Source organism: Desulfovibrio sp. UIB00, from assembly GCF_022508225.1.
In the GTDB taxonomy this organism is placed as follows: Bacteria; Desulfobacterota; Desulfovibrionia; order Desulfovibrionales; family Desulfovibrionaceae; genus Desulfovibrio.
The window spans coordinates 1-54,437 of the sequence record NZ_JAETXJ010000013.1 but is presented as its reverse complement, the minus strand read 5'-3'; the positions used below and the strand labels follow the sequence as shown (position 1 = coordinate 54,437).

34 protein-coding genes and 2 pseudogenes are annotated in these 54,437 nt (G+C 55.1%); 27 read left to right on the top strand and 9 right to left on the bottom strand.

Going from position 1 to position 54,437, the window contains the following annotated elements; translation table 11 throughout:
* The 3 genes from JMF94_RS14560 to JMF94_RS14550 form a co-directional block, all read left to right on the top strand.
* On the top strand, positions 1-539 hold a 539-nt coding region (locus JMF94_RS14560), incomplete at its 5' end, for an integrase core domain-containing protein (protein ID WP_240825992.1).
* Positions 540-611: 72 nt separating this feature from the next.
* Positions 612-1,955 (top strand): MATE family efflux transporter, encoded by a 1,344-nt coding sequence (locus JMF94_RS14555; protein ID WP_240825990.1) that lies wholly within the window; start codon positions 612-614, stop codon positions 1,953-1,955.
* Between the two features lie 74 nt (positions 1,956-2,029).
* On the top strand, positions 2,030-2,548 hold the full coding sequence (locus JMF94_RS14550) for a metal-dependent transcriptional regulator (protein WP_192111539.1): 519 nt from the start codon (positions 2,030-2,032) through the stop codon (positions 2,546-2,548).
* A gap of 101 nt (positions 2,549-2,649) precedes the next feature.
* Here the strand turns inward: JMF94_RS14550 and JMF94_RS14545 are convergent, their stop codons facing one another.
* From JMF94_RS14545 to hutW, 8 genes are all read right to left on the bottom strand, one after another.
* On the bottom strand, positions 2,650-3,468 hold the full coding sequence (locus tag JMF94_RS14545) for a TonB family protein (RefSeq protein WP_240825988.1): 819 nt from the start codon (positions 3,466-3,468) through the stop codon (positions 2,650-2,652).
* A 73-nt stretch (positions 3,469-3,541) separates the two neighbouring features.
* Positions 3,542-4,051, bottom strand: coding sequence for a flavodoxin family protein (locus tag JMF94_RS14540; RefSeq protein ID WP_240825986.1), 510 nt, complete (start codon positions 4,049-4,051; stop codon positions 3,542-3,544).
* Positions 4,048-4,572 carry a heme utilization cystosolic carrier protein HutX gene (hutX, locus tag JMF94_RS14535; RefSeq protein ID WP_240825984.1) on the bottom strand — a complete coding sequence of 175 codons (525 nt, stop codon included), beginning with the start codon at positions 4,570-4,572 and terminating at the stop codon, positions 4,048-4,050. Before hutX ends, JMF94_RS14540 begins: the two co-directional genes overlap by 4 nt.
* Before the next feature lie 11 nt (positions 4,573-4,583).
* Positions 4,584-6,083 (bottom strand): ABC transporter ATP-binding protein, encoded by a 1,500-nt coding sequence (locus JMF94_RS14530; RefSeq protein WP_240825982.1) that lies wholly within the window; start codon positions 6,081-6,083, stop codon positions 4,584-4,586.
* Complete coding sequence (locus JMF94_RS14525; protein ID WP_240825980.1) at positions 6,083-6,862, bottom strand: energy-coupling factor transporter transmembrane protein EcfT; 780 nt, start codon at positions 6,860-6,862, stop codon at positions 6,083-6,085. The genes JMF94_RS14530 and JMF94_RS14525 overlap by 1 nt, the downstream gene beginning before the upstream one ends.
* Positions 6,840-7,385, bottom strand: a complete 546-nt coding sequence (locus tag JMF94_RS14520; protein ID WP_240825978.1) for an MptD family putative ECF transporter S component — start codon at positions 7,383-7,385, stop codon at positions 6,840-6,842. Before JMF94_RS14520 ends, JMF94_RS14525 begins: the two co-directional genes overlap by 23 nt.
* A 76-nt stretch (positions 7,386-7,461) precedes the next feature.
* Positions 7,462-9,570 carry a TonB-dependent receptor gene (locus JMF94_RS14515; RefSeq protein WP_240825976.1) on the bottom strand — a complete coding sequence of 703 codons (2,109 nt, stop codon included), beginning with the start codon at positions 9,568-9,570 and terminating at the stop codon, positions 7,462-7,464.
* Positions 9,554-10,972 carry a heme anaerobic degradation radical SAM methyltransferase ChuW/HutW gene (gene hutW / locus JMF94_RS14510; protein ID WP_240825974.1) on the bottom strand — a complete coding sequence of 473 codons (1,419 nt, stop codon included), beginning with the start codon at positions 10,970-10,972 and terminating at the stop codon, positions 9,554-9,556. The genes JMF94_RS14515 and hutW overlap by 17 nt, the downstream gene beginning before the upstream one ends.
* 295 nt (positions 10,973-11,267) lie before the next feature.
* On the opposite strand from hutW, the gene aspA reads away from it, so the two are divergent.
* From aspA to JMF94_RS14400, 22 genes and pseudogenes are all read left to right on the top strand, one after another.
* Positions 11,268-12,671: an aspartate ammonia-lyase gene (gene aspA / locus JMF94_RS14505; protein WP_240825972.1), complete on the top strand. Its 1,404-nt coding sequence runs from the start codon at positions 11,268-11,270 to the stop codon at positions 12,669-12,671.
* Between the two features lie 885 nt (positions 12,672-13,556).
* The gene (locus tag JMF94_RS14500) at positions 13,557-14,267 is read left to right on the top strand and encodes an energy transducer TonB (RefSeq protein WP_240825970.1); all 711 of its coding nucleotides are present in this window, start codon (positions 13,557-13,559) and stop codon (positions 14,265-14,267) included.
* Positions 14,268-14,277: 10 nt separating this feature from the next.
* Complete coding sequence (locus tag JMF94_RS15110; protein WP_276612946.1) at positions 14,278-14,958, top strand: MotA/TolQ/ExbB proton channel family protein; 681 nt, start codon at positions 14,278-14,280, stop codon at positions 14,956-14,958.
* A gap of 20 nt (positions 14,959-14,978) precedes the next feature.
* Positions 14,979-15,413, top strand: a complete 435-nt coding sequence (locus tag JMF94_RS14490) for a biopolymer transporter ExbD (protein ID WP_240825969.1) — start codon at positions 14,979-14,981, stop codon at positions 15,411-15,413.
* Positions 15,414-15,657: 244 nt separating this feature from the next.
* Positions 15,658-17,760 (top strand): TonB-dependent receptor, encoded by a 2,103-nt coding sequence (locus JMF94_RS14485; protein WP_240825968.1) that lies wholly within the window; start codon positions 15,658-15,660, stop codon positions 17,758-17,760.
* A gap of 81 nt (positions 17,761-17,841) precedes the next feature.
* The gene (locus tag JMF94_RS14480; protein ID WP_240825967.1) at positions 17,842-18,795 is read left to right on the top strand and encodes an HlyD family secretion protein; all 954 of its coding nucleotides are present in this window, start codon (positions 17,842-17,844) and stop codon (positions 18,793-18,795) included.
* Positions 18,792-19,742: an ABC transporter ATP-binding protein gene (locus tag JMF94_RS14475; protein ID WP_240825966.1), complete on the top strand. Its 951-nt coding sequence runs from the start codon at positions 18,792-18,794 to the stop codon at positions 19,740-19,742. The genes JMF94_RS14480 and JMF94_RS14475 overlap by 4 nt, the downstream gene beginning before the upstream one ends.
* Before the next feature lie 29 nt (positions 19,743-19,771).
* Positions 19,772-20,878, top strand: coding sequence for an ABC transporter permease (locus tag JMF94_RS14470; RefSeq protein WP_240825965.1), 1,107 nt, complete (start codon positions 19,772-19,774; stop codon positions 20,876-20,878).
* Between the two features lie 88 nt (positions 20,879-20,966).
* Positions 20,967-22,211, top strand: coding sequence for an MFS transporter (locus JMF94_RS14465; protein ID WP_240825964.1), 1,245 nt, complete (start codon positions 20,967-20,969; stop codon positions 22,209-22,211).
* A 105-nt stretch (positions 22,212-22,316) separates the two neighbouring features.
* Positions 22,317-23,984, top strand: a complete 1,668-nt coding sequence (locus JMF94_RS14460; RefSeq protein ID WP_240825963.1) for an AMP-binding protein — start codon at positions 22,317-22,319, stop codon at positions 23,982-23,984.
* Positions 23,974-27,525, top strand: a complete 3,552-nt coding sequence (locus JMF94_RS14455) for an amino acid adenylation domain-containing protein (RefSeq protein ID WP_240825962.1) — start codon at positions 23,974-23,976, stop codon at positions 27,523-27,525. Before JMF94_RS14460 ends, JMF94_RS14455 begins: the two co-directional genes overlap by 11 nt.
* 1 nt (position 27,526) lies before the next feature.
* Positions 27,527-31,918, top strand: coding sequence for a type I polyketide synthase (locus JMF94_RS14450; RefSeq protein WP_240825961.1), 4,392 nt, complete (start codon positions 27,527-27,529; stop codon positions 31,916-31,918).
* Positions 31,915-35,256: an amino acid adenylation domain-containing protein gene (locus tag JMF94_RS14445; RefSeq protein WP_240825960.1), complete on the top strand. Its 3,342-nt coding sequence runs from the start codon at positions 31,915-31,917 to the stop codon at positions 35,254-35,256. Before JMF94_RS14450 ends, JMF94_RS14445 begins: the two co-directional genes overlap by 4 nt.
* 95 nt (positions 35,257-35,351) lie before the next feature.
* The gene (locus JMF94_RS14440) at positions 35,352-44,057 is read left to right on the top strand and encodes a non-ribosomal peptide synthetase (RefSeq protein ID WP_240825957.1); all 8,706 of its coding nucleotides are present in this window, start codon (positions 35,352-35,354) and stop codon (positions 44,055-44,057) included.
* A complete protein-coding gene (locus tag JMF94_RS14435; RefSeq protein WP_240825955.1) occupies positions 44,050-44,811 on the top strand; it encodes an alpha/beta fold hydrolase in 762 nt (253 codons plus the stop codon). Before JMF94_RS14440 ends, JMF94_RS14435 begins: the two co-directional genes overlap by 8 nt.
* Positions 44,808-46,133, top strand: a complete 1,326-nt coding sequence (gene ccrA, locus JMF94_RS14430) for a crotonyl-CoA carboxylase/reductase (protein WP_240825953.1) — start codon at positions 44,808-44,810, stop codon at positions 46,131-46,133. The genes JMF94_RS14435 and ccrA overlap by 4 nt, the downstream gene beginning before the upstream one ends.
* Positions 46,130-47,926: an ABC transporter ATP-binding protein gene (locus JMF94_RS14425; RefSeq protein ID WP_240825951.1), complete on the top strand. Its 1,797-nt coding sequence runs from the start codon at positions 46,130-46,132 to the stop codon at positions 47,924-47,926. The genes ccrA and JMF94_RS14425 overlap by 4 nt, the downstream gene beginning before the upstream one ends.
* A complete protein-coding gene (locus JMF94_RS14420; RefSeq protein WP_240825950.1) occupies positions 47,923-49,638 on the top strand; it encodes an ABC transporter ATP-binding protein in 1,716 nt (571 codons plus the stop codon). The genes JMF94_RS14425 and JMF94_RS14420 overlap by 4 nt, the downstream gene beginning before the upstream one ends.
* Positions 49,639-49,750: 112 nt before the next feature.
* The gene (locus JMF94_RS14415; RefSeq protein ID WP_240825949.1) at positions 49,751-50,491 is read left to right on the top strand and encodes a class I SAM-dependent methyltransferase; all 741 of its coding nucleotides are present in this window, start codon (positions 49,751-49,753) and stop codon (positions 50,489-50,491) included.
* 327 nt (positions 50,492-50,818) lie between these two features.
* Complete coding sequence (locus JMF94_RS14410) at positions 50,819-51,136, top strand: isochorismate lyase (RefSeq protein WP_240825948.1); 318 nt, start codon at positions 50,819-50,821, stop codon at positions 51,134-51,136.
* Entirely contained in the window at positions 51,133-52,599 is a 1,467-nt protein-coding gene (locus JMF94_RS14405) for an isochorismate synthase (protein ID WP_240825947.1), read from the top strand. Before JMF94_RS14410 ends, JMF94_RS14405 begins: the two co-directional genes overlap by 4 nt.
* A gap of 171 nt (positions 52,600-52,770) precedes the next feature.
* Positions 52,771-53,041, top strand: a pseudogene (locus tag JMF94_RS14400) (IS1595 family transposase); the annotation flags it as partial.
* A gap of 29 nt (positions 53,042-53,070) precedes the next feature.
* Here the strand turns inward: JMF94_RS14400 and JMF94_RS14395 are convergent.
* The gene (locus JMF94_RS14395) at positions 53,071-53,661 is read right to left on the bottom strand and encodes a hypothetical protein (RefSeq protein ID WP_240825946.1); all 591 of its coding nucleotides are present in this window, start codon (positions 53,659-53,661) and stop codon (positions 53,071-53,073) included.
* Positions 53,662-53,812: 151 nt separating this feature from the next.
* Between JMF94_RS14395 and JMF94_RS14390 the strand changes: the two are divergent.
* Together JMF94_RS14390 and JMF94_RS14385 are read left to right on the top strand one after the other, a co-directional pair.
* Positions 53,813-54,105: pseudogene (locus tag JMF94_RS14390) on the top strand (transposase); the annotation flags it as partial.
* Positions 54,106-54,224: 119 nt separating this feature from the next.
* A partial coding sequence (locus JMF94_RS14385) for an IS3 family transposase (protein WP_240825945.1) occupies positions 54,225-54,437 on the top strand: 213 nt, incomplete at its 3' end.

Sequence of the window (54,437 nt, the reverse complement as noted above, 5' to 3'; positions counted from 1 at the left end):
GCCCTGCTGGCCCGGATGAGCAATGGGCGATGGATTTTGTGAGCGATTCCCTTATGGGTGAGCGGCGCATCCGGATTTTGACAATTGCCGATCTATGGGATCGTTCAAGCCCCGCGCTCGAAGTTGATATGTCATTGCCTGGAGTTCGAGTAGTGCGAATCCTTGAAAGACTACTCCCTCAAGGTCGGTTGCCGCAACGTATCAAGGTTGATAACGGGCCAGAATTTAGCGGTAAGGCCCTGGATACATGGGCTTTTGAGCACGGTGTGCAGATTGAATTCTCTCGTCCGGGGGAGCCCACAAATAATGGGCACATTGACAGCTTTAACGGAAAATTCCGGGATGAGTGTTTAAATCAGAACGTGTTTCTGTCCCTGCTCGATGCCCGCAGAACAATTGAAGCCTGGCGGCATGATTACAACCAGCGACGACCTCACAGTCCCTTGGGATGGCTGACACCGGAAGAATTTCGCGAAAAGAATATAACCTGTAACCCATTGGAAACCACCAACTTACAAGTGGTATACGCAGTGGGGTAAGGGTCAGCACACATTGATTAATCTTGCCTAACTTTATTTGACTTAAATAACTTTTTACGCCAATGTCGGGGCATGTCTCAATCAATGCCCGTCACAACGTGGGAAGTCCTGAAGCTCACTATTCCGCAGATGGGCCTCATGCTGTGCCATCTGGCGGTTTCCATGACCGACCTGTGGGTATGCGGTCAGATTGATGGTCGAATCCTCGCGGTGCTTGGCGGTATCTCTCAGGTTTTCGCCTTTCTCATGCTTGTCACATCCATGGTTGCCAGCGGATGCATGGCTACTGTCAGCCGCGCTGTGGGGGCTGGTCTGCTCTTACGGGCTCAGCGATATGCCGGGCTGGTTCTCTGCATATCGCTGCTTGCCGGAAGCTGCGTTGCTGCTCTGGCTCTTATGGTGCTGCGGCTCGTGCCTCTTCATGGTTTGTCTTCTCCGGAGCTTGCCCCTGCCGTCTCCCTGTTTGCCCAAGCCTATGCCCTGCAATTGCCCTTTTATTACAGCATGATAATTCTCAATTCCACATTTCGCGCGCACAAAATGGTATGGCTGCCCTTTGCCACTTTGTGTTTGGTAGCGCTGACCAATTATGTGGGCAGCGTGGGTTACGGGCTGGGCCGCTGGGGCCTGCCCCAGCTGGGCTATGCAGGGGTGGCGTGGTCAACCGTTGCCTCGTCTGTGCTGGGCTTTGTCTGCAATATCGCTCTGGCGGCGCGGCGGGGAATCATCAGCCGGTCATCCTTTGCAAGCTGGCGGTGGAACAGGGCCGCGCTGCCGAGGTTGTGGCGCATTGGCATTCCAGCCGCCTTGGGCAGTCTGGCAGGGCAGAGCGGCAGCATGGCCCTGCTGGCCTGTGTTGCAAACATGCCCGGCAATGCTGCGGAAACACTGGCGGGCATGACGCTCGGCATGCGTATTGTCAGTATGCTGTATTTTCCTGTGGCGGCGATGGGCATGACCCTGGCCATCATGACAGGGCATTTGCTGGGAGCACGGCGCAAGGCTGAATGCTACGGCATGGGCCTGCACTATGCCCGGCGGATGGCCCTGATCGCCATTGTGGCGGGAACGGCACTGTTTTTGAGCCGACACGCCGTCGCGCGCTGGTTCACCCATGATCAGGCAGCCGTATCTGTGGCAGGGATTTTCCTGCTGGTCGCCTGCGCAAAACTGCCGCTGGAAGTAGTGGGCATGCTGTTGCAGGCAGTGCTGGACGGCGCAGGGGCCACGCGACTTACCAGCCGCATTACAGCCCTGACCCGCTGGGGCATCTGCGTACCCCTAGCCTATGCCCTGACCTATCTGCAGCATCTGGGGGCCACGGGCATCTTTGTGTCCATGGCCTGCGCCGAGGCAACTGGAACCCTGTGCCTGTTGTACCTGTACAGGCAAAAAAAATGGCTTGGTAGCCTTTAATCTCTTTGATATACCCTACAAGTTAACAGCATTCAAAGAATGTTAGACAGAGGTATATCAAGGAGCCGCCCCCAATGCCCGAAGACGAAAAACAGCTTTCGCCAGCGCTGGAAAATTATCTCGCCATTATTTTCAGGCAGGAATTTGCCGCCGGAGCCTGTAGGCCCAGCGACATTGCCGATGCTGCCGGAGTTGCCCGCCCCTCTGTAACCAACGCTCTGCGCGAACTGGCAAAGCGCGGCTACGTGACCTACGCCCCATACAGCCTTGTAAATCTGACCGAAAAAGGGCTTCGTGCCGGGCAGGAACTGGCGCACCGCAACATGGTGTTGAAAGACTTTTTTCAGAATGTACTGCAACTCTCAGAAGACAGAGCCGCAAGTGTGGCCTGTGAGCTGGAACACGTCATTCCTGAGGATGTGATGCTGCGCTGGCGGCAGTTTGTGCTGTACATGCACCACACGCAGAGCGAGTGGGAGCATTGGCAGCAAAAAACTGAAGCCCTGCGCGAAGAGCACGCCACAAAGCAACATGCGGCAAGCCCCAAGGCTCCGCCAGCAATCGTGCATCGCAAAGAGTTTGTAAAAGACTGACCGGAGGGCCAACGAGGTGCGCCGGGCAGGCTTTTGCATGCGTCAACAGGGCGGATTTTTGCACCATCAGCGCATGCTGGGGCACTCTCGGTCAACCCGCTCTAATGGAGCGAGTATTCCACAGGTACCCGCACGCTAAAGCTGCTGCCGCGAACTCCGGTATCCAGACCTGCAAGCCTTGTACCCAACTGTTCCGTAGCCGAATCCAGCACACCGTGGCCGCTGCCCCTGTGCAGCGAGGAGCCAGTGACCTTGCCATCATTGCCCACCTGTACCAGCAGAATGGCTGTGCCCTCGGCTCCGGTGCGCCGTGCGTGCTTGGGGTAGTTTTTATATTGTTCTATGGCCCCCAGCAGTTTGTGCAGCACGCCTGGGCTGGCTGCGCCGCCTGATTCCGCGCCGTTTTTTCCATGCCCCGCAGCTCCCTTGCCGTCTGCAAGGCCCCTGGCCTGCGCCTCAGCCCCAGTGCCGGAGGGAGCCTCTGCGGCAGTTTGCTGCGGCGTCTGCACGGCAGCGGCGGTTTTCACAGGTTTGACAGATTCGGCTCGTTGCACGGCCCGCTGTACTGCTTCTTGCGGGGACTTGCTCGCGCTGTTCTTTTTTTTGACTGGCGAAACCATTTTTTCAGACGCCTGCGCCCTGGTGTTCAGGGGTTGCGGCTGCTGCTTTTCCTGCGACTTTATCACCTCTTGCGGCGTGATAGCCCTTGCCGGAGCTGCCGCGCCCCCATCCGGCAGGCCCGGGGCAGCGGGTTGAACGCTGGCTGTCATCTGCGCAAGCGACACCCGATAGACCTTTTCCTGCGGCAAAGAGGCCTGCCCACCCAACAGCAGGGCAAGGGCGATAAGGCCACCGTGCAACGTCAGCGAAGCCATGGTTGATCCTGAACACAGGCCGGGCAAAACTGACAGTTTTTTCATGATGTTGACCTCCATGCGTGCAAGGTCGCCTGCGGCAGGATTTTGCGGCACCGCCGCAGGCGGGCCTGTTCTGTTATACCGTGGCTGCAAGGGCCGTGATGTATTCCCGCGCCTGTCGGCAGTCTTCCTCATCAGGATGCTTGGCGGCTTCTTCAAGGCGGGCGCGGCGCTCGTCCGTCATGGGGTGGGCGTTGTCGGCCATTTTCTGCATCATGGCCACCACCGCCGGGTCAACGCGGCCCTGACACAGGAATGACCCCAGAACCCTGTTGCCGCGTTGCGGCTCGTTGAGCAGGGCCTCTCCCTTTTTTTTGCAATCTGCGGCGTGTTCCGAGTCAGGCCATGCCCCAAGGGTGCCAAACAGGGCCACGGTGCAGTTTTCGATGCTCTCAAGATACCGTTTGGCATCGGCATCGGGCATGCCTTTGTCCACCCAGTAGCCCACGGCCAAAAAATCATAGCCGCTGGGGTTTGGGGCATCCTTTACAGGGTAGATGGCGCAGTCGTGCAGGCCCTCAGCCACGGCACGGGCCACTTTTTCCGTATTACCAGTGCGGGAGGAGTAGACCACCAGAGTTTTCATTGCACATTCTCCTTGCCCAGCGCCGTGCGCAGCGCCAGAAAGCGTTCTTTTACCGAGGGGATGAGTGCGCGGTTTTCGCGCCCCACATAGATGGAAAACACAACAGCGCCCGCTGCATCAAAAAACTGGATGCTGTGACTTTCCAGCCCCATGAAGGGCAGGGACAAAAAAGCCATGCGGGCAATGTTGCTGCTGCAAATGTGTCCGCCCAGAGGGTAGCCGTGATCGAGGTTGAAATAGCCGCCTCCGTGCTTGCCCGCAGGGATCTGCCCCTTGATCTCCACAACGCTGCCGCCGTGGCGCACGATGAACGTGGCTGATTCCCAGGCTGTAAGGTCGGCCCATATGGCGTCAAAGTCCGCCGCTGCGGCAAAGGCCCGCATGGGTTGGGGCAGAGCCTCTGCCGCCTGAAGTTCGCTGACGCCGCAGGCCTGCGCCAGCGTGTCCAGCATGACCATTTTTTTCTCTGACAGCAGGGACGCTACCTTGTCTGCCAGTGTATTGTCGTTTGCCGTTGTCATGGCGGCTTCCTTTACACCGCCTGAGCGGTGGGGTTTTTGTGTTGGGCGGTGATGCTCGGGGTATTGCCGTGCTGCCTGCGGGCGGGAGTTTCCGTCAGCGGGGTTTCGATGTGTCGGGGGCCGACCAGCGGCAAGCGCAGCGCCTGCCGCCCCATGCCAGCCAGCAGCTCCAGATCATGCGTGATGAGCAGCACGCTGCGTTCCTGATGGGCCTGCCGCTCAATGGCGGCTGCAAGCCTGTGCATGTTGGCCCCGTCAAGGCCGCTGGTCGGTTCGTCCAGAATGAGCAGGGAAGGGCGCTTTGCCAGAGCGCAGGCAACGACCAGACGCTGCTTTTCCCCGCCGGAAAGCGACTGCGGATGCCGCCCTGCCAGTTGCAGCAGGCCGAATTCTTCAAGCAGCATGCGCGCATGGTCGTGGTTCTTTTGCCCGGCCAGTTCCAGACAGGTCTGCACCTCCTGCTCCACGGTGCGCATGTGCAGTTGGTGGTCGGCATTCTGCAACACCAGGCCGCTATGGCGCATGCGCTGTTTTGCATCGCACGGTTGGTCGCGAATGAGGATTTCGCCGTTCTGCTGCTGGTCGAGGCCGGCAAGAATCCGGGCCAAAGTGGTTTTGCCCGCTCCATTGTGTCCGATGATGGCAGTGACGCCGCCGGGCAGGTCAAAATTGACGCCTTCGTAGAGGGGCTTGCGGCCCTTGTGCGCATGGGTGAGGTCGCGGGCCTGTATCAGCCCGTGGGCGCTGGTGCAGCCGGGCAGGGTGCGGCGCGCATCGGGAACGCTGGCCTCGCGCAGGCCAAAGCGCCGCCGCAGTTCCGCATCGTGCAGCATGGTAAAGTCGCCCTCCGCCTCAATGCGTCCCTCGCGCATCACAACAACCCTGTCCACCACGTCGGTCAGCCAGTAGAGCCTGTGGTCAACCACCAGAATCGCCATGCCGCGCTCCTTGAGCTGGGCCAGCTTGAGGGCCAGTTCGACCGTGGATTCCGGATCGAGGTTGGCCGTGGGTTCGTCCAGCACAAGGGCCTGCGGGCGTTGGGTCCACAGGGAGGCAAGACCGACCTTTTGCTTTTGGCCTTCAGAAAGCTGATGTATGGACGACCGGCAAATTTCCTCCAGGCCAAACTGCCTGACGGCCCCGGCAACGGCATGACGCATGGTTTCAATGCCAAGGCCCTGCCACTCAAGGGCAAACGAAAGTTCATCTTCAACATTAAGAGCAAAAAATTGCTGCTCGGGATCCTGAAACAGGGTTCCGGCCTGACGGGCAAGCTGGGGCGGTGTCTGCTCCGTGGTGGGCGTACCGTTGACCAGTACCCGGCCATGCAGCGTGCCGCTGAAGTAATGGGGGCACAGGCCGTTGAGCAGCCGGATGAGCGTGGATTTTCCGCAGCCGCTTGCGCCAGTGCAGAGCACGAGTTCGCCCGGCTTCACGCTCAGGCTGAGGTCGCGCACGGCAGGGCTTTGCTGGTGCGGATAGGTGTAGGTGACGTTTTCACAACGCAGCATCAGCGCATTCCTCCCAGGCTGGTTCCGCCCAGATGTATTTGTAGCGCCAGAGCCGCCCCAAGCGCCGCACAGGCCGCAATCAGCAGCAGGGTGTCGCGCAGGGCCCAATGGCAGGTTTTATAGGGGGTCATGGTTTTGCCGTAGCCCAGCCCCTTGAGTTCCGCCGCGATGCCAAGGTCTTCTGATGTACGCAGCGAGCGGAACAGCAGCGGAGTGAACAGCAGTCGCATGCTCTGCACCGGGTGGCGGGTAATACCCCATGGTGAAAGTTTGTAGCCCCGAAGCCGCAGCGATTCTGTGACCTGCTGCACATCGGCCAGAAAGGTAGGGATAAAGCGCACCACAACCGCTGCGGGCAGATAGATGCAGAAAGGCAGCCGCATGCCGCGCAAAGCATTGAGCAGATCCTGTACACGTGTGGAAAGCGCCATGGGCAACACCACGTGCAGCATGGTGAGCATGCGCAAAAAGGGAACAACAAGCCCTGTAAATCCTGCTTTGTTGAGCGACGGCATGAACTGTCCCATGATCCACATGCAGCCCATTGCCATGCCGCACATGAGGGTAAAGAAAACATATGCCCAGAGCAGCGCCTTGGGCTTGCGCAGAGAAAGCGCGTAGCACATGGAAAATCCGCAGAGCAGCAATTGCCCCTGAATGTTTGAAACCACCAGCGAACCGATTGCCGCCACCACGCTCAGGGCCAGCTTTGCGCGCGCGTCCACCTTGGGCAGCCAGCCTGCGGCGTTTGCCGCGTTATTGTCGAACAATGCCCGCATGGCGCAGCTCCTTTACAGCGTTGTACCCGGTGAACAGACCCGCCGCCGCCCCCAGGTACCCCAATATGACCACCGGAACCGCCGCCATGAGCAGAGAAGGGTTTTCACGCATGAACAACCAGGAAATCCCCAGCGAACAGACCCGGCTCGCAATGTCGAACACGCCCACGGCCAACACCGGGCCCCATGCCCGACCGTAGCCGCCGCAAAGGGCGACAGATGCCTCGGCCATGAAAGCGCCAAGCAAGATCGCGGGCAGCAGGGTGATGCTGGCCCCCAGCAAGAGGGCGCTTACGAGCATGCTGACCAGAGAGAACAGCAGCAAGGTTCCTGCCTTGCGCACCCTGTAGAGCATTACCACCAGCAGGGTCGTGTAGATCAGGTTTTTCAGCAGCAGCGAAACCGGATTCATGCCGCCCCCGGCCAGGGCCACCAGCAGCGTGGAAACCTTGGCCGCAGCGGAAAAAACCCCAATGACAACGAGCTCGTGGGCGCTCCAGTATCGATGGACCAGTTCATTCATGGTGCAACTCCAATATCCGCCCTTGTATAGAAAATGAATACGAAATTCAATATCAATACAAGGGCGGATACCTGATTTAAAATTCCACACTTACCTTGATGTTGGCGTGAACTCCCGGTTCGTAAATGGCGGCATTGGGTTCAAGGCTGTACTTTTGGTTAAAAATGTTAAGCACTTCGCCCACAACCATGTACTGTTTTTCTTTGCCGAACTTTGCGCCCAGCATTGCGTTGGCCGTTGTCCACGCATCGTTCTTATATTCGATACGGCTGGAGCCGCTTTCAGTCTGGGTCTGGCTGGCAAAACGGGCGTAAACATCGCCGATGATATCCACGTCATCAGTGACGGAGTGGAGCGAGCGCACGCCTGCCCGGCCTGTCCATTCCGGTACGCCGGTTTTCCACGTGGTGTAGTCGCCGTTGTCATACTGGCGTTTCATCCAGGTAGCGGAAACGTAGGGGGTGAAGCCGAAGGGCAGGTCATAGCTGCCGCTCAGTTCCATACCGTGGGTTTTGGCCGAGCTGACGTTGCGGTAGCGGTAGGTAGTGCTACCAGTCTGTTCGGTGGCAATGTAGTCCGTAGCCACAGTGTAGAAAAGTGACGCATCAAGAGCCAGCCCGTGTGCCGCGTAGCGCGCGCCCACTTCCCAGTTGTTGGAGTGCTCGGGCTTGAGTGATGCGTTGGGTTCAATTGTGCCACCGCCCATGCTGGAAATGATATATTTTTCCTGAAGGTTGGGTACCCTGAACCCCTGCGAAAAACCGGCCCGCAAGGTCATGTCGTCAATGCCCTGCCACATGAGCGACAGGTTGAATACCGGCTGCGATTCCCATGAGCTGCCCTCGCCGCCAGCGCTGGGGTTGGAATACGTGGTGGTGGGCGGGCCCATCATCTGGGATGTTGTGGTTTTGTCGCCGCGCGCGGTGTTCATGGTTGAGCGCACCCAGGTTTGGCGCACACCGTAGTTGAGGGTGAAGTCCCACGGCAGTTTGGTTTCCATAAGGCCGTACACGGCATGCGTGTCCATGTAGCCCTCGTACTTGTAGTGCGTGAGGGAATTGATTTTTCTGGTCATGAAGGCGTTTATGGGAATGGACATGTTGGAATAGGTGTTGGTGTCGGCATCCAGCCCGTCGCGGTTGAATTCATAACCGGCAATGAGGTAGTTGTTTTCGCCCAGAGCCCAGTCGCTCTGCATGCTCGCGCCCCATTGCTCGTTGGTGTTGTCCGCGTAGTTGTTCATAAGCACGGAGGTTGTGCCGGACTTTGCTTCCACATGGTTGAGCATTTTTTTGTGGGTGTCTTGCCAGAAGGCGTCCAGCCGGAGCTTGGGCAGGAAGGACGTGAGGTTTCTGGCCTCCATGAAGACGGCGGCTTTTTTACGCTCCCAGGGGGAGATATCGACGTAAAACGAATTGTCTTCCGTGGTTCCGGCCATGACATCGCTGTAAAACTGCTCGTAGGAGCCGCCCAGAGTGAACTTGTCGCTGAAGTCGTAGCTCAGGAAGGCTGAGCCTGACTGCTCCTTGAACTTTGAATGCGGGGCCTCGCCGTCAGGCGTGGAAAGATTGTGCTGATAGGTGTTGAACCCCGTGGCGCGATACTTGAATCCCTTGTATGCGCCGTAGATGGACAGGCTTTCGTCAAAGCCCTTGGTCGACCCGTTGTAGCTGCTGGTTATCTGCCCTTGGATGGGCTTGGTGCCACCCTTCTTGGTGATGATGTTTACAACGCCGCCCAGCGCTTCGGAGCCGTAGAGCACCGAAGCAGGGCCCTTGATGACCTCGATGCGCTCAATGATGGCCGGGTCAACGAGTAGGGGCGTGCCGTCCATGGACTTGTTTTCGGCAATTTTTTGCCCATCGATGAGAATAAGCACGCGGGTGGGGTTTTCACCGCGCAGGGATATGCGCTTCAACCCCTGCGCGCCAGAATTGACAACCTGTACGCCGGGCACGTCTTCCAGAAGGCCGCCGACAGTTGTTGCAGTTGATTCCTTGATCTGCTCCTTGGTGACCACGCTGACCGACATGGGCACGTCGAGCAGTTCCTTTTCCACCCTTGAGGCAGAAACCTTGACGGTTTCCGTCTCAAGAGTCTGGGCCGACGCCGGCACCCCCCAGAGCAGCAGCCCGGCAAGGCCCAAGGGCAGGGCCTGAGCGTTTAATTTACGCAGCAGCGACATTCTTTTCCTCCAGCATCGCCTTGAGAAAATTGAGTAAAAGTTGTGTGAGGTTTACCTGCCAGAATTGCCCGGCCAGGGTGAGCACCACCCGGCCATCATGCCATTCAAGCAGTTGGGCGCGTTGCCACTGCGCAAGCACTGGCTCCCATATTTGACCAAGAGGCAGGGCAAAACGACGCTCAAGGCCTTTTACATCCATCCAGCCCTGCTCCATACACTCGGCGACAGCCCTGTAGAGGAAGTAGTGGCGCTGGGGGCTTTGCACAAAGGCCAGAGGTTTGCGTCCGTCACGCACCGCCTGCTGCCATTCTGCGTAGTTGCTGTTGTTCATGTAAAAGTGCCCGCCCAGATTGCCCCCGGCTCCAGGGCCGAAAGCAAGGCAGTTGGCCGAAGCCTTGACGTACAGATTGTAAAGGTTGCGCTCGCGCGAGGTGCGCGCCCAGTGACTGAGGGAAAGGCGGCGGTAGAAGGCCCCTTCCATGTCTTCCACCGCTGCGGCGTACATGGCCGACTGGAGGGGAATATCCGCCGTGGGGGCGATTTTGCCCTGTTCTATGCCGCGCCCAAGCGGGGTCTGGCGGTACACATTGAGCTGGTAGCAGTCCGCCCCGTCAAGGTTGAGGGATTGCGCAACGGCAATGTCTTCGCGCCAGAGTTCCAGAGTCTGATTGGGGAAACCGTAAATAAGGTCAACAATGACGGCGGCCTGATCGTAGCTCAAAAGCTGTTCAAGGCCGCGCTCCATGTCTTCGCGCGATCCCAGACGCCCCATGGACTGCCGGATGGAGGTATGGAAGCTCTGAACGCCCAGCGAAAAGCGGTTTGCGCCGCCTTCAAGGCAGGCTTCCATTTTGCGGGGCCCGAAATTGGTGAGTCTGCCCTCCACCGTAATTTCGCAGTCATTGGCAAGTGGCAACGCCTCGCGCACTCCTTCAAGGATACGCTTGAGGTCTTCCGCTTCAAGGGCGGTGGGCGTGCCGCCGCCAAGATACACGGCGTGAACTGGCGTGCTCTGTACTGCCTTGCGCTCACGCCACATTTGCAGCTCCGCCAGCAGGGCGTCAGCATACAGGCGGCTGTCGCTTTCGTGGTAAGCCTTGTTGTAAAAGCCGCAGTAGAGGCAGTGCGTCTGGCAAAAGGGCACATGGATGTAGGCCACGGTTTTGCCCTTGAGAGGCGAGGCCAAAAGCAGATCCATATGACTCTGCATGCTTTCCGGCTCAATCATGTTGCCGCCAGTGCCGGGGTGCATGGCGATTTTAGCGTCAAAGGCGTGCGAGAGGGCGCATACGCCTTCTTTGGCAAAAAAAGCGGAGAGGTCTTTGGGCGCGCGCCCTGACGCCGCCGATATCTTGCCCGGATCGGGCATTTCGTAAATTTTCTGGTTAGGTTGGGGCTGCATCTGCGTTCCTCGATTGCAAATAAAAGTTAGTCTTAACTAATTCTGTTAACTTCAATTAATTAAATTGAAAAAGGATGTCAATACCAACTTGAGAAAAGCTCGACAATTCGCGGTAACGCAAGGATGACAATGAAATAGCGGTGAGGGAAATTGCTTGGAGCTGAGCTAGGGTTCGGATATACACAGACTGACTGTACTACGTGCAGAGTACCCTTGGGATATTTATGGGGAAAAGCGCAAAACCCATTTTGGAGTGCGGCGAAATCTGTTTATGGCCGCAACCTTGGAGCAAAAAATGAAAACGCGTGTGGAACACGATTTTCTTGGCGAAATGAAAATTCCTGCCAATGCCTATTACGGCGTGCAAACCATGCGGGCTGTGCAGAATTTTAGTATTTCTGGTCGCACAATCTCCCAATGCCCTTCGCTGATAAGGGCATTGGCTTACGTAAAAAAGGCTGCGGCCCTTGCCAATGCGGAACTGGGCGCATTGCCTGCAAACATAAGCAAGGCCATCTGCGCCGCATGCGATGAACTGCTGGCGGGCAAGCTGCATGACCAGTTTCCGGTCGACACCATTCAGGGTGGAGCAGGTACCTCTACCAATATGAACGCCAATGAGGTTATTGCCAATCGTGCTCTGGAAATCATGGGTCATGAAAAGGGCGATTACCAGTATTGCCACCCCAACAACCACGTCAACTGTTCCCAATCCACCAACGATGCCTATCCAACAGCCTTCAGGCTGGCTCTGTATGCTGAACTTACCAACCTCATGGAACACATGCGGTATATTCAGGACTGTTTTGCGCGCAAAGGCGCGGAATTTGCCGATGTGGTAAAGATGGGCCGCACCCAGCTGCAGGACGCCGTGCCCATGACGCTGGGCCAGGAATTTTCGGCCTATGCAACTACCATTGGCGAAGACATCCTGCGCGTTGAAAAAAATCGTAAGCTGCTTCTTGAAATCAACCTTGGGGCCACGGCCATCGGCACCGGCATCAACGCGCCTTCAGATTATTCGCGCATTGTCTGCAACCATCTCAGCAATCTTATCGGGCTTAATGTGGTGACGTCAGACAACTTGATTGAAGCCACATGGGACACAGGCAGCTATGTGCAGATTTCGGGAGTGCTCAAGCGTTTTGCCGTCAAGCTTTCAAAAATCTGCAATGATCTTCGGCTTCTGTCTTCCGGCCCGCGTACGGGCATTAACGAGATAAATCTGCCGCGCCGTCAGCCGGGTTCATCCATCATGCCCGGCAAGGTCAATCCCGTCATTCCCGAGGTGATCAACCAAATATGCTTTGACGTCATTGGCAAGGATATGACTGTAACCATGGCCGCAGAGGCGGGGCAACTTGAGTTGAATGTCATGGAACCGATAATTGCCCACACGCTTTTTCTGGCGGTGGAACGTCTGGGCATTGGTTGCAGAACGCTTGGGGAAAAATGTGTGGAAGGCATTACCGCCAACAGGGAACGCTGTCTGGAACTCGTAATCAATTCCATCGGTATCGTGACCAATCTTGTGCCGGTTATCGGTTACGAAAAATCGGCGGCAATCGCTAAAGAAGCCTTGGATACCAACAAATCCGTTTCTGAAGTGGCGCTTGCGCAAGGTGTAATGACTGCGGAACAACTTGAGAAACTGCTTTCGCCCGAAAGCATGACCCGCCCAAGCCGCGCGCACCTGTAAAATATAACCTTGCGGTAACGCTGCTGGGCAATCTGCCACGTTGGACAATAAATAAACCGCCCAGTTCTGCGCGTTGCCGCGCTGCGTATAGGCGGAATCTTTTACGCTGAAGATGAATCAGCCAGCGAAAATACCGTCGGTTTGCTTGGGCACGCCCACAAGATTTGTTTTTTGCTTAACCTTGCGGAATCAATGTTCACGGTAACTTTTTGAAATGAAGACGGGGCAAAGCCTCTCCAAGAAAGAAGAGCAAGCCAGAATCTCTTGAACTGAACAGAGGCCTGAAAAGTAGAAAGCCCGTTAAGTCGCCAGCTTAACGGGCTTTCTTGAACTCTCCTGAGTTCAAATGGTGCCAAGGGGGGTTCGGAATTATTTGAAATACAGAATTTCAACACACTTAATTAGTTGTAGTTATTTTTTTTGTTCGCGAAGGTTTGTGACCCCATAGCAGCTCTGACTTACGTGAAAATCCAGAATAAAGAAGAGGAGTAGGGCATCATAGGGTTTATATCAATTAGTGACTTATTGGCCATGCGAACAATCCTTTTTGCACAGAGAGATTCACTTCTGCCCCATCCCCGCACATAATTTCCAATCAAGCATATCCCCTGTCTGGCGCAGGTTACTCGTCAATTTAATGAATAATTCCATGAATGATATTGACATCCATTTTCTATTTCACTAAGAATGAAATCGATCTTCACTTTCGTTTAACAACTTGAACTGATTGCCTAGCTGATTTTTAGACGGGCAGGGCATCAAAGTTGTTATTTATCAGTTTGCTATCTGTAGTTTTGCCGATGGTATGACGCAATAATTATATTTATTTTGATTAAAACTCTTTTTATTTAATTTTAATAACCTGTATTCACCTGTAATAATTAGATGAGTAGTATGCTATATTCTTTTAAAAGAAATATTTTTCCTGCGATAATAACAGTATGTGTATTGCATTTGTTTGTATTTATTTGCATTGCATATATTTTTACAAATGATCGTATGGATATATCAACGCAACATGAGTCTGCAATATCTATTCAGTTTGCTGTTGTTCCAGAATCTTCAGCAGCAGAAGCCTTTGTTCCGCAAGTTGCGGAGACAGAAGTTTCTCCTGAGCCTGAACCGGTGATCGACTCTGAGCCACAGCCTGTCGTTAACCTGCCTAAACCAAAGCCCAAGCAGCAAGACAAGCCCAAATACAAGCCCAAGCTTCAACCCCCAAAATCGTCAACTGCTTCAGTTGATGCTGCGCAAGGTCGGATATCGGAAAATGCTTCGCCCGTCACGGGCCCGGCTTCGCAAAGCGCTCAACTACGATCTGGTGGGGACTCGGCCACAGTGGTTCGCAGGGTCAAGCCCTCATATCCTGCGCTTTCCCGCCGCATGGGCGAGGAGGGGCGCGTCGTCCTCAACGTGCTGGTGAAAGCGGACGGGACAGCAGGAGCTGTCAGCGTCAAGCGGTCCAGCGGTTTTCCACGGCTGGATGATGCGGCGAGCAATGCTGTGCGTGTATGGCGTTTTGAACCGTACAAGATCGGCGGGCTGGCCGCAGATCACGAATATAGTGTTGTGGTCGATTTTTCGTTGACTAATTAGGAGAAAATTAATGGAAAACAAATTTAACTTGATAAGTATATGGGGGCATGGCGATGCCGTAACCCATACAGTAGCCATAATACTTTTACTTATGTCAATTGCATCGTGGACAGTGATTGTAATTGGGGTTTTAAGACAGCAGAAATTTAAAAAGAATCGTGCAAGATCAAAATATTTTTGGATGAAAGATACGGTTGATGAATCTATTGATAACATTTGCAACAATGCTTCGCCGTGGAAACAGATAGCACTTGAAGGGAGATATGCTTCTCAAGGGTTTTGTTCTACTGCGGCGGATACACAGAACCCAAATGCACATGCGGACTGGGTCATTCGCTCAATGGCCAGTGTGCTGGATAAAATTTCATATTACCAGAGTTATGGTCTGGTTCTTCTTTCTTCCATAGGTGCAACAGCCCCCTTTGTCGGGTTGTTTGGCACGGTCTGGGGTATTTACCACACCCTTATTGCCCTGAGCGGCGGCGGGCAGATGAGCATTGACCAGGTCGCAGGACCTATTGGCGAAGCCCTTGTCATGACGGCCTTTGGTCTGGTTGTGGCTATCCCGGCGGTGCTTGGCAACAACGCCATAGCAAACTGCAATCGCAGAAATCTGCAGGAATTGGGACTGTTTGCCCAAGATCTGCAAACCTATCTTGTCACCGGGCAACGGCCACTCTCTACCAAGTAACCGCAACAAGGGGAAGGTATATGCACGTCGGCGGAAAGAGCTTGAGCGCAAGAATGGATGGCGAGGTTATGAGTGACATAAATGTTACTCCTCTTGTGGATATAATGCTTGTGCTGCTTATCGTATTTATTATTACGGCGCCAGTAATTCATCAGGCTTTTAAACTCAATCTTCCAAAAGAAAATGCACAGAAGCATGAGTTGCAGAACTCAGATATAACTATCGAGATATCAGGCGCTGGCGCGTACAGCATGAATGGTAAACCTGTTACAGAAGATGGCTTGCTTACGGAACTACAGGGTGTTGAACGTGGAAATGGCAGCGATGCACGTATCAATCTCCATGCTGATGAATCAACGCAATACACAAACATCGCCCGGGTTCTTGCGCTGGCTCAGCAGGCCGGTCTTTCCAAAATTGCCTTTGTTACTTCACCTCAAAACGAAACAAGGTAACAATTTGCATTTATAATACAAACCTTAACTGCAGTCTGCGATGTGTATTCGGCATCGAGAGGAGAACTGGGGAATGACGCGAAGAAGAAAGGTTTCCTTGGTGGCGGGGTTGATGGTTATGGGCTTGTGCGGTCTGGCAGGGCCTGCACTAGCGGATGATGCAGCAGGGCAAAGTACTGAAGAAAAAAGGGCCCTTGATGTGGTGCATGTTACAGCGCAAAAGCGCTCGGAGGCGGAAAACGCCGTGCCCATCAGCATGGAGGTTGTATCACCCCAAGATCTGAAAGCATCGCATATGACCAGGCTTGAAGATGTAATCGCGGCTACCCCCAACGCAACATTTTCAACCGGACAGGTCGGTGGTTCTCTGTCTCCATTTTTTAGCATACGCGGCGTGGGGTCTGCGGAAATTGAAACGGATCCCTCGGTGGGTGTATTTGTTGACGGTGTGCCGCTTACGCTAACGCACGGTTATTTGAACAACCTGCTTGATGTGGAGCAAGTAGAAGTATTACGTGGCCCGCAAGGTACGCTCTATGGACGCAATACTCTTGGCGGCGCAATCAATGTCACATCCAAGAAGGCCGACCCGAGCAAGCAAGAGGGGTACATAACCATTGGCGCTGGCAATTATGAGCATTATCGCACAGAAGTGATGTCCAATATGCCCTTGTGGGACGGTAAGGCCGCAGTGCGTGTGGCCTTTGGATACAATCAGACCGGGCATGTCTGGGAAAATTACGAAGGGGGCAACCTCGGCAAGCAAAATAATTATCAGGGCCGTTTGAGCTGGTTTATGATGCTTGGCGAAAATACAAGCGTCGATTTCAGCTCTGATATCCAGAAGCAGTATCGCAACGACTCCGCCAGGATGAGCAAGACGGATTATGATGACGGAAACAAAACCTTCAACTGGGACGGTTCTTCCGGTGGCGATATCTCTTCTGGCGGCGCCAAGCTTGAAGTCAATCATGATTTTGACAGCGGCTACAAGCTGACTTCGCTCACCGGCTATCGCAGCACAGCCATGGACTACAAGCAGGCCTACGGTCCAAAAGGCTACTTTGACATAATTAATGCGCAGCATAACACGATGATGGGCTTTACCAACTTTCAATTCAAGAAATACGGCACTTTCAGCGAAAGTTTTGGGCAGATATCGCAAGAACTACGCCTGGCCTCGCCGGAAAATGAAGCTTTCAAGTATGTTGCTGGTGTTTATGGGGACTTTAACCGCGCCGACCGTCTGAACAGTCAGACTAATGGCTGGGACAAGGGCTCGCCCTGGGTGCCGAGTACCTTGTCTGGCGATCACGGCAGCATTGATTTGCGTGGTCAGCAAAATGCATGGTCTGTTGCCGCCTTTGGCAATGCCTCTTATGATTTTAATCAGTATTGGCAGGTTTTTGGCGGCGTCCGTGTGGGGTATGACAAAAAGGAATATGAATTTAACACCTCATCAAACCTTGGTGATGCGTATCTTGATGAATACTGGAGAATTCCTGGCAAGACCATGATCAAGAATTACGATGGGGAGTGGGATAAATTGTACTGGATGCCGCGCGGCGGCATCAAATACAGCTTTGATGAATTCAATAACGTTTATTTCAGCGTAAGTACCGGCTATAAGGCTGGCGGCTTTAATACGTCTCTTTTCTACGACAAGCCCGCCTTCAAATACGACGAAGAAACCACCGTAAACTACGAACTGGGAATGAAAAATTCCTTTTACGATGGCCGCATTACCCTGAACACCGCGCTCTTCTACATTGACTGGAGAGACCAGCAGGTGTTGGCATATGATTCCTCCACAAACATGACTCCCATTATCAATGCACCACAGAGCCGTTCCTATGGCTTTGAGGCAGACCTTGCCGGCAAGTTTGACAACGGTATCCATGCAAGCGTTGGCGTGGGCTATGCGGACGCGACCTATGTGGACTTTAAGAATGCCCCTGCAACGGCTGGCGGCCGCACCATCAACGCCAGCGGTAATCAGCAGCAGTATCACTCCAAGTTTACTGGGCGGAGCACGGTCGGTTATGAGTACGAATTGCCCTGGGACAAGCTTGTGGCGGGTATTGATCTGACCTTCCGCTATCGTTCAAATTACTACTACGACATTGAAAACAGGCTTGAGCAGGCCGGATATGGTACGTTTGACCTGAATCTCGGCGTCAAGAACGATAAGTACGAGGTGAACCTCTGGGGCCGCAACCTGCTGAATCAGGCGGCTACGGCCTCGCAGTTCTATGTGAACGCCATGAACCCGTCATACGACCAGAACACCTTGGTGACTCTTATTGACCCAATGATGTTCGGTGTTGATTTTACGCTGAAATTTTAGCCGAGGTCTCATTGAAGTGTGCTTTCTCTGTAACGTGGTATCCGCGCAGCAGAGAAAGCGCACTTCATGGCGGAGAATTCAATGAAGTGCGCGGTTCTTGCTTCTGCTGTCATAGCGAGCCTCCTTACCGGCTGCTACGGGCGGTCAGATACTGACGTTCAGGGCTATGTTGAAGGTGATTTTGTCAGAGTTTCTCTGCCTGCAAGCGGTATTGTTGAAACCCTCTCTGTTTCGCGCGGCAGCCATGTGAAGGCGGGAGAAGTCCTTTTTACCCTCGACAGCAACAGGGAAAAAGCGGCTCTGGACAAGGCCAGATCCGAGCTTGAGGCCGCAAAGGCGGAAGTATCCAACCTACTTTCTGCGGAACGGAATGATGAAATAGAAGCCTTGCAGTCTGGCATTGCAGAGCTTAAGGCCCAGCTTGCCTACACCGCAGCGTCGTATCGCCGTAAATTGAATCTCAGCCACAGCGGTGCTGCGTCAATGGATGAAGTAGAGCGCCTGCGGTCAGAGGAATCGGCCACGAGGGCAAAAATCCGCGCCAGCGAAAGCCGTCTGCGATTGGCCCAGCTGAGTATCGGGCGCGAAGGCGAAATTGAAGCCGCGCAAAAGATGCTGCAATTCCGTCAGGCCGCTGTGCGCGAGGCAGAGGCGAATCTGGCTCTGCGACAAGCGATAGCGCCTGCCGATGCCGTGGTAAACGATATCATCTACCGGCCGGGAGAAACCATAGCGAGTGGGCAGGCTGTCGTGGAACTGCTGCCGCCGGGGAACATCAAGGCCCGTTTTTTTCTTTCCCCGACCCAGATTGGCTGGACGTCCGCAGAACCGGAAATTCTGCTGCAATGCGAAGGTTGCGGCAAAGGCATCCCCGCTCGCGTAAATTTTGTTTCTTCCGAGGCTGCCTACAGGCCGCCGGTGCTTTATTCGCGTAACGAATCGGGCAAGCTGGCCTTTATGGTTGAAGCGGTTCCTCTTGAGTCTTGCGCGCAATTACGCCCGGGGCTGCCCGTGACGGGAGTTTTCCATAAATGACAAACGCCATCGAAGTGCAGGGCCTTACCAAAACGTTTGGCAATGCTACAGTGGTAGATTCCGTGTCGTTCAGCGTTCCAGAGGGCCAGATTGTTGGTTTTCTTGGCCCCAACGGATCAGGAAAAACCACGACCCTGCGGATGATGTGCGGCCTGCTGACGCCGGATAAAGGCACGGGCACCTGCCTTGGGCTCGATATCCTGACGCAGGCGGATCAGATCAAACTACAGGTGGGGTACATGCCTCAGCGTTTTTCGCTTTATGAAGACATGACTCTTGAAGAAAATCTTGCCTTTACAGCCCGCATTTATGGGTTGAGCAATGTGCGCCGTGAAATCCAGAGCGTGCTGCACCGACTGGGATTGTGGGAGCAGCGCAAAAAGCTGGCCGGGTCGCTCTCTGGCGGGTGGAAGCAACGGTTGGCACTGGCAAGCTGCGTGATGCACAAGCCCAAGGTATTGCTTCTGGATGAACCCACCGCAGGGGTGGACCCTACCGCCCGGCGGGAATTTTGGGAGCAGATACATGCACTGGCGGCAGAGGGTATTACCGTGCTTGTGTCAACACACTATATGGATGAGGCGGAACGCTGCCACAGTATTGCCTATATTGCCTATGGCAAACTGCTGGCTTGCGGCACAAGCCGCGAGCTTATCAAACGGTTTCCCATGAAAATGTACTCCGCATGCCTCAAGCCAGACCTGGCGCCAGCAATTCTTACCCGCATAGCGCAGCGGCTTGAGTCGCAAAACCATGTGGATGTGGTTATACCCTTTGGCAATGACCTGCACGTGGGCGGCGCAGATGCAGCCCTGCTTGAAGAGGCGATCCGCCCCTGGCGGCATGACCCGGCGCTGGTGTGGTCAGACGCCGAGGCATCGCTCGAGGATCTGTTTATTCTGCTCATGAACCGTGCCCTGAAAGATATGAAGATGGGGCTGGCCTGATGTTTAGTGGATTTTCCCTAAGGCGTTTTGTGGCTTTGCTGATTAAGGAACTGATCCAGATGAAGCGCGACCGGGCAACGTTTTCCATGTTGCTCAGCGTGCCGCTGATGGAAATTCTTCTGTTTGGCTATGCGATCAATGCCGACCCAAAGCATCTGCCCACCCTTGTGGTTGATGGTGATCAGTCGGTTATGAGCCGTTCGTTTGTAAGTTCCCTGGAAGTATCGGGCTATTTTTTGATCACCAACCGCAATGCAACGGAAGCTGAGTCGCAGCGGGCGCTGGCCAACGGTTCCACCCAGTTTGTCATCAATATTCCCGTAGATTTTTCACGAAATGTTGCCAGAGGCGAACGCCCCGAGGTACTGGTCGAGGCTGACGCAACCGATCCTTCCGCCACTTCCGCCGCCATAGCTGCCCTGTCCGGGCTTGCGGCAAAAGCCATAAATGCGGATCTCACCGGGCCCCTTTCTGAATTGAAGCAGGGGAGCCCGCCGTACTCGTTGCTGGTGCACCGCAAGTATAACGAAGAAAACGAATCGGCGTTCAGCGTGGTTCCCGGTATCCTTGGCGTGGTGCTTTCATCAACCATGATCATGATGACTTCCATAGCCATGACCCGCGAACGCGAACGTGGAACCCTGGAAAGTCTGCTGGTGGCCCCCATTCGCCCCCTAGAGATGATGCTTGGCAAGATTTCGCCCTACATTCTTATAGGATTCGGTCAGATACTGGTTATTCTTACAGCTGCAAAGGTGCTTTTCCATGTGCCAATGATGGGTTCCATGGCCTTGCTGTTTCTGGTTTGCGTGGTTTTTATCTGCGCAAATCTGGCACTTGGATTCATTTTTTCATCCATTGCGAAAAACCAGATGCAGGCCAATCAGGCTTCTTCAGGTTTTCTGCTGCCGTCCATCATATTGTCAGGGTTTATGTTCCCGTATCGGGGTATGCCAGACTGGGCGCAATGGCTTGGTGAAATATTGCCGGTAACGCATTTTTTGCGGATTGTGCGCGGGATTCTTCTCAAAGGTAATACCCTTGCTGATATCTGGGTGGATTTTGGCGCGTTAGTGCTGATTCTGGCGGTTGTCTGCACGCTGTCCATCCGCTGCTACCGCCGTACGCTGGATTAGGCCTTTCCAACCTGGGCGCACAGCTGAATTTGGATATATTCTTCAGCTTATAGGCATCACCTGAAAGCAACAGGTGTAAATTTCAAGGATGCGTATGTTTGCAATGTTATCACGAAAGCCTTTTTCTGTATGGAGTCTGATAGCCAGCCTCTACACTACGCAATACCTCGGGCTGAGCTTTTTTTCAGTTGCGCTTGTTGCCATATTACGCAAGCAGGGTGCGCCTCTTGAGCAGATAAGCTCCGTTTATGCCCTTGGCATGATTGGAGCCTGCAAATTTTTGTGGGCTCCCTTGGTGGATAAAATTCGTTTCACACCAAGAATTGGTCATTTTCGTGGTTGGCTGATCTTGATGCAGTCGCTCCTGGTTGTGGTGCTTTGTGCTATCGCAAGCCTGGATGTGCAAACAGACTTTGGCTCTGTTTATCTGCTGTGCATCGTCATGGCCCTGTGCGGAGCAACCCAGGATATCGCAACAGATGGCCTGGTATGCTCCATCCTTTCCAAAGAAGAGCGGGGCATCGGCAATGGCATTCAGACTGCCGGGGGCATGCTCGGCTTTATGATAGGCGCAGGCTTTGTGTTGATGGCATACCCCAGTCTTGGCTGGCGTCAGTCTGTCTTGATTCTGGCTCTGGGCACTGCCGTGTCGTTGGTGCAACTGCTTTTCTTTATTGAAGATGAATTGCAAATTCAAAAGCAAAGTGGTTTGCAGGCCGCTGCCCGGCTTGTGGGGTTTTGGCGTCAGCCGGGCATGACATCCTGGCTTGTGATGCTGTTGCTTTTCCCCATGGGAATTACAGTTGCCTACAGTCTGTTGACGCCAATTCTGGTGGATAATCATTGGTCGCTTGAACGCATCGGGTTTTATGTGGATGTGCTCGGTCCAGTTATGGGCATTGCTTCCAGCTTGTTCGCAGGGTGGATGATTTCCCGCCACGGACGGAGTTTCACCATGAATTACTGCCTGGGGATGCAGCTGCTCAGTATTGCAGCGGTGCTTTTTATGGCCATGGGAAACGTGAGCACAAGTATGGTCGTAGCTGCGGTCATGGCTCATTTTCTGGGCTATGTGCCGTCCGTCACCATGCTTAGCACGCTGATGATGGATCATGCATCCAAAGAAAGTCCGGCAACGGACTACACAGTGCAGTTCAGCATATATCAGTTTTTTGCAATGGGCATGGGGGGCACGGGCATGGTCATGGCTGGTCGCCTGGGTTACAGTGCAACTATTTGCGCAGCGTTAGCCTGCTCGGCGCTAGGGGGAATCTTCGCCAGATTTTATGTGTCCTCCTCTGCCAAAAAAGAAACCCGCGCGTCTGTGGCTTAAACGCGCGAACGGCCCCTTAGCAAAGGCGGCTGGCAAGATGAATATTCGCGGCAGCACGCTTGTTGCCGCAACACAACTGCTTACGGCAAGCGAGATGAGGTGAACATGTTTTACGCGCATGATCTTGGATGGCCGATAAAGGAGATAGAGCGCTACAGGGCGGAGGGTTACTGGCGTGAAGAAACGCTCAACACCTTTCTGAGTGATCTGGCGCGTAAGCACACAGGGCATCTTGCTGTTATTGATGGCGAGTTTTGCCTTACCTATGCTGAGCTGGAACAAAAGGTGGCTCAGGCTGCCGCCGGGTTTGCCGCACTTGGGCTCACGGCGGGGCAAACGGTGGTTTTGCAGTTGCCAAACTGCTGGGAATTTGTGGTTGCCTTTTTTGCCCTTGTCCGCCTTGGGGTTGCCCCGGTTATGGCTCTGCCAGCGCATCGAAAGACAGAGATTTCCGCATTTGTGGAGGCGGCTGGCGCAAAAGCCTATATCTGCGCCGACGAGGTGTCAGGCTTTGACTACCGCACGTTGGCTCGCGAACTGCAACAGCAGCACCCCGGCCTTGATCACGTAATTGTGCGCGGCAATGCAGAGGAGTTTGTTCCTTTCCAATCCTTGTTTGGCACCGGTTTTGCCTTGCCGCAAGACCCTGCCATGCCCGACTCCCTGCTCTGTTTTCTGCTTTCGGGCGGCACCACGAGCACCCCAAAGCTGATTGCGCGCGTCCATTGTGAATACCTCTGTTCAGCCCGTTACAACGCCGCCGCCAATGGGTTCGATGCCGCGACTGTCTATCTGGCCACCTTGCCTATGGCGCACAACTTTCCGCTGGCCGCACCCGGTCTGCTGGGAACCCTTTTATGCGGCGGAACCCTGGTCATAGCCGAAAATCCCGATCCAGACACCTGCTTTGACCTGATAGACAAGCATTCCGTCACCAGCACCGCCCTTGTGCCGCCTGCGGCGATTCTCTGGTGCGATATGGCGGAACTGCTGGATCGTGAGAGGGATTTTCCCAGCTTACAGAGCATCCAGGTTGGTGGGGCGCGCGTGAGTGAAGATCTTGCAAGGCGCACCATAAGAGTATTCGGCTGCCGCTTTCAGAATGTTTTTGGCATGTCTGAAGGCCTGGTGAGCATGACCCGCATGGATATGGATGAAGAAACGGTTTGCAGCACACAGGGAAAACCCGTGTGCCCGGCGGACGAGTTTCGTATCGTTGACGCTGCAGGCAAGGAGGTTCCGGACAATACCGTAGGTGGTTTGCAGATTCGCGGGCCATACACCATCCATGCCTACTACAAACGACCAGATGTCGATGCTGCATCGTTTACCACCGATGGATTTTTTCGCACTGGGGACCTTGCGCGGCGTAGGCCTGACGGGTGCATGGTGCTTGAAGGGCGGGAAAAGGATCAAATCCAGCGTTGTGGAGAAAAAATAACTCCCGAGGAAGTGGAAAATGTACTCGTAACCTGCCCGGGAGTGCGTGATGCCGTGCTTGTGGGCATTCCGGACGAGCATCTGGGCGAGCGTATATGCGCTTTTATCCATGTCCACGAGCACGATGACGGCGGCTTGAGCGCGCGCTCGCTACGTCTTTTTTTACAGCAGAACGGTATGACGACCTTCAAGATCCCCGACCAGTTTGTATTTGTTCCTTCGTTTCCCTGCACTGCGGTGGGCAAAAATAACCGCCGCAGCTTGCGCGAGCAGCTTCTGACGCAATATCAGCAACATATTGCAGAAGCTAAAGGAGCAGAACATGAATGCTGAAGCTCCGATACTATCGCGCCTCGGCTTGCGCCGCTGGATTGCGGAAGTTCTTGATTGCTCCCCAGAATTGATAGGAGATGATGATTCCCTCATAGAGCTTGGCATGAGTTCGCTCATGATGATGCGCCTGCCTGTTATGCTCAAAAAAGCTGGCGTTAGCGTCAAACTTGCGGATATGCTGAAAAATGCAACCTTGGGAGGCTGGGTTCGGTTGATGGAGCAGGGCAGAAGGTGCGCTGTGGAGCAGGAGCCGGAACGCATCGTCGACGGGCAGCCCTTTGCGCTCACGGATATGCAGCGAGCATACTGGCTGGGGCGTCAAACGGTTTTTCCCCTGGGGGGAATTGCCGCGCACGGCTATCTGGAAATTCATGAGCCAAAGGGAAAATTTGATCTGCCGCGTCTGGAAAAAGCCCTCAACCAGACAATACTGGCCCATCCCATGCTGCGGACAGTGCTGACGCCAGATGGGCAGCAAAAGGTGCTGCCAGAGGTTCCCTGGTACCGTATACACAGCCGTTGCGGCACGCATGCCACGGCAGAGTGCAGGGAGGAGATGCGGGCAGAAGTGCTGCCAGCGGAAACGTGGCCGCTGTTCAACATATGCGTGAGCGGAACGGACAACGTGCCTTGCGCATATCTCCATATCAGCTTTGATATCCTGCTGCTTGATGTGGCCTCTCTGGCTTTGTGGCTGAACGAGCTGCACGGTCTTTACACTGGGCAGCAGAAAAAAGCCTGCATCAGTAACAGACAGTTCTCACAATATGTAGCGCAAGCTGAGGCCAGCAAAGAACTGGCGTCTGCAAAGAGGCACCGGGAGTGGTGGCAGGCGCGCGCGGCGCAGTTGCCCCGAGCGCCCCAGTTGCCGTTTGCCCATCAGCCAAGAGAACTCACGCCGCCCGTCATAGGTCGGCTTGCGTCGCACATGAAGGCCGATGCATGGCAAAGCCTCAAAAGTCACGCGGCAAGGGCCGGGGTGACAGCTGCGGGAATGTTCGCTGCCATTCTTGGTGAAACTCTTTCGCGGTTCAGCCGTTCGCCTCACATGACTCTGAACCTGACCCTGTTTGACCGGGCAGGGGAAAGAGCAGCCTATGAAGGCGTGTTGGGTGATTTTACCTCCATGCTGCCGGTGACGGTGCGCGCTGGTGCGGGGCAGACTTTTCTTGCGCTGTGCCGCGCCGCCCATGAGGATATTTGTCAGGCACTGTCGCATGCGGATATCAGCGGGGCCGAGGTCAATGCAATCATCGCCCGCGCTCACACTACACCCAACGAAAACCCACTCCCCGTTGTGTTGACCTGCGCCACGGGCATTGCAGGCGGCAGCTATCTGGATGCGGCTTCACGCTTCGGAGAACTGATTTTTGCCTGCAATCAGGCTCCGCAGACATGGATAGACGCGCAGGTTGTGGAATATCGCGATGGGCTTTCGCTGGTTTGGGATTATCCCCAAGGTCTTTTCCCTCCCGACCTTGTTGAAAGCATGTTTGAGCAGTTTGTAGCTCTGGCCCATGCCCTGTCGGACGGCGGGGTGTGGGGGATGTCTGCTCAGACCGTGCGGCAGCCGCGTATACAGCCAGCATCTCTGGCCTTGTTGCCGCATGCCCGGCAGAGCCTGGCAGGGCCTTTCTTGAAGCGCGCCGCGTCCAGCCCTGCGGCAACCGCCATCATTACACCCGAGAAGACGCTCTCTTACGGCGAACTGGATCGGCTCAGCGGGGATCTGGCCCGTCGGCTGACCTCGGAACTGCTGGTCAACAAGGGGGAACTGGTTGGCATTGCCCTTCCCAAGGGATGGCTTCAGGTGGTGGCCGTGCTGGCGGTGCTTCGCGCTGGGGCGGCATACTTGCCCGTGAACGTCAGTGACCCGCAAAGCCGTATTTTGACCATCCTTGCGGAAGGCGGCGTTCGTCTTGCCCTGTGCGATGGGAAAAACCAAGGGTTTCTGGCTGACGCAGACTGCCAGCTTGCAGAAATTTCTGTCGAAAGCACCCCTCTGCTGCTTGCGGATTTTTCCGGAAATGACACGGGGAGTACAAGGGCAACTGGAGCTGGCAAGAAGCAATCCAGCGGACAGACTGTTGCGGTTGACGCCTCGGTGGATGTCGATCCGGAAGCCACGGCCTATGTGATTTTTACTTCTGGGTCTACGGGCAAACCCAAGGGCGTGGCGGTTTCGCATCAATCCGCGCTGAATACGATTTTAGATGTCAATTCCAGGAATGCCGTGGGTCCAAATGACAGGGTGTTTGGCATCTCGCAACTCAACTTTGATCTTTCCGTCTATGACATCTTCGGCACTCTGGCGGCTGGCGCGGCTTTGGTTTTGCCACAGCACGCGGAATTTGCCGAACCTCTGGAATGGGTAATGCTGGTGGAGCATACGCAGGTTACTGTGTGGAACTCTGTGCCGGCGCTGGCGCAATTGCTGCTGGATTCAGCCAAAGCCACAGGAGGGTGCCTGAAGCATTTGCGCCTCTTTATGCTCAGTGGAGACTGGCTGCCCGTAGAATTGGCCGCCAGCATCCTTGCCTTGCCGCAAGAGCCGCGTCTGGTCAGCATGGGCGGAGCGACAGAAGCTGCAATCTGGTCAGTTGAAAAAGTTGTGGATGCGCTTTTGCCGGGGCAGAAGACAGTTCCTTATGGAAAACCGCTTTCCGGTCAGATGCTCTACGTGCTGGACGCATCCATGAGGCCATGCCCCCTGTGGGTACCCGGCGAAATATACATCGCAGGAGTGGGACTCGCGCAGGAATATCTGCACAGGCCGGAACTGACGGAACAATCGTTTTTTCCTCACCCTCAGACTGGCGAGCGGCTCTACCGAACCGGCGACTGGGGAAGAATGCTTCCCGATGGCGATATTGAATTTATGGGCCGCGATGACACGCAGGTCAAAATCAACGGCATGCGCATTGAGCTTGGTGAAATTGAATCAGCCATTGCAGAGATGCCCGGTGTGCGGCAGGCCGTTGCTGTTGTGGCCGAGCATTCGCAGAGTAGAAAAATCGTGGCTTTTGCCCAGCCGGACGGAGATCTCAAGGTGGACGCCCAGCGTATCGGCCTGGCCCTGAAAGGTCGATTGCCTTATTCCTGGCTCCCAGCGGAAATTTGTCTGGAATCCGCATTCCCACTCACTGCCAACGGCAAGGTTGATCGGCGCGCCCTGACTGCCCGGGCAAAGGCCTCCCTGAGCAAGCCCCGCGCCAGAGAGGCGTCTGTTCCTGAAACAAAGGCCCAGCAGCAGATAGCGGATGCGTGGGCATCCGTGCTCAATGGAGCGCGACCGGGCGTATCGGTATCCTTTTTTGATGCAGGCGGGACTTCATTTCTTGCCATGCAGCTGTCCACCAGGCTCACGGCGGTATTGCAGCGGCCTGTGCCTGTTCTTTCTGTTTTTCAGTACACAACCATAGCCAGTCAGGCGAAGCACCTCATTGATGCCGAAGTGCTCTGTTCCACAGAATCCGGGCACACTCAAGGCCGCGTTGAGAAGCTCCGCGCCATGGCGTCCCGCGTCCGCCCCAGGAGGTAACATGACAGAAAATTCTTTAAAAATAGCAATAGTTGGCATGGCTGGGCGCTTTCCTGGTGCGGAAAACCTGGATGCTTTCTGGGAAAATCTGCAAGCCGGAATTTCCGGTGGGAAGATGTTGGCCGATGTTGATGATGGTTTGGTTCACTACGGCTTTGCGCTTGAAAGCAAAGATATGTTTGATGGCGATTTTTTTGATGTTCCCGCGCGCGAAGCAAGAATGCTGGACCCGCAGCACCGAATTTTTCTTGAATGCGCGTATGCGGCTCTGGAGCATGCGGGCATTGCCCCCAAAGCCAGCGGTCAGTTTGTTGGTGTGTTTGGAAGTTGCAATTTCAACGGCTACGCACTGCGCTTTGCAGACAGGATTCTGGACGCCAAGCCCCTTGATCTGGTGGATATGCTTGCAGCCAGCGACAAGGATTATCTGGCTGCGCGTGTTGCGTACAAGCTGAACCTGAAAGGCCCGGCAATGACGGTGCAAAGCGCCTGCTCATCGTCCCTTGCGGCTGCGGCAATGGCTTGTCAGGCTCTTCTCGCCGGGCAGTGCGATGTGGCTTTGGCGGGCGGTGCGGGGCTGAAGGCCGGGGTGAGCCCCGGCTACAGCTATGAGCCGGAGGGGCCGCTTTCACGCGATGGGCATGTCCGCGCCTACAGCGATGATGCCAGTGGAGTGAATGAAGGGGAAGGGGTTGGCGTTGTCGTGCTCAAACGCCTGGATGACGCGTTGCGCGACAGGGATATCATTTATGCCGTCATTTCCGGCTATGCCATTGGCAACGATGGCTCGGACAAAACGGGATTTTACGCGCCGTCCGTGTCTGGTCAGGCGGCGGTCATTGCCGATGCTCTGGCTATGTCTGGTGTTGATCCGCTGGAAATTGGCCTTGTGGAGGGACACGGCACAGGGACGCCCATTGGCGACCCCATGGAAGTTGCGGCCCTTGCTCAGGCATGGGCAATTCCCCAAAGCGCTCCCCGTCAGTATTGCCGCCTGGGATCAGTAAAAACCGGCATAGGGCACCTGAACGCCGCCGCAGGCGTTGCCAGCCTGATCAAGACAGCGCTGGCGCTGCATCACAAGGTTATCCCCGCCTCGCTGGATTTTCATGCGCCCAATCCGAGGCTGGCGCTGGAGGCTACCCCTTTTAGAATTGCCGGCAAAACAGAAGCCTGGACTGTTGCGGCAGGCAAAACCCGCGTTGCAGCGGTAAATTCACTGGGTATAGGCGGCAACAATGTCCATCTGATTTTGGAGGAAGGCCCGGAGCCAACAGCTACGGATGCCTCTGGCGCAACCTTGATTACCCTTTCCGCCAAAACCACTGCCGCTCTTGAAAAAAAGGTGGTGGAGCTGAGCACATGGGTGCAGGCGCATCCTGTCCCGCTGGCTGACCTCGCGCATACGCTGCTTTTGGGGCGCGACATGCAGGCTTGCCGCCTGAGCCTTGTTTGTCAAGATTCGGAGTCGCTTTTGCGCACGCTGCAATCTTCGGCTTTGCTGCGTCGGGCAAGCAGTCTGGAAGATCCAGACAAGGCCCGGCCCGTGGCTTTTCTATTTCCCGGTTTCGGATCGCAGTATCCGGGCATGGCAAGCGAGCTTTGCGCATCACATCCAGAATTTGGAAATGTTTTCAATAGAATATGCACATTGTTTCAGCGCGAGACAGGCATTGACGTGACCTCGGCGCTTGATCGTCAGGAAGTGTCCACAGATACGCGTCTGGGTACGTTTGCCCTGTTTGCCGTGGAGTACGCGCTGGCGATGCTGTTGCAAGACTTTGGAATACAGCCCGCCTTTGTGATGGGCCATTCGGCAGGGGAGTACGTAGCCGCAACCGTGGCGGGGGTCTTTTCCGAGAACGACGCCGTTCGCCTCATTGCAGAACGATCACGGCTTATTGACGAGTCCCCGTCAGGGGCCATGCTTTTTGTGCCGATGGCGTCAGAAAAGCTGCAACTCCTTTTGCCAGAAGGAGTAAGCATTGCAACCGTGATCACACCCAACGGATGCGTTGCCTCCGGCACTGCGCATGGAATCAATGCGCTTGAGGCTGCTCTGAATGCGGCAGACCTGCCGTTCTCAAAACTGGCAGCAGAAAAGGCGGGCCACTCCAGCCTGCTGCATTTCGCCATGCCGCTGCTGCGCAAGGCCTTTGAGGGCGTTGAGCTGCACAGACCGCAACTGCCCATACTTTCAAACGTCACTGGAAGCTGGCTCACAGAAGCTGAGGCCACGGATGCCGAATACTGGGTTCGCCAGTTGTGTGCCCCTGTGCAGCTATCTGACCAGATATCCACATTGTGCCATGAGGGCGAGGCCGCATTGCTTGAAGTTGGCCCTTCGCGAAAGCTGAGCGCCATGCTGCGCCGCCATCCGGCCTTCAAAAAACACTCGCCGATTATTCCCGTGATGCCTTCAGAACAGGGCAAAACCGGGGAGCATACGGCCCTTCTGGAAGCCATAGGGCAACTCTGGCAACAGGGAGGCCGCGCTGACTGGGCCAAGATAGATGCCCTGAGCGGCGGCGGGCACGCTGTGCCTTTGCCGACCTATCCCTTTGAACGCCAGCGTTACTGGCTTGAACGGCAGATGGCGGGCGGCAAGACGCCAACGGATCAGGGAATGGAGATTTCTATTCTCTGCTGGCGGCAGATACCTGTGACAATGCCCGCAATGCCTCAGGGCGTTATAGGATTTTTGGGCAACGAAGGGGCGGATGTTGCCGAGGCGTTGCGCCAGCGTGGCTGGAATGTGCTGCTGTTCAAAACACTTGCGGATTTGCAGGGCAGTAGTCCTCTGCCGGATACATTGGTGGACTGCCGTTTTGCCGTACAAGGCGATAATTCACTGGCATCTGCGGCGCGTACGTGCGGGGAGGCGGCGGCGTTGTGCGCCTGGCTGGCTGAATGCGCCAACGGGCAGGCCATGAGTGTTTACTGGCTCACCTCCGGGGCGGCGGCCTTTGGTACGGCCCTGCCGATCATTGACAGAAGAGCCTTGTTGGCTCCTGCCCGTGTGCTGCCGTTTGAGGCCAGAAATACCCTGGCTTGCGTGCTGGATGTGGAAGAATGGCTTTCCGCCCCGGTACTGGCCGACCTGCTGGAAAAGGCTGTGAGCAACCGCATGGCGGCTACCGCGCTGACGTCTCTTGTGGCTGTGCGCGACGGAATTTTCTGGCAGGAGCAACCTGAATGCGTGAGGCAGTCTGAAAATATAAATGAGCACATTCATCTGCGTGAAAGGGCGGCCTACCTTGTTTTTGGCGGCAGTGGCGGCATTGGCCGAACATTCATGCTCGATCTGGCCAGGCAGGCAGCCGAGCAGCAGCGCCGCATAACACTTGTCCCCCTACAGAAAACGCGCCGATCCGCAGAATTCTGGGAGAACTGCGCCAATGAGTGGGTGATTGTCAGGCCGCGCTATGTCGACCTCAACAAGCAGGATGAACTCATGCAGGTATTGGATGAGGTACTTGCTGAACATAAAGATGTGGCTGGAATTGTGCACGCCAGCGGCGTCACTGGCGGTGGATTGATGCAGGCGCAAAGTTTGTCCGTTGAAAAGACGGAAAACTGGAGCGCCAAGGTTATTCCATTGCTTGGCATTGAAAAGGTGCTGCAGTTTTGTAACGTTGATTTTATTATTTTTAATACATCCATAGGCGCATTGTGTGGCTCTGTTGGACAACTGGATAACACTGTAGCCAACATAGTGCTGGATGCCTGGGCCATGCGGCAGCAGCGCGCGGGAACACGCGTCATGGGCATACGCTGGGACGTATGGCGTCAGGTGGGCATGATCAACAAGATGGCTTCACTGCATGCACGGCTTTCCGGAGAGGATCTGAAGGGGGGCATCGCTCCAGATGCAGCCCTTGCGGCGGTTAAGGCTTGCCTCGGAATGATGGTGGAGCTTCCTGTTGTCAGCGGTCGCAGCCTTGCCGCCATGCTTGATGAGGCGCGCACCAAGCGCGGGCTTGCAACGGATGCTCTTGAGTCGGCCGACCTCAAGGCCGAAGGAAGCGTTGGGCAGCGCCCCCCGCTGATGGTGGAATGGCGCGGAGCACGTCATGCGCTGGACCGGGCTCTTGTTGATCTGTTTGAGTCACGCCTTGGCTTGAGCGGCATAGGTATTGATGACGACTATGTGGAGCTTGGGGGCGACAGCCTCATGGCCATGCCCCTGGCAAAAGAAATCCGTGATCTCTTTGATCTCTCCGCATTCAGCGTAGCTCAGATATTCCGTCAGCGGACTGTGGCGAACATTGCAGATTACCTGACCGAATCGCAGGAGGAAAAGGAAAGGCTGTTTGCCCTCGCAGAACTGCTTGAATCTGTAAAGCACATGCGCCCAGAGGATGTTTCTGCGTCACTGGAGGCCTTGTCATGAGTCTCAGCGCCGAACAGTTGCAGCTTTTTTCCCGGCTGGCAGGGCAAAAGGGGCTTGCCAGCGCAGAACGCCGAACCAGCCGTGAACAGAGTCCTTGCCCGGTGCAGGAGGGCGAGCCCCAGGAATTTCCCATGACGGACGTGCAGCGCGCCTACTGGATTGGACGCACGGCTGGCGTCAACCTGAGCGGCGTGGGGAGCCACGGATATCAGGAGTTTGATTGCGGCGCCCTGGATGTTGAACGTCTGCAAAAAGCCTGGGACAGAGTTATTGCCCGTCACGACATGCTGCGCGCCACGGTAACGCGTGAGGGCATGTTTCACATCGTGCCGAAGGTGCCGCCTCTGCGCTGGAAAATTGAGGATTTGCGCCAACTTGATGCCGCAGAAAAGGAAGAGCGCCTTGCAGCGCGGCGAAACAAGCTTTCGCACCGCGTCCCCGACCTTTCCGTATGGCCGATAATAACACTTGGAGCAAGCATTATCGCCGATGACTTTGTGCGCGTGCACCTGAGCTGCGATGCTGTCATGGCGGACGTGTACAGCATTGGCAACTGCCTGCGCGAACTGAGCTTTTTCTATACGCATCCCCAAGGCGACATGCCCGTTCCCGGCATGACTTTCGGTCAGTATGTGGAAGAGCAGAAACGTAAGGAAGAGACCAGTTTTTATCATGAGTGCCGCAAATACTGGCAGGACAGGCTGGCGGACTTTCCCGCCGCGCCGCAATTGCCCACGCAGGAAGTACAGCCGCAGGTGCAGCGGTTCAAACGCTTGAAGGCCGGTCTGGAACCGGAGCAATGGGCAGCGTTCAAGGCCATGTGCAACCGGCACGCCCTTACCCCTTCCGTGGTATTATACACCGTCTTTGCTGCCGTAATGGGCCAGTGGGCCGCCAGACCGGATTTTTGCCTTAACATAACGGTTTTTAACAGGGAATCGGAAAATCCGGCCATTCAACAGGTGGTGGGTGATTTTACCACAACCATGCTTTCAGCGGCCAGAAAGATGCGTCCGCAGGAAAGCTTTATTGAGTACGCCAGAGAATTGGACGCCCGGTTCTGGCAGGATGTGGAACACAGCGCGTACTCTGGCATAAAGGTTCTTCAGGATATTTCCGAGCGTCAAAGGCGTCCGGTTCTTATGCCCATTGTTTTTACAAGTGCGCTGGGCGCCGGGGATGTGGGAGAAATTCTGGACACCAACAACGGAGTGTTCGGAAAACCCGCCTACACAATAACCCAGACTCCCCAGATATGGCTTGACCACCAGGTTCTTGAGGAAGACGGAAGGCTGGTTTTCAACTGGGATGTGGTGGAAGGGATTTTTGACGAAGTTCTTCAGAATGCCATTTTCCGCTGCTATGGCAGCATGGTTGAAGCTCTTTGCAAGCCTGACGCTGACTGGCAGCGGCCAATCATGCCCGAATTGCCTGAAGAGCAGATGGCGCGACGCCACGATGCAAACCCTTGTTTTGAGGACGATGGGCATTTGTTGCACCAGGGATTTCTGGAGCATGTGCTGGCGCTCCCCAACAAAAAGGCCGTGATTGCGCCCGATCGCACGCTGACGTTTGGCGAGCTGTTTCAGGCGGCTTACGCCGTGGCGCGGCAGTTGACGGGCGCTTTGCCGCAAAATACGCAGAATGTCCTTGTGGCCGTGGGGCTTCCCAAAGGCTGGGAACAGATTGCGGCTGTCATGGGTATTCTGCTTACGGGCGCGGCCTATGTGCCGATTGACCCCACGTGGCCCCGTGCGCGGCGCTCGGCCATTCTGCAACAGGGAGTCATGGCTGTGGTTGCGGAGCAAGGCGCAGCCGCCCATGACTGGGATGATCTGCCGCTGGCGGTCGTCAGGCAGGAGGACGCCTCGGTAGATGCGGCGGCAGACGCTGCGGCTGATGCTCTTGTTGCCGCCCTGCAAACCTCGCCGGACAGGCTGGCCTACGTCATCTTTACCTCTGGGACAACAGGCACGCCCAAGGGCGTCATGATGACGCACCGTGCGGTGCAGAACACCCTTCGCGATATCAATTCAAGATTCGGGGTTTCGTCAAACGACAGCGTATTCGCCATCTCCGCCCTGTCATTTGATCTTTCGGTCTATGATATTTTCGGTCTGCTTTCAGCTGGTGGGCATCTTGTACTGCCTGATGAACGTGAAATACGTGACCCTTCCGCCTGGGTGCGCCGTCTTGCCCGCCATCCGGCAACCCTGTGGAATTCTGTGCCGATGCTGTGGCAGATGTTTGTGGAACACGGTGCGGCTGTGGAGCATATGCCCCGGCTGGCGTTACTTTCCGGCGACTGGATTCCGCCGCGTCTGCCGCGCGACTCAGCGCACTTTTCTCCTGCAACCATGTTGATAAGTCTGGGAGGCGCCACGGAGGCCGCCATCTGGTCCATTGCTTACGAAATGTCGCCCAATGATCCCCCGGCAGGGTGGAAGTCCATTCCCTATGGCCGCGCGCTTGCGAATCAGAAAATGCTCGTTCTGCATGAGGACATGACCCCTTGCCCGGATGATGTGCCCGGAGAGTTGTATATCGGCGGAGGGGGCCTTGCCATGGGCTACCTGGGGGACAAGGCGCTCACTGACCAGCGTTTCATTACGCACCCGCGTAGCGGCGAGAGGCTTTATCGCACTGGCGACATGGCTCGGTGGCGCGGTAACGGGCAGATAGAATTTATGGGGCGCAACGACACTCAGGTGAAGGTGAATGGATTTCGTATTGAACTTGGGGATATTGAGGCTGCCCTTGCCTCCCTGCCGGGCGTGCAGGCCGCCGTTGCGGCCATAATGCCGCTGGCTGGCGCAGGCAAAGGGCTGGTTGGATATGTGGTGCCGCAGCAGTCACAGCGCTCGCTCTCCCCAAACGATCTGCACACGGCCCTCCGGGCCAAGCTGCCCCTGTATATGGTGCCTCAGCATTATGTGGCGCTTGAGCAGTTGCCGCTTTCCGATAATGGCAAGGTGGACAGAAAGCGCCTGCCTGCTCCCCAGCTTGAAGAAGCCGCCACGCAGGAAAAAGGCACGGAGCTTGAGGAGCGCATTCGTGAAGTTGTGGGGCTGCATCTGGGTATTTCGTCATTTGGCCTCCATGACAGGTTTTTTGACCTTGGAGCCACCTCGCTACTGATGGTGAAGATTCATCGGGATATTAATCAGATACTCCCGCAGCAGATTGCCCTGATCCAGCTTTTTGAAGCACCCAGCGTCCACGCGCTGGCCAGTCTTATCACCAAGGGAAGGGCAGATGCCCCCGGCAAGGGACGCAGCCATGCGGAAAAAAGACTGGCTGCCAGAAATTCACGCCGGTGCAAGGCTGTGCAGCCGTAAGACGTATTTTTCATAATTGCCGGGATGGCGCATGCACAGACATATGCCGGATGCGCATTACCGCGCTTTTTCGCCAAAGAAATTGGAGAAGACGGATGACCAAGTGGAATGAAGACAGGCCTGATGCCGTTGCAGTTATCGGAGCAGCGGCGCGTTTCCCGGGGGCTGTATCGCTCGATGCTTTTTGGGATGCCGTGCGGACTGGTCGTAATTGTACCACAGATACCGCAATTGAGGATTTGAGGGCCGGAGGCGTTCCCGATGCCGACCTCGGTGTGGATGGCTACATTACAGCCATGGGCCGTCTTGATGATGTAATGGCCTTTGATGCCGGTTTTTTTGGTATAAGCGCTCACGAGACGGAGTTGATAGACCCGCAGCAGCGCAAGTTTCTCGAATGCGCATACGAGGCTCTGGAAAGTGCGGGTTATGCGCCGGGCGTCACCGAAAACCGTGTGGGGGTCTACGCTTCTGCCAGTCACAGCAGTTATCTGCCTTCGGCTATCCTTGGCGCGGGAACCGCCCGCGTGACGGAAGCATTGCAAATGGCCATTGGCAATGACAGGGATTACCTTGCCACGCGTATTTCCAATCTTCTTGATCTCACCGGCCCCAGCCTTACTGTGCAGACGGCCTGCTCCTCGTCGCTTACCGCCATACACCTGGCCTGCCAGAGCCTGCTTGCGGGCGAATGCGATATGGCGCTGGCTGGTGGGGTGTCCATAACCTTGCCCCAGATGGACGGATACCGACACAGGGAAGGGCTTATTCTTTCGCGCAGCGGCGTATGCCGTCCTTTTGACGCGCAGGCAGATGGAACCGTCAACGGCAACGGCGTAGGGGTCGTCCTGCTTAAGCCGCTTGATGCGGCGCTCAGGGATGGGGATGCCATCCATGCCATTGTGCGCGGAACCGCCGTCAACAATGACGGAGCCAGCAAGGTGGGCTATACGGCTCCGTCTGTTCATGGCGAGGCTGCGGCTGTAGCCGAAGCTCTTGGGGTAAGTTGCGTTTTGTCAGAGAAAATAGAATTCATTTCCACTCACGGCACCGCAACGGCAATAGGAGATCCCATTGAGATAGAGGCCCTTACGCGCGCCCTTGAAACCTCCAAAAGGGAATACTGCACACTTGGCGCTATAAAGGCCAATATTGGACATCTTGATGCAGCGGCAGGCATAGCGGGTTTCATGGTGGCCATGCTGGCTCTTGAAAAGGCGGAGTTGCCGCCGATTGCCAATTTTTGCTCGCCCAATCCTGCCTTGCGGTTGAACGAAACCCCCTTTGTTATCAGAAAAACCGCAACCCGCTGGACGAATGCCACACGCTACGCCATGGCCAATGCGTTTGGTTTTGGCGGGACCAACGTTTCCATCGTGCTTGAATCTGCGCCAGAAGTGGCTGAACCCAATAAATATGACGATGATGGGCCGTTTATACTGCCGCTTTCAGCCCACACCCAAAGCGCGCTGGATGCGCTGGTGGATATATGGCGGCAGTACGCCGCTCAGTGCCCTCACCTGTCGCACGCCTGCTGGACAGCAGCCTGCCGCCGCAGCCACCGGGCCTACCGTATGACTTTTGTGGGTAAATCCCGCGCGGAGCTTGTGGCCGCGCTTGCAGCGTATCCGCAAAAAAATGTCCTTGTGCAGAATGCGCAGGAAAACACCGCTATCGAGGCTGTAATGCCTGCCGCAACGCTGCTTCAAAGTCTTTGCCACAAGTTTGGCAATGCGCGTGAGACCATTGGACAGTATGCTGCCGAGGCCGCAATGGATCTGGAAACTGCTCTTGGGCAGCAGAAATTTTGCGCCGATGCGCTGGATAAATTTTGTCAGGCCATTGGAGTCGAACCATTGGCATTGCGACTCACAGGTGCACCCGATGCGGGTGCACCTCTGCTGCAATTTTTGCAGCATGTTGCCAGCGCCTATGCTTCTGGCAAACAGATAGGCTGGGATCACCTGCTTGACGGACGGCTTACGCGTATTCCACTCACGCCCTTTTGTCGGGCGACTTACTGCCATGCGCTTGCGCAGCGGCGGGAACATGTTCCGCATGACCCGGTAGAAGCCGCGCAGGCGGCAGCAGCGCGCATGGCTGTAACAGCGGGGCATGTTCTTGAACCACATATGTTGGTGGAACGCGAGGCTCTGCTGGAGAATCTGTGCGCGGGCGCAGTGGCACGGGCCTTTGCCAGGCTGGGATTCCCCAGCAGGGCAACGGTTGCCCAAGCGCTTGAAGCCATGCGTATTCCCCCCCAGTTCTCGCAGCTTGTAGAAAGGCTGCTTCTGGCCCTGCACGAAAAAGGTCTGCTGCGTCGCGATGGGGATTTTTATCATGATCTTGCGCAAGTATCGGAAGCGGCATTCAGCGAGCTAGAGGCAGAAACGCAACCCGTCTGGGAAGCCTGGGGGGCAATGGAATCCGTAGTTCTTTCCACTGCGGAACGCTTGCCCGATCTGCTGACAGGGCAGCTTGACCTGCGGGAAACATTCATGCCCAGAGGCAACCTGAGCGGAGCGCGCAGGGTGTATTCCGAACTGCCCAATTCCGTATATTTCAACGCTCTTGTGCGGGAGCATGTGCGCGAATGGCTTGAAAAAACGGCATCGGGAGAGGCTGTACGCATTTTTGAAATAGGCGGTGGAACAGCCGCCACAGCCGAACGTATCTTGCCTCTGTTGCCGCCAGACAGATCCACATACATGTTTACCGATGTGTCGCCCGTGTTTCTCAAACAGGCAAAGCAGCGGTTTTCAGAATATGGATTCTTGCGCACCGGTCTGTTCAACATGGAAGAGCAGCCGGAAATTCAGGGATTTGAGACGGGCATCTATGACATCGTCATAGCAGCAAACGTACTGCACGCCGCCAAAGACCTGAGCGTTGCCGTAAGGCATGCAGCCTCACTGCTGCGCCCTGGCGGCATGCTGCTTCTGTATGAGATAACCCGTGCCAATTTTTTGGGTGAGATAACCACGGGGCTTTTGCTGCCTGATATCAAGGATTGCGCTGTCCGTGGCATCCAGCCCATGGCCTCCAATAAAACATGGGAGTCTGTGCTCGCTGCCAGCGGCTTTGGCGATATCCAGATTTTGCCGCATGACGATCAGGCGGAGGCGGCCCTGCCGGACAGGGTGCTTTCGGCCCGGTATCTGACCAATAACGTCAAGGCAGGAGCGGTGCTTCCTGCCGGGTGCACCTATCAGACGGTTTGGGAACCAAGGGATATTACGGGCAATGGTGCCGAGCTGGGCAGAATTCTATTGTTGGCAACCCATGAGGATGCCTCACCGTTTGCGGCAGAGGCCAAAAAACGCGGCCTGGCGCTTACGCTTGTTCCGGCAGAATGCACGGTGGCAGACCTGCGGGAGTGGACAGATGGGCAGGCCCTCTGCACCGTGCTTGACGCAAGAGCCCTGAGCGAAACAACGCACAGCACAAACTGCGCGGAGCAAGAGCGCCTTTGCGGTGGAATGCTCGACCTGCTATCGCTGTTTACCGCCAGAGAACTGGGCGGAACAAAATGGCAATGGGCTACATTGACCAAGGGGGCCGCGCGCACTGTGCTGCATCCTGCCCAGGCCACCTATTGGGGAATGAACCGTGTTGTGTCCATGGGCCATCCGGAACTGGGGCTGCGCCAGTTTGATCTTGCCGATGCGTCAGCCGGAACCATAAGCACTCTTTTTGACCTGCTTGAAAGCGGAGAATCTGAAGATCTCAATGCCATCGATGGGGGGCAGTGGCTGGTGCCAAGGCTTGAGCGCCGGGTTATTGCGGATTTTCCCCCATGCGGCAAAACGCCAGACACCACAGGCTGGCAGGTTATTGTGGGGGGGCTGGGCGGCATAGGAATGGCCTTGGCTAGGGAGCTGGTTTCCCAGGGTTTTCTGCGCATAGCACTGCTCAGCCGTCGCGCTCCCGGCCAGGAAGAACTGCAAGCCATTGCAGAGATAGAGAAAAGCGGCGCACAGGGTGCAAGTCTTATTTGTGTTCAGGCCGACGTAACGGACTACTCCGCGCTTGAACTGGCAGCTGCCCATCTGGAATCACAGGCCGCAATACGCGCAGTATACCATTGCGCCGTGGTCAAGCGCGTCAGCGGTGCGGATGAACGCGACCCCTGGCCCGCCTTCTGGCAGATTATGGCTCCAAAGGTTCTTGGGGCATGGAATCTCCACCGCCTTTCCGAGGAGCGCAAGCTGACGCTGGACAGGATGGTGTTCTTTTCCTCCTCGGTCAGCATTGCTCCGCCGTACAGCTTACCCCATTACGTTGCCGCCAATACCTATCTGGACGCACTTGCCCTCTGGCGGCGCAATCAGGGCTTGCCCGCGCTTTCCATCAGTTGGGGGGCGTGGAAGGACATCGGCACGGTTTCCGATCCTGCCCAGACCGACCACCTGCGCAACGGCGGGCTATACGGTTTTTCACCCGCTGAAGGTATGGCCCTGCTGAACGCTGTTCTTGGCAGAGATACGGCGCATCTGGGGGTGATGAAGGTCGATTGGTCACGTCTGCTCAGGCAGTACGGGGAGCGCGTTCCTGCCTATTTTTCCCGATTTTGCAGCAGGGGTGCGGCGCAATCGGTCATGCCCTCCGAACATGGCGTCAATACGACCAACCCTGTTGCGGAGCGGTCACACATCCTTTCATCTCTGCGAAGCGCCAGCGGAGAAAACGAACGGCGCTCCATGCTGGAAGCGTGGCTTAAAGAACGTTTTGCCGCACTGCTGAAGACAGGGGCGGAATCCGTTGACCGCACTGCAAGCCTCTTTGATCTTGGTGTGGACTCCCTGATGTTCATAGAGATGACAGATGGGCTTGAGAAAGACCTGGATATCAAGATTTCGCCAAGCAGCCTGCTTCAGAATTTCACGGTTGAAAACATTGCGGCCAAGTTGCTGCCTGACCTGAAACTGGGGAGCAATACCGCAAGTCCGCTTGCAGAGCTGTTTATTCCAGAGCCGCACAAACGGTACGAACCTTTCAGCCTGACGGACGTGCAGCGGGCCTACTGGATTGGCCGCCGTCAGGAAATGGCCTTGGGCAATACCGCCTGCCAGGGATACATCGAATTTGACTGCGAAAATCTTGATGTGGAGCGGCTGCAAAGGGCCTGGCTACGTCTGATAGCCCGGCACGACACCCTGAGAACCGTTATTGGCGAGGACGGCTTGCAGCGCGTGCTTGAACATGCGCCGGATTTCAGTATTGCGGCGCATGACCTGACGGGCCTGACTGACGCTGAGCGGAATGAAGCGCTGGCGGGCATACGCGGCAGGCTTTCGCACAAGGTGCACGATCCCATGCTGTGGCCTCTGTTTGATGTGGAGGTTTCGTTGCTTTCCGGCAGCATGCGGCGTTTGCATGTGCTTATGGACAATGTGGTGATGGATGGCAGGAGCATCAGTATCCTTCTGGCAGAGTGGGCGGCTTTGTACCATAATCCGGATCACCCCCTGCCGCCGGAAGAAATTTCATTCCGTGACTATATTTCCGCGCTTGAACGTTACCGTAAAACAGAAGCCTACCAACAGGCAGAAGCCTACTGGGATGCGGAGGCAAAACTGCTGCCTCCAGCCCCGGAACTGCCGCTGGCAAAACAGCCAGAATGCATAGAAAAACCCAGGTTTGCCAGGCACGACTACCGTATGGCTCCAGACTTGTGGCAAGCTCTCAAAGTTGCCGCAGGGCGGCATGGGGTAACATTTTCTTCTGTGCTGCTTACGGCCTATGCTGATGTTCTGGGCCTTTGGAGCCGGTCTTCCAGTTTGACGGTCAACGCCCCTGTCTTCACCCGTCTGCCGTTCCACCGCGCTGTAAACAATGTGCTTGGCGAGTTTACATCAAGTATACTGGTGCGTTGCGAAACAGGCCGGGGTATGCCCTTTGCCGACAAAGTCAAGGCTGTGCAGCAGCGTGTTTTTGACGGGCTGAAATATTGCCAGGTCAGCGGCGTTGAGGTCATGCGCCGTAAAATACGTGACGGAGCTTCCTCACGGTCAGTGCGGATGCCTGTTGTTTTTACCAGCACCTTTGGCCTCGCAAAAAAGGCGGATACAGGTTTTGCATCGTCCATCGAGGGATTTTCTTCTCTCGGGCGGGAAGTTTTTAATATCAGCCAAACACCACAGGTCTGGATAGACAACCATGTGCATGACCGTGATGGAACGCTGAGCATTTACTGGGATGTGGTGGAAGAACTGTTCCCGGCTGGAATGATAGCCAGCATGTTTGCGGCCTATTGCGGTACGCTTGAACGACTGGCCAAAGACGATGCTGCCTGGATGGCCGATGTTCCCGCAGAGTTCGAGGTGAAGGTTGAGCAGCCTTTGCCGCTGAAGGAAAAAGCGCAATTGCTGCATGCCGGATTTGTTCGCAATGCCGCTCAATATCCTAACCGCACGGCTGTTGTTGATGCAGACAGGGTGATGACCTACGGCGAACTTTTCAGGGAAGCAGTCACGCTGGCGGGGAGGATTGCCGCCCTGATTACTCCAAATAGTCACGAAATTCCTCTCGTGGCCGTGGCCTTGCCAAGAGGGCATCAGCAGGCAGTGGCGGTGCTGGCCGTGCTTTTTGCCGGTGCGGCCTATGTTCCCATTGACCCCGATTGGCCGTTGCCGCGCCGTAAGGCCGTGCTTGACGAAGCAAGGCCCGCTTGCGTCGTGTCCTTGATGGGCGAGGATGAGGCAAACTGGAATAGCCTGCCCCTTTGCCCCGTTCTTGATCTCGTTGCGGAAAATTGCGGCCAACCCATGGCGCTGGATGCGCTGTTGCGCACGGATCCCGGCTCGCTGGCATACGTCATATTTACATCGGGCACCACGGGAGTGCCCAAGGGCGTCATGATGAGCCATGCTGCCGCCATGGTGACCATTGATGAAATCAACAGGCGGTTTTGCGTCACGGAGCGCGACCGGGTGCTTGCCCTGTCGGCACTGACCTTTGACCTCTCCGTGTACGATTTCTTTGGTATATGGGCTGCTGGCGGGGGAGTTGTCATGCTCCGTGAATCCACCATCCGCCGTCCGGATGTATGGCGGGCGCTCATGGAACAGCACGGTGTCACTGTATGGAATTCCGTACCCATGTTCTGGCAGATGCTGCTTGAATCTGGCGAAATACCCCAAACACCACCGAGATTGGCCTTTTTGAGCGGCGACAACATCCCTGTGAGCCTGCCTGCCGAAAGCGCGAAGCAGTTTCCGACAACGCATATGGTGAGCCTGGGAGGAGCCACAGAGGCTGGCATCTGGTCAATCTGCCACGAAATGGCTCCAGACGATCCGCAGCCGGGCTGGCAGAGCATCCCATACGGCAAGGCCCTTGCCGGGCAGAGTTTTCAGGTGCGGCATGAGGATATGCGTATATGCCCGGAACATGTGGCTGGGGAACTGTATATCGGCGGCGCAGCGCTGGCCCTTGGGTATCTGCATAATCCGGAGCTCACAGCCGCGCGGTTCGTCCATTCGCCGTCAGGCGGAGAGCGGCTCTATAAAACAGGCGATATGGGCGTCAGGCATGCCGATGGAGCTATCGAGTTTCTTGGCCGTCTGGACACGCAGGTTAAAGTGGGCGGATTCCGCATAGAACTTGGCGATGTGGAGGCCGCTCTGGCCACCCTGCCGGATGTGGCGCTCTGCGCGGCTGTGCTGGCAGGGGCAGGGCAACTGGCAGCTTTTGTGGTTCCAGCCAATACGTCCAGCGCACCAACTGCGGAGGTTCTGCAAAAGGCGCTTGGGGAAACACTTCCCCGGTACATGGTGCCCGCGCTTATCAGGGTTGTTGATCGAATGCCCCTCACCTCCAATGGAAAAATAGACCGGCGCGCGCTTGCTGAACTCGCCGGGCAGGCGGTTGCCCGTGCGCAGGGCGCCGTACCTTATTCAACTTCCTCGTATTCTTCTTCCGAGGCAATGCTCTGCGATGTCTGGCGAGAGGTGCTGGGCGTGCCAGTTGCCCCTGCGGACAATGTTTTTGCCCTGGGCGCGGATTCTCTTGGCGCGGTAAGAGCCGAGGCGCTCGTCAAAAAAAGGTACGGTCTGAAACTGCCTTTGCAGACAGTGTTTGATCACCCCGTGGTGAACGAAATGGCCAATTGTCTGGACGAGCGTTTGTTGCCGGATGTGGGCACTCTGCGCTCGTCAGCATCTTCAGAAGTGCTGTTCTGCCTCGGCGATGCGGTGACGGATGGAAGCAGTTTCCATGATCTTGCACGCTACTGGCCTCTGGGAAGCGTGAAAACAGTATCCGTGATGCCCATGAAAAGTGACACCCTTGAAACAGCTGTTGCGCGGTTGTGCCGCCATATCTCACTTGCACAACCGCAAGGCCCGCTCCGGGTGGCGGGGTATTGCGCAGGGGGCCTGCTTGCCTGGCTGGTGGCGGAACACCTGCAGGAAATGGGGCGCGTGGTGGACAGGCTTGTTTTGATTGACTGCATGCCCCTTCCGCCCGGCATCCACAACAATACTTCAATGTTGGAAGGAATTGTGCTGGGTATGGCCGGACATTCCTCGCCTGAACTGCTGGAAAACCTTGGCGGCCTGTGCGCCTTGCTTGAGGGCGCGGAGTATAAAAAAACCGCCGTGCCCAGCGCCTTTGTGGAAAGTCAGGAAATAGTGGGGCAGGGGCAGGGTTTTGAGTTCTGGCGTAACAGGGCAGGCCTGCTCCACAAAATTCCCTCACCCGGAACACACGCCGACTGCCTGAAGCGCAAACAGCTTCTGGTGTGGCTTGGAGAATTTGTCGACTGGTTTGAAACAGCGGGGGAGGCGCAGCATGTCTGAGTTGAGCCCCTGGCTTATCTTTGATCGTTTGCCGGACCCGGATGACCTGATTCTTTTCTGCCTGCACTTTGCAGGAGGGCAGGCGGCTGTTTTTCGGCAGTGGCAGGAAAATGCGCCGCAGGGCACAGCCATTTGCCGGGTGCAGCTGCCCGGGCACGGCACGCGCATGAATGAGCCGCTCCTGTCGGACATGGAATCGGTACTGGATGGGCTGCTGCATGCGTCCAGCCCCTGGCTGGGTCAGCGATTTGCGTTTTTCGGGCATTCCATGGGCGGCACCATTGCCGCTGAATGGGCCATTCGGCTTCAGGAGGAAAACATGCCTTTGCCGCAGTGCCTTTTTATCAGCGCCTCGGAACCTGCGCACAAGCACTGGTGGCCTCCGTGCAGCGATTTGCCAACAGATGCGTTCAGATCGTTCATTTTCAGCAATGGGGGCATCCCGCGCGAAGTCATGGAGCATGAGGAACTGATGGAAATATTCGAGCCCATTCTTCGTGCGGACTACGCCCTGCTTGAAAGCTGGGCTCCAAAACCAGTGCGTTCCATCCATGTTCCCATTGTGGCCTTTGCCGGTATGGATGACACCGTGGTTCCACAACCGGTGGTGCGCGAGTGGAAGCGCTTTGCGGCTTCTGCATGGGAACTGCGGCATATACCGGGCGGACATTTTTTTATTCAGACACATGCGGAGCTGGTGATGTCCAGCACTTTTGACTGCCTGACAAAATTGAATGAAGGAGCGCTGGAATGAGTAGCTTGCAGGCTGAAACGCAATCTGTTTACCGCCATGAAGCGCCCGCAACAATGCGCGCTGTGGTGCTCTACAAGGCGGAAGATGAAAAATTAATGTCCATTGCGGATGAGGATGAAAGGCTGAGAGCCGCAATCCATGTTGAACTTGACGTTCCTGTTCCCAAGCCCGGTCCGGGCGAGGTGCTGGTCAAGGTTATGGCTGGCGCAATGAACTACAATACTCTTTGGGCGCTGCGCAGACACCCTGTCAGCACGTTTGACCGGCTGGGAAGATTCGCCAAGCTTGATCCTGATGCCGTGCGCCACAACCTAGATTACCAAATCATGGGCAGCGATGGGGCTGGTGTTGTTGTCAGCGTTGGCGATGGCGTAAAAAACTGCCAGCCCGGCGATAATATCGTGGTTTTTCCTGTGGTTTTTGATCACCAATCCCCACAGGCCATTGAGGATTACCTGTACGATGAAAAGAGCCGCATTTGGGGCTATGAAACCAATTTTGGCGCTTTTGCGGACTATTGCCTCATACGCGCCACGCAGGTGCTTCCCAAACCCAAACATCTTTCATGGGCAGAAGCCGCAGTGCTGACCGGAGGGAACTCCACCGTGTACCGTATGCTGGTTTCTCCCAACGGCGCCCAGATCAAGATTGGCGAAAGCGTTCTTGTTTGGGGGGCCAGCGGCGGCATAGGCAGCATGGCGGTACAGTATGCGCTGCGGGCTGGCGCAACGCCCATCGGCATTGTCTCAACGGAGGAGAAGGCCGAACTTGTGCGCGCTCTCGGCTGCACGGCGGTGATTGTGCGGCCCAATGCGGAAAACAACTTTGTGAACGCTGACGGTACCCCAAACATGCGCAGGCTGGTTCGCTTTCGCCGGGATGTTTTGCAGGCAAACCAGGGGAGGGCGCCAGATGTGGTTTTTGAACATCCCGGGCGCGCAACCTTTTACGCCAGCGTTCTGGTGGCGGCTAACCGGGGGCGCATTGTGACCTGCGGGTCAACAACGGGTTACGAGCATCTTTACGATAACAGATACCTGTGGATGTATGGCAAACGTATCATTGGTTCGCACTGCGCTTCCTGGAATGAGGCCGCGCGGGCAAACGACCTGATCTGCCGGGGCGTGATTATGCCAGAACTGAGCAGCGCCTTTCCGCTGGAACGCTTTAATGATGCCGTTGCAATGCTGAACAGCGACCATGTGGGAAAAATAGCAATCCTGTGCAACGCCAGCAGCGCTGATGAAGGCATTGAAGATATGGTTCTTCGTAATGAAATCGGTGAGCGGCAGTTCAGAATTTTCCGCAAAAAGGATGCATGATGGAACAGGTTAAGGAAACAGGGAAAAGCCCACTCTATGTATACTGGCAGGCTGCGCTGCCAGACAGGGGCAAGCTGCTGCTTACCCTGCTGCTTGCCTGCCTGGCTGCGGCGCTTGAAATTGTGCCCTTTGTGCTCATTTGGGTCATTGCCAGGGAGGCATTTGAAAACACCGCCGGAACAGACAGGGCGCTCTGGCTGACCGGGGGAATCCTGGGCGCAATACTGTTGCGCTTTGCCATACAGGGGGCCGTAACCATTCTTGGGCATCTGGCAGGATTTCGTTCAGAATGCCGGCTGCGTTGCCGCCTGATAGACCACATGAAAACCGTCATGCCCGCTGCCGTTGAAGGAAAAAGCGCTCAGCTGAGCCGTGCCGCCATGGATGAAGTGGGTCGCCTCAACGGTATCTTGGCCCACACCATTCCAGATGCCATTGCTGGCGTGTTCATGTTCCTGATATGCGCCGTGCTGCTGCTCTGGGCAGACTGGCGGCTTGCCATGGTTTCGTGCAGCATGCTGGCCTTGGGCGCATGGGCGCAGGTGCGCATCGCCAAGGCTTCTCCCGAGATGTTTGTGCGCTGGGTGCAGGCAGACGGGCGGGCATCGTCGGCGCTTCTATTTTATGTCAGGGGGCTTGCCACATTGCGGGCCTTTAACCGGCAGGCAAGCTCTCTCAATGAAGTGACCGACAGCATCTTTGCCATCGGCAAGCTGGCGGGCGAGGTAACTCGCGCCTGCGCCGTGCCGTATTCGCTGTTTGGCCTTGCCATGACGTCACCCTTGCTCGTTGTTCTGCCATGCGCGCTGCTGCTCCACGAATACGGCTCGCTTGGCACGGCTGACCTTGTTTTTGCAACGGCCATCAGCGGAATTATGCTGCTTCCGCTTACCAAGGTGGTCATGAGCCTTACCGCACTTCGCCTTTTGCAGGCCGCAGCCGCCCACATACGGGATATGATGGCGCTGCCGGCCTTTGCCGACCCCCCCGCGTATAAACCTGTGACTGGTGCAGAAGTTGTTTTTGAAAATGTGTCCTACAGCGTTGCGTCTGGTTCTGGAGAGGAGGTTTCCATACTCCGGAACATCAGCTTCACCCTGCCGCAAGGCCGCATTACAACCGTTACTGGTCCATCCGGGTCAGGAAAAACAACACTGGCCAGACTTCTGGCGCGTCTTGATGATGTTTCACAGGGCCGTATTCTCATTGGTGGGCAGGATATCCGTGATCTCCCAATCCTCCAGTTTCAGAAACTTGTGAGCATTGTTTTTCAGGATGCCTTTTTGTTTCACGGCACGATCCGGGAGAATGTGCTGCTTGCCAAGCCTGACGCAACAGAGAGCGAACTTGCAAATGCCATTGAGGCTGCTGGTTGCGCTGAAATGCTGAAATATATGCCCCTGGGGCTGGACACGCCAGTGGGGGATAAAGGGCTGGGGCTTTCAGGCGGTGAACAGCAGCGCATCGCCATTGCCCGGGCATTTCTGAAAAATGCGCCCATCCTGATTTTGGATGAAGCGACCGCCCATCTTGATCCTCTTGCCGCAAAGGATATTACGCGCAGTCTGAAGCGCCTGATGACTGACAAAACCGTTTTTGCCATTTCCCACCGTCTTAACGAGATAGAGAACGCCCATGCCACACTTGTTGTTGTGAACGGCTCCCTTGAAAAACAGGGAACGCATGGAGAGTTGCTGACCTCTTCGGCGGTATATCAGAATCTTTGGCAGTTGCAGACGCGTTCAAGCGCATGGAGGCTCGGCATGGAACGAGCCAGGGGAGAGGTGGCATGATTCGGGAATATCTGGGTTTTGATCTGACAGAGCATCGAGATGATAAAATGATGCAGGGCATTGTTTTTGGCGCTCTGGGGGCCTGCGCCGAAGCATTGCCCTGGTTTTTGGCAGCGTTTGCCTTGCCATACGTGCTGGAAGGGGGAAACACGCTTGCTGCTGTGGTAGCCGTTGCGGCACTGGGGATTGTGGGTTTTCTGCTGGGACTCATGGCAAAGGTTAAGGCTTTGTGCGCCAATTTTGACGCAACATACGCGATGGTTTCGCATGCCAGAATCGGCCTGGCCAACCATCTTGCAAAATTGCCATTGGGCCGGGTGCTGTTGCAAAGGGACGGGGCCTGGGCCGAACTGATAACCGCACAGTTCAGCATGTATCAAGACATAGTAACCTTGGTTTGGGGCTGCGTGGTGGCCGGAACAGCCTTTCCCGTACTGCTGTGGTTGCTGCTGCTCTGGCTCAACTGGGCCTGTGCGGCGGTGCTGTTGCTGGCGCTGCCTTGCGCCATGCTGAGTGTGCCCCTGGCGTATCGATTGCTGGACAGGGCCGCAGCCAAGGTAGCCCAAGCGCGGCAGGATGCCTCCGTAAACGTGCTTGAGGTCATTACAGGAGCCAGGGATCTGCGTTTTTTCGATCCTCTGGAGCAACGTGCCGAAACTGCACTGCAATCCCTGCGCGACTACCGCGACCAGTCCATGAAAACAGAAGTGGCGCCTGCCCCTGCATTACTGCTGTTTAGCTTGGTCATCTTTATCGGAGCCGCAGTGTCTATTGGTGTTGCAAGTCTGCAATTTGCCGCGCAGGGGGGCAGCCCGGCATCATTTTTTGTGGTGATTTTGCTGACGCTGCGCCTGGCCATGGCAATCAATGAATTTGGTCCATATCTGGCGGAAATGCGTTTTGTTGGCACAATCATTCAACGTATCCGGGATGTTATGGATGAACCGATCATGCCGCAAACGCGCCAGGGACAACAGCCGCAGGATGGCGGCATTGACGTGTCGCACGTGACATTCAGCTATGGTGGTGCGGATGTCATTCATAATGCTTCGCTTCAGGTAGGCAATGGTAAAATGGCCGCCCTGGTGGGGCCATCCGGGTCTGGAAAAAGTACCCTCGCAGCGCTGACGGCCCGTTTGTGGGACGTCAAAGGTGGGGCAATTCGCATCGGCAATGTGGATTTGCGGGATATGGACGAACGCACCCTACAGGAAACAGTGAGCATGGTGTTGCAGGATGTGGTTCTGTTCCCCATGACTGTTGCGGATAATATCCGTCTTGGGCGTCCTGACGCTTCAATGGACAAGGTGATTGAGGTCGCCAAGGCTGCCTGCATCCACGAGCGTGTGCTGCAACTGCCTCTCGGGTATGAGACTCTACTTGAAAACGGAGATGTAGCGCTTTCAGGCGGAGAACGTCAGCGGTTAGCCATTGCCAGGGCCATTCTGAAAGATGCTCCTGTTCTTATTCTGGATGAAGCAACGGCAAGTCTTGATCTGGAAAATGAAACAGCAGTGCAGCAAGCCCTCGCCAATCTTTGCCGGGAGAAGACCACACTTGTGATTGCACACCGCCTTTGGACCATTCAGGATGCAGACTGCATTTTTGTGATGGACAAAGGTGCCATAGTTGAGCGCGGAACCCATGTTGAACTGATGAACGCACTGGGATTGTACGCAAAAATGTGGGAAGTGCAGAATAAAGGAGGGTAGTTCTTTGCGCAGAATATGTTTTTGCGTTTTTCATATTGATCGTTCCGGAATATTTGTTTCTGCGTCGTACTCCTGTAGTGGCAATTGCTTCTAATCATTTAAAGGAGACAACATGGAAAACAAGGAAATGTACGCTGACGCCGGGGAATTTTATGACGTGATGGCAGGCAATCTGTGGCAGCGCCGCAAGGGCTTTCTGAAAGCGCTTTCTGGTCTTGCGGATGTGGAAGGGGCTGTTCTGGATATCGGTTCTGGCACCGGGCATGGTCTTGTTGCCGTGGGCCGCGTGCTGCCCGATGTGGAAATGTTTGCCATAGAACCTTCCCCGACTATGCGTGCCGTGCTTGTATCGCGGATCATGCAGACAGAAGGCCTGCAAAAGCGAACTACCGTGATTCCATCAACCTTTGAAGACGCTGATCTGCCCGAAAAAGTCCGGGCCGTGCTGTTTCTTGCCTGCATCGGTCTTATGGACGATGCGGCCCGGCGTAAATTCTGGGGCAGGCTTGCTAAACATATGTCGCCCGGCGGTTTGGTGCTTTTTGACGTGATGATGATTGATAAACCTCAGCCTGTTGAAAAGATTCATGTGGCGGAAGTGCCCATGGGACGCAATGTTTACCATGCCTGGGCTGAAGGTGTCCCGCTGGATGAGCAGCGTGAAAAATGGGTGTCCACATATCAGATTGTCCGTGACGGCAAAGTAATTCTGGAAAGCCATGCTGAGTATACATGGCAGACTGTAAGCCTTGAGGATGTTGCGCGGGAGGCGGCCCCCCATGGCTTTGAATTTGAACCTGTAAATGACGATACGCTTATTCCCTCGGGTATATTGCGCAAGCTGCCAGCATAATCTGTTCTGCTCCGGCACCGGGAATATGCGAGTCTTATTGCACCTTCGTCATTGCCATCGGCATGGATTTTTACTGCTCTGTGGTGCGATGCACGGCACGAAGGACAGTGTCGGCTGGAATAGCAGGTCTTTTGGCTGGCATGTCGCATGATGTGCCAGCCAAAAGATTGCATCACGCGGATTGTCTTTCTTGGCAGTGGCGTGGAATGGAGGGAACAAGTTTTGGGTTGCACCGGTGGATTTTTTGTTCTGCGGTGGCGTAGTAATATCTAATGAATTGAAAATTCATTTTCATTTTTAATCAGAGTAAATTCGAGAGGTGACATCATGAAAAAGCCGGGCGAATGCTCAAGCCTTGAAGATATCCGTTTTGAAATAGATCTGCTGGATAAAGAAATGGTCAACCTGCTTGGTCGCCGCCTGAAGTATGTCCTAGCTGCTGCTGCCTTCAAAAAGGGTGAGGAGGACATCCCCGCGCCAGATCGGGTAAGAAGCATGCTGGCGCAAAGGCGGGCATGGGCCAGGGATTGCGGGCTTGCGGAAGACTTTGTTGAAAAGTTGTTTATTCATATTACCGACTGGTACATTGCCACGCAGATCGGGCATTGGCGGCAAACTTACATGCCGGGCAGGGCGGGTGAATGATGTTTGACGTTATCCGCCATTCCCTGCTTTTCGCAATGGACACCGCCAGCAAGAAAGCATCCGCAGAAGGACGGTCAGTGCTTGCAGTTGCAAGTACACCGGTGCCTCATGCGGATTTGCTTTCTATATTTGCCCGCTATTCTCGCCAGGATGATGTAAGCTTGTGGCTTGGGCTTGCGGGCAGATCCATACTCGGCGTGGGGAGCGCCATGGAGTGTTTGGGACTGAACAGCAGCAGATTTTCCACGGTTTCTTCTGAATGGCATGCAGCCATTGATGGGGCTGTTGTGATAGGCGGTATCGCGCCATTTGCGCTGGGTGGTTTTCGGTTTGACCCTGACTGCAACATTTCGCCAATGTGGAAAAATTTTAAGGATGGGGCACTGTCGATACCTCGTCTGGCAGTTTTGCATCTGGAAGACGGCGGTTGCCATGTGGTCGCTGCGGATTACGTTCCTCCCCATGCTGATCTGGTCGGCAGGTTTGAGCGCATTGTTTCTTTATGGAAAAACAGGGATTCAATCGCTGGGTCTGCTCCTTTAGCACAGCCAGTGTTGCTTGAGTCAGAAAAAGAGAAACACCGTTGGCATACTCTGGTGCATGCTGCCCTGCGCGATATTTCGCAGGGCAAGACCAGAAAGATTGTTGCCGCGCGTATGCTGCGGGTCAAAGCCGACGTGCCATTTACTGTGCCTGCCATTGTGCAGCGTTTGAAGGTGGACAATCCCAAAGCTGCGCTTTTCGCTTTTGGGCGAAAGGGGGTTTATTTTATCGGCGCTACTCCGGAGGTTCTCCTTGCCGCAAATGCTGGAGTTTTTCGCACAATGGCGCTGGCTGGCAGCGCTCCGCGAAGTGGAGACCCTGCTCTGGATGCAGCATTTGGACAAGGGTTGTTGGCCTCTGAAAAGGAACGGCAGGAGCATGATTTTGTAGTGCAGGCCGTATCGCAGGCGCTCAGATCGCGCTGCAGATGCATTGCTATGGATGCCTCGCCCTCGCTGCACAAACTGAAAAGTGTGCAGCATCTAGTAACCCATTTTGAGGGTGAGATTATGCATCCATACAATATTCTTGATATTATTGAACATCTGCATCCCACTCCCGCTGTGGGTGGGGTACCATGCAATAGTGCGCTGGAATTCTTGCGTACCCATGAAGGTTTTGACCGAGGATGGTACGCAGGGCCTGTGGGCTGGCTTGATGCGCTTGGAAATGGGGAGTTTATGGTTTCGCTGCGGTCTGGCATCATCGATGGACGAAGCGCTGCCCTTTTTGCAGGTTGCGGTCTGGTGGCTGGTTCTGATCCTGAAAAAGAATATCGGGAAACGCAGCTAAAATTTTCCACCATGCTGGACGGGGTATGCCCAGAGTGGAAAAAAATAAGCCAATGCGCGATGAAAATCGAGGATTCTTTCCGGGGAGAGAAAAAGAGGATTGTATCGATTGTTGCGAGCTGCACATAAGATGATAGCCTCTACAGGCTCTACAGCAAAGACGGGGGCAAAGCGTCCCTGAGAAAGAAGAGCAAGTCACAATCGCTTGAACTGAACAGAAATCAGAAAAGAAGAAAGCCCGCGAAGCTATCAGCTTAACGGGCTTCTTGTATATAGACCACAAGATAGTGGTCTACATCTTGGCGCGGCTATGATGGCCTGGTCGATTTGGGGTATCAGAAGCACTTCAGAGTGCAACATGGCAATAATAAATTTGCCATAAACACTCACATATTAATGGCATTGAAAGCTTCTGGGCCTTCGCCAAGACGCGCCTTGTGCGCTTTAGGGGGGGGTAGCAAAACACACTCTTTACTTTCATTTGAAAGAATGCGAATCCCGGTTTAATCACAGAAATGAGGATATCTATAAACTCGTCCTTAAAATGCACAGGAAAAAACCTCTCAGCTAGGTATGACCCTAATTTTTTTATCCCATCATTTATTTCTGACGATTCTGGGAAATTTCTTTAACTTCACGCCATCGCTTTAGCGCTCCAGAAGATAATTCAAATAGTCCTCGAAAACTCATGCAGTAAATCAACAACTCAGAAAACATACCAATCGCAATCAAAAAAAATAGACCGATATATGGTTTGAAATTAAGATCACAAACAAATCCAAAAAGTATAGGAAATGATGTCATCACGGCGATGAGCAGCATAAATATTATTGCTTGAGGCTTTGTATATCCATAATATGGTTTTTCTCTGAATATATCCCAATCACTTTCCCATTTTGATTTATTCATCACACATAAATATGTTGTACAGATCCTATGCATCCCTTTAATAAAATGGCATAGTAAGAATAAAAATAATATTAAAACAGATGATAGATATGACAACATATACCGAAAAGCACCAAGCTCACTTCCTGCTACTGGCGCATCGCGAGGTATTTGCATTGTCAACAATACGCCAGAAATTGTTACAGATAATGTTGTTATTAAAAATCTCTGATTAACTAGCTGATTAATTTCAGCATGTATTTTTCGAATATCTTCTGTGGTAACGATAGAATCAATGTCCACACTCACCCCCCATCACTCCTTGTAGCCACCTTTAAAAAAATCTTTTTAATATTATCACACAAATTTTGCATGTGGAAGAGTTATATTGATCGTCCCTCCCCCGAAAAGTATGCAATTGAAAAGTTAGTGTTCCCAACATAGGAGCACAAGAATGAAACGTAGCAGATTCACCGAAGAGCAGATTATTGGGATCTTGCGGCAAGCCGAGGCTGGAGTTCGCGTTGTCGATCTATGCCGTCAGCATGGCATCTCGGATGCGACCTTTTACAAGTGGCGCAGCAAGTTCGGTGGGATGAACATCTCTGACGCCAAGCGGTTGCGCCAGTTGGAGGAAGAGAACGCTCGGCTGAAAAGACTTGTGGGCGAACAAGCACTTGATATCGTCGTCCTGAAGGACGTGATCTCAAAAAACTTTTGAAGCCCGCAGCCAACAGGGAAGCCGTACATCACATTCAGGCTGCGCATGGCTACTCAGAGCGGCGGGCTTTCCGAGTGATTCAGTTTAATCGCTGTTCAGCCAGACGACCACCATCTGAGGACCGTGATCTTCTTTGCGGACTCGGATGCTGGAACTGGCAAATGACAGACGTCGTTTCGGTTCTCCGCGCTTGCATGAATTATTGCGCCGGGAAGAGCTGGTGCAGAACCACAAACGGACAGAAAGAATTTACCAGGAAGAAAACCTTTCGGTGCGTACCCGCAAGAGAGTGAAGCGCCCAAGCCATGCCCGTATTGTCCAGGCTGGCCCTGCTGGCCCGGATGAGCAATGGGCGATG

What these genes read in the sequence shown, in the direction of transcription:
- JMF94_RS14555 (WP_240825990.1), top strand. Translation starts at nt 612, where the DNA reads ATGTCTCAATCAATGCCCGTCACAACGTGGGAAGTCCTGAAGCTCACT.
- JMF94_RS14550 (WP_192111539.1), top strand. Translation starts at nt 2,030, where the DNA reads ATGCCCGAAGACGAAAAACAGCTTTCGCCAGCGCTGGAAAATTATCTC.
- JMF94_RS14545 (WP_240825988.1), bottom strand. Translation starts at nt 3,468, where the DNA reads ATGAAAAAACTGTCAGTTTTGCCCGGCCTGTGTTCAGGATCAACCATG.
- JMF94_RS14540 (WP_240825986.1), bottom strand. Translation starts at nt 4,051, where the DNA reads ATGAAAACTCTGGTGGTCTACTCCTCCCGCACTGGTAATACGGAAAAA.
- hutX (WP_240825984.1), bottom strand. Translation starts at nt 4,572, where the DNA reads ATGACAACGGCAAACGACAATACACTGGCAGACAAGGTAGCGTCCCTG.
- JMF94_RS14530 (WP_240825982.1), bottom strand. Translation starts at nt 6,083, where the DNA reads ATGCTGCGTTGTGAAAACGTCACCTACACCTATCCGCACCAGCAAAGC.
- JMF94_RS14525 (WP_240825980.1), bottom strand. Translation starts at nt 6,862, where the DNA reads ATGCGGGCATTGTTCGACAATAACGCGGCAAACGCCGCAGGCTGGCTG.
- JMF94_RS14520 (WP_240825978.1), bottom strand. Translation starts at nt 7,385, where the DNA reads ATGAATGAACTGGTCCATCGATACTGGAGCGCCCACGAGCTCGTTGTC.
- JMF94_RS14515 (WP_240825976.1), bottom strand. Translation starts at nt 9,570, where the DNA reads ATGTCGCTGCTGCGTAAATTAAACGCTCAGGCCCTGCCCTTGGGCCTT.
- hutW (WP_240825974.1), bottom strand. Translation starts at nt 10,972, where the DNA reads ATGCAGCCCCAACCTAACCAGAAAATTTACGAAATGCCCGATCCGGGC.
- aspA (WP_240825972.1), top strand. Translation starts at nt 11,268, where the DNA reads ATGAAAACGCGTGTGGAACACGATTTTCTTGGCGAAATGAAAATTCCT.
- JMF94_RS14500 (WP_240825970.1), top strand. Translation starts at nt 13,557, where the DNA reads ATGAGTAGTATGCTATATTCTTTTAAAAGAAATATTTTTCCTGCGATA.
- JMF94_RS15110 (WP_276612946.1), top strand. Translation starts at nt 14,278, where the DNA reads ATGGAAAACAAATTTAACTTGATAAGTATATGGGGGCATGGCGATGCC.
- JMF94_RS14490 (WP_240825969.1), top strand. Translation starts at nt 14,979, where the DNA reads ATGCACGTCGGCGGAAAGAGCTTGAGCGCAAGAATGGATGGCGAGGTT.
- JMF94_RS14480 (WP_240825967.1), top strand. Translation starts at nt 17,842, where the DNA reads ATGAAGTGCGCGGTTCTTGCTTCTGCTGTCATAGCGAGCCTCCTTACC.
- JMF94_RS14475 (WP_240825966.1), top strand. Translation starts at nt 18,792, where the DNA reads ATGACAAACGCCATCGAAGTGCAGGGCCTTACCAAAACGTTTGGCAAT.
- JMF94_RS14465 (WP_240825964.1), top strand. Translation starts at nt 20,967, where the DNA reads ATGCGTATGTTTGCAATGTTATCACGAAAGCCTTTTTCTGTATGGAGT.
- JMF94_RS14460 (WP_240825963.1), top strand. Translation starts at nt 22,317, where the DNA reads ATGTTTTACGCGCATGATCTTGGATGGCCGATAAAGGAGATAGAGCGC.
- JMF94_RS14455 (WP_240825962.1), top strand. Translation starts at nt 23,974, where the DNA reads ATGAATGCTGAAGCTCCGATACTATCGCGCCTCGGCTTGCGCCGCTGG.
- JMF94_RS14450 (WP_240825961.1), top strand. Translation starts at nt 27,527, where the DNA reads ATGACAGAAAATTCTTTAAAAATAGCAATAGTTGGCATGGCTGGGCGC.
- JMF94_RS14445 (WP_240825960.1), top strand. Translation starts at nt 31,915, where the DNA reads ATGAGTCTCAGCGCCGAACAGTTGCAGCTTTTTTCCCGGCTGGCAGGG.
- JMF94_RS14440 (WP_240825957.1), top strand. Translation starts at nt 35,352, where the DNA reads ATGACCAAGTGGAATGAAGACAGGCCTGATGCCGTTGCAGTTATCGGA.
- JMF94_RS14435 (WP_240825955.1), top strand. Translation starts at nt 44,050, where the DNA reads ATGTCTGAGTTGAGCCCCTGGCTTATCTTTGATCGTTTGCCGGACCCG.
- ccrA (WP_240825953.1), top strand. Translation starts at nt 44,808, where the DNA reads ATGAGTAGCTTGCAGGCTGAAACGCAATCTGTTTACCGCCATGAAGCG.
- JMF94_RS14425 (WP_240825951.1), top strand. Translation starts at nt 46,130, where the DNA reads ATGATGGAACAGGTTAAGGAAACAGGGAAAAGCCCACTCTATGTATAC.
- JMF94_RS14420 (WP_240825950.1), top strand. Translation starts at nt 47,923, where the DNA reads ATGATTCGGGAATATCTGGGTTTTGATCTGACAGAGCATCGAGATGAT.
- JMF94_RS14415 (WP_240825949.1), top strand. Translation starts at nt 49,751, where the DNA reads ATGGAAAACAAGGAAATGTACGCTGACGCCGGGGAATTTTATGACGTG.
- JMF94_RS14410 (WP_240825948.1), top strand. Translation starts at nt 50,819, where the DNA reads ATGAAAAAGCCGGGCGAATGCTCAAGCCTTGAAGATATCCGTTTTGAA.
- JMF94_RS14405 (WP_240825947.1), top strand. Translation starts at nt 51,133, where the DNA reads ATGATGTTTGACGTTATCCGCCATTCCCTGCTTTTCGCAATGGACACC.